The following is a 57671-nucleotide window of genomic DNA, read 5'->3' on the forward strand; positions in this document are numbered from 1 at the left end:
GCCTATGCCGCGGCCTCGCTATCGACGGCGGCACTGATTGCCTTTTATCTCGGAAGCACAACCAATAGTCGTAAGAATGGTGTGGCGCTGTTTACCGTTCTGGCGGTTTCCTATGGTGTCATGTATCTGGTTCTGAATGAAGACGAATATGCGCTGCTGGCCGGCGCGGTGATTTCCTTCATCGCCATTGCCGCCACCATGTTCGCCACCCGCCGGGTGGACTGGTACGGAGCAGGCGCTTCGCAGATGCGCAACTCCGCAAGCGAGGTGGCATAGTCTAGCCTCTGCAGCCAGATTTGTTTCAATCGACGTAACCTCCCGTTTTTCCTTATCCGGCTTGGCGTCAGATGAGAAAAGCGGAGAGCGAATACTGAGGCGGGAAAGCAGCGCTTTCCCGCCTCTTGACTACTCTGTTTTTGCTACAGGTATATTAGGTGCGGGAGAATTTTGCTTGCGAGTGTCGCCTGTTTCTTCTCCCTAACCTGTGGATTGTCATAAAACCTTAATCAAACTGACAAATCCGGTAGAGAACTTCTTAAGTCTTGTCGATCATTCATCGCCCCATGAAATTTCACAAATGAGGGTTGAATGTTTTCGCTGGTCTCGACGTTCAAAATAGCGCATCGCGTGTCCATGCTGGCGCTGGCTGCGCTGTGCGGCATCGCCGTCATCGCGGGCATGCTGCTGTGGCAAAGGCAGATGGAGGAGCGTTATCGCGTCGCCGAAGACACGCTGATCCAGAGGGACGGGGTGTTGACGACACTGGTGGACGCTCTGCATGAAAGCCGCCTGCACCAGAGGGACTTCCTGCTTTCCAGAGACATGAATTCCGTCGCGCAGTTCGACCAGACGATGGGCAAGGTTGGGCAGTCCGTCAATTCTCTCGAAGGCAGCGCGACGCCGCAGATCCGTATGAAACTCGATGCGCTGGGGCAGGGTGTTGCCGCCTATGGCGAACGCATGAGGGCGCTGGTTTCCAAAAACCAGGAGCTTGGCCTCACCCCCACGGACGGCCTTGAAGGCGCGATGCGCAATGGTGTGCATTCCATTGAGAAATACATCGACACCGTCGCCAATGCCGAAATCCGCGCCAGCATGATGATGATGCGTCGGCATGAAAAGGATTTCATCCTGCGGCGCGATGAAACCTATGCGACGAAACACGCCGCCGAGGTGGAAACCTTCAAGGCGCTGGTGAAGCTGGAATACCGGCCGGGTGCGGAACGCCAGCGCATCATGGATGCTCTGGAGATCTACACCGCCGCCTTCCGATTTTATGCGCAGGCCGTGCTGGAGGAGCAAAAGGCGCGCGAAACGGTCGCCTCCGCCTACAATACGCTGCTTCCCGTTGTCGCTGATATTTCCTCGGCCTATCGGCAGGAGCGGCAGGCCAGCGCGCTCGAAAACAAAAAAGCGGCGGAGACCACGGTTTCGATCGTCGTCGCCCTCATCGCCCTGACCGTCGTGATCCTTTTTGCCGGGGTCTATTTCATCGGCCGTTCGATAACCCGCCCCGCGACTTTGATCACCGGCGCGATGCGTCGCCTCGCCGACGGTGAAACCGAATTCGCCGTTCCCGGCCTGCACCGTAAGGATGAATTTGGCGCCATGGCGCAGGCGCTGGAAATTTTCCGGCAGGCCGCCATCGCCAAGACTGAACTGGAGAACCAGACTTTTGCGGCCCGGCAACAGGCCGAAGACGAAAAGGCGCGGTTCCAGCGCGAGGCGGAGGCCGAGGCACAGGCGCGGTTGATGCAGGCGACAAGCGGCCTTGCGGCAGCGCTGCACCGCCTCGCCGCCGGTGATCTCTCCTTCGAGTTGAACGAGCCGTTTGCTCCGGATTTTGAGACGCTGCGCCACGATCTCAACCGCACTATCCGCCAGCTGGATGCCGCCATGTCGGGCGTCGTGCAATCGAGCGTGGCGATCGACGGCGGCAGCCAGGAGATCAGCCAGAGCGCTGCCGATCTTGCCCGCCGCACCGAGCAGCAGGCCGCCTCGCTGGAAGAAACCGCCGCCGCTCTCGATGAGCTGACCGCGAATATCCGCATTTCGGCGGAGCGTGCGGTGGAAGCCCGCACGGTCGCCCATTCCGCCGATGAGGATGCCAGCCGCACGGCCGATCTCGTCGTCGACACCATCATGGCCATGGAAAAGATCGAGCAGTCATCCGGCAAGATCGGCAGCATTATCAGCGTCATCGACGAAATCGCCTTCCAGACTAATCTTCTTGCGCTGAACGCTGGAGTCGAGGCTGCCCGCGCCGGTCAGGCGGGACGCGGTTTCGCCGTCGTGGCCCAGGAAGTGCGCGAACTGGCGCAGCGCTCTGCAAAAGCGGCGGCCGAGATCAAGGTGCTGATCCGCAACTCCAGCACCGAGGTGAAGGACGGTGCGCGTTTCGTGCGGGAAACCGGCGCGGCGCTGTCGCGCATCGGCGGCTCGGTCAAGACAATCAACGGCCATATCGAAGCCATCGCCGTCGCGACGAGGGAGCAGTCGCTCGGGCTTTCCGAGATCAACACCACTGTCAACCATCTGGATCAGGGCACGCAGCAGAACGCCGCCATGGTCGAGGAAAACAATGCCGCCAGCGCCATGCTGGCGGGCGAGACCACCCGTCTCAAGGAACTAGTCCAGCAGTTCCGGTTAAGCGATATGGATATGCAGGGGTATGGTCTGCGCGAAGCGGCCTGACGCCTTATTCGTGGGCATCGAAAAGCGGGCGCGCAACTTGCCGCCCGCTTTTTTGCCGTTTATAGGTGGATTACTCACCACGGACCCGGTGAAATCCCGGGTGGCTCTTCTGGCCGCCGATCCGCCAGACAACGCAAAGCACCGACATTTTATTTTAATCTACCGGACATGGCTCCGGCCGGTGCGTCATTCTTTGCGAAAAAAACAAATGAACAGATTTCAGACTTACAGACGTGAGTGGTTTTCCAATATTCGCGGCGATGTGCTTTCCGGCATCGTCGTGGCGCTCGCCCTCATTCCCGAAGCCATCGGCTTTTCCGTTATAGCCGGCGTCGATCCGAAAGTGGGGCTGTTTGCCTCCTTCGCCATCGCCTGTGTTTCCGCCTTCACTGGTGGGCGGCCGGGCATGATTTCCGCGGCCACCGCCGCAACGGCCGTCTTGATGGTCACGCTCGTCAAGGAGCACGGCCTGCAATATCTCTTTGCCGCCACCATCCTCATGGGCGTGCTGCAAATCGCGGCGGGATTTGCGAGACTTGGTCGGGTGATGCGCTTCGTCTCGCGCTCGGTGATGACCGGTTTCGTCAATGCACTGGCGATCCTGATCTTCATGGCGCAATTGCCCGAACTGATCGGCGTACCGGTCGAAACCTATGTCATGATCGCGGCCGGCCTTGCGATCATCTATCTCTTTCCGCTGGTCACGAAAATCATCCCGTCACCGCTCGTCGCCATCGTCGTTTTGACCTGCGTGGCGGTTTTCGCAGGCATGGATATCCGCACGGTCGGCGATCTCGGCGAACTGCCGTCAACTCTGCCGATCTTTGCCCTGCCGCAGGTGCCGCTGACCTTCGAAACGTTGCAGATCATCTTTCCCTATTCCGTCGCACTGGCCGCCGTCGGCCTGCTGGAATCGCTGCTGACGGCCCAGATCGTCGATGACATGACGGATACGGGCAGCAACAAGAGCCAGGAATGCATCGGGCAGGGGACGAGCAATATCGCGTCGGCGCTGATCGGCGGCATGGGCGGCTGCGCCATGATCGGCCAGTCCGTCATCAATGTCCGCTCCGGCGGCAGGGGCCGCCTGTCCACCTTCGTGGCGGGCGCTTTCCTGCTGTTCCTCATTCTGGTGCTTGATGATCTCGTGCGCATCATTCCAATGGCGGCTCTGGTGGCTGTCATGATCATGGTGTCCATCGGCACCTTCTCGTGGCGCTCGATCCTCGATCTCCGCCGCAACCCGCCATCCTCCAGCATCGTCATGCTGGTTACGGTCGGCACCGTGCTGGCGACTCATGATCTGGCAAAGGGTGTGCTGGCGGGCGTGCTCCTGTCCGGCGTGTTTTTCGCGGGCAAGGTCTCAAAGCTTTTCCATGTCCGCCCGGAGCTTTCAGCCGACGGCCGGGAGCGCATCTACCGCGTCGATGGCCAGATTTTCTTCGCCTCGACGGAGAGCTTCATCGCCGCTTTCGATTTCGCTGAAGAGGTGGAGGCGGTAACGATCGATGTCACGGAGGCGCATCTTTGGGATATTTCGGCGGTCGGAGCTTTGGACAAGGTGGTCCTGAAGTTCCGCAAGACCGGCAAGCGGGTCGAGGTGATCGGCGTCAATGAGGCGAGCGCCCATATGATCGACCGCTTCGCCCTGCACGACAAGCAGGATGCGGCGGTGGCCCCGTTGCACTGAGTAGAAAAAAGCCCCGGTTTTAAACCGGGGCTTTTTTTGTTCTATTCGTTTGCCGTCACCGTCACGCCGAGCATTTTCGGCAGGGTGTTCGGCGCGCCCATCGCAGCGCCCATGATCATCGGGAACGGAACCGGCTTTTCCGGCTCTGCGGTGATCGAGAAGTTCTTCGGGTTGTCGATATAGGTGTTGATCGCTGCCGACACCATGTTCTGCAATTCCGGAACGTTGAGCGAGGCCATCATGATGGGAGCCATGCCCTTGATGGTCTGGGCAAGCTGGTCGCCCGTCATGCCCTGCTGGCTGGCAGCGTAATCGATGGCGCGCTTGGTGATGCTGGCGTCTTCGAAGCTGATCTCGGCATTGACGAAGGAAAGCTGCTGCATCAGGCCCAGCATGGCAAGGCTTGCCGCTTGGTCGGCTTGTTCCTTGTTCGGGTTGGCTGCCTGAGCCTTAACCGTCTCCTGCATCGACTTGATGAAAGCGAGCGTGTAGCCGGAGAAGCCGAACGACATGTTGAGACGACCGACATCGGTGAGGTCGATGGCGTATTCCTCGACATCGACGGTGCCGGAAGCCACTTCCCAGCTGCCGCTCATGGTCATGTCGCCGGAAAGGGCCTTGAGTTCGAGCTTCTCGATCGCGTCCTTGGTAGCCGGGTCGGTGACTTCGCTAAGATCAGCCTTGAAGCCGGAGGCGTCGAGTTCGAAACCGATCGAGGCCTTGTCGTCGCTGACGGACATCGTAGCGGTGCTTTCCTCGAGCGAGAAAGCCTGCTTGCCGTCGACGGAAACGGAAACCGGACCGCTATGCGCTTCGTCATAGAACATCAGCGCATCCACGGTGCCCGTGGTCGCATCGGCGGGAATGACGAGGCCGGACATGTAGATGTCGCTCGCCTTGATCTCCACTTTTTCCTGCTTGTAGTCGATATTGTCGAAACGGGCGTTCTTGATCTTGTAGCCGCCGTTGTTTTCCTCGACGCCTTCGAGCGTGACATTGCCGACCGGAAACTTCTTGGCCGGATCGGCGGCCGCGTTGAAGGTCACGTCATTCAGCGTCACAGTGGAGCCGTTGACGGCAACCGAGCCGGCGGCGATCTCGCCGCCCTGGGCAGCATAGGCCGCATTGATCTTCTTCAGCACATCCCCGCCATCCAGCGCGAAAGCCGGCGCTGAAAGCACAAGAAGCGCGGCACTCGCAAAAAGAACCTGCCGGGTGGATTTCAATCTCATGATGTTTCTTCCCTCAACGTACGGATGTGCACCGTGTCAGAATGCTAATGGTGATACTTATATTCACGATTATTCAAAGGTCTACAGAATTTAGATCGATTCGCATGACGGCGGCATTGCGGCATTTACATCGCGGTTAACAAAAAACCTCGTGAAAGAGGTGTTTTCATCCACAGGGCAGACCCCTGAATTTCTTGCCGGGTTCCGGCATTTCCGCTAGTCAAGCACCATGGGAAAAAATCTTGTACCTCCGTCAGGCGGAGACGATAACATTCATCCGGTCGATTTGAAGGCGGCGCTTGAAGAGCGCTACCTCGCTTACGCCCTGTCCACGATCATGCATCGTGCGCTGCCGGATGTGCGCGACGGCCTGAAGCCGGTGCATCGCCGCATCATCCACGCCATGAGCGAGATGGGCATCCGCCCCAACTCGGCCTTCAAGAAATGCGCCCGTATCGTCGGTGACGTGATCGGTAAGTTCCACCCGCATGGCGACCAGTCGGTCTATGATGCGCTGGTGCGTCTGGCGCAGGATTTCTCGCAGCGTTATCCGATCGTCGACGGGCAGGGCAATTTCGGCAACATCGATGGCGACGGCGCCGCCGCCTATCGTTACACCGAAGCGCGCATGACCGATGTGGCGGCGCTGCTGCTGGAAGGCATCGGCGAGGACGCGGTGGATTTCCGCGCCACCTATAACGAGGAAGACGAGGAACCGGTGGTCCTGCCGGGCGCTTTCCCGAACCTTTTGGCAAACGGCGCCTCCGGCATCGCCGTGGGCATGGCGACATCGATCCCGCCGCATAATGCCCATGAACTTTGCGACGCCGCACTTCATCTCATCAAGCACCCCGATGCGACGGTTGAGAAGTTGGTGGAGTTCATTCCCGGCCCGGACCTGCCGACCGGTGGCATCATCATCGAAAGCCGCGAGAATATTCTCGAGGCATACAAGACGGGGCGCGGCGGTTTCCGCGTTCGCGCCAAGTGGGAAACGGAAGATCTCGGCCGTGGCGGTTATCAGATCGTCATCACCGAAATTCCCTTCCAGGTGCAGAAATCTCGGCTGATCGAAAAGATCGCCGAGCTGTTGCTCGCCCGCAAGCTGCCGCTGCTGGAGGATGTCCGCGACGAATCCGCCGAAGACGTGCGTATCGTGCTGGTGCCGAAGAACCGCACCGTCGATGCGACGCTGCTGATGGAATCGCTGTTCCGCCTGTCCGACCTCGAAAGCCGCCTGCCGCTCAACATGAACGTGTTGTCGCTTGGCAAGGTGCCGAAGGTGATGGCGCTGAACGAGGTGCTGAGCGAATGGCTGGCGCACCGCAAGGACGTGCTGGTCCGCCGCTCCCGTCACCGTCTGGCCGCCATCGACCGCAGGCTCGAGATTCTGGGCGGCCTGCTGGTCGCCTATCTCAATCTGGATGAGGTGATCCGCATCATCCGCGAGGAGGACGAGCCGAAACAGGTGATGATGGCCAGGTGGTCGCTCACCGATAATCAGGCCGAAGCCATCCTCAACATGCGGCTGCGCAATCTGCGCAAGCTCGAGGAATTCGAAATCCGCAAGGAACACGACGACCTCAGCAGCGAGAAGGCCGAAATCGAAGGACTGCTCGCCTCCGACGACAAGCAGTGGCAGACCGTCGCCTGGGAAATCGGCGAGGTCAAAAAGAAATACGCCAAGGCAACCGAGATCGGCCGTCGTCGCACGCAATTCGCCGATGCACCGGATGCCGATATCGATGCTATCCATCAGTCGATGATCGAGAAGGAACCGGTCACCATCGTCATCTCGCAGAAGGGCTGGATCAGGGCGCTGAAGGGACACATGTCCGACACGTCAGCGCTGACCTTCAAGGAAGGCGACGGTCCGAAGCTCGCCTTCCCGGCGCAGACGACCGACAAGCTGCTGCTTCTGACCACCGGCGGCAAGGCCTATACGCTCGGCGCTGACAAGCTGCCGGGTGGACGCGGCCATGGCGAGCCGATCCGTATCATGGTCGATATGGAGAATGATCAGGATATCCTGACGGCCTTTGTTCACGATCCATCGCGCAAGCTGCTGCTGGTCTCCACCGGCGGCAACGGCTTCATCGTCGCCGAAAGCGAAATGATCGCCAACACCCGCAAGGGCAAGCAGATCATGAATGTCGCCATGCCTGATGAAGCCAAGCTTGCCGTGCCGGTGACCGGCGACCATGTCGCCGTCGTCGGCGAAAACCGCAAGCTTTTGGCTTTCCCGCTGTCGCAGGTGCCGGAAATGTCGCGCGGCAAGGGCGTGCGCCTGCAGCGCTACAAGGATGGCGGTGTGGTGGATGTGAAGTGCTTCGCGCTGGCCGAAGGCTTGAGCTGGTCCGACACGGCCGGACGTCTGTTCAACAAGGTCGGCGAAGAATTGCGCGAATGGCTGGCCGACCGCGCCACCGTTGGCCGCACCGTGCCGAAGGGCTTTCCGCGGAGCGGGAAATTTGGCGGGTGATGTGATTGACGTTCCCGGCACCGCCGGGACGTTTTCTATCGTATTTGTTTGGTGGTCAAACCAAGCGAATTTTATGATTTTGCGAGCGTTTTCAAGGCGACGTGGTACTTGCGCATCGCGCTCCGCGCATGTTCAAGCTGACGATCAAAATCATCTGTCGCCTCATCCACACCACTGGCGGATCGCACGTCAAGCACATTGCCATCGATTCGTAGATTGAGAACGTCGCCGATCTTCCAGCCAAGCCGTTCAAGCATGTCCTTGGGGATAATAATACCTGCGGCTTCGCCGATCTCGAAAATGGTTGCTTTCATATGAAGTACTCCAAGTTTAAATGGAGTTTATCGGATGAATTTGACTGTTTGGCGAATTCTTATTCTTCTTTAGGAGAATAAACCTCCCACCCGCGCGGCGTCAGGTGTTCCTGCGGATGGTATCTGGTCTTGTAGCCCATCTTGTCCGAGCCATCGACCCAGTAGCCGAGATACACATGCGGCAGGCCGAGTGCGCGGGTGCGGGTGATGTGGTCGATGATCATGAAGGTGCCGAGCGAGCGTTTTTCGAGGTCGGGGTTGAAGAACGAATAGACCATCGACAGCCCGTCGCTCATCACGTCGCTGAGCGCCACGGCCAGCAATTCGCCGCGTTTGCTGGCGTCGATGCCGGAGCCGGGTTCGCGCAGGCGATATTCGATGATGCGTGTGTTCACATGCGTGTCTTCGACCATGATCGCATAGTCCAGCGCCGACATATCGGACATGCCGCCCGACTGGTGGCGGTGGTCGAGATAACGGCGGAACAGGGAGAACTGCTCGGTAGAAGGCTCGGCGGCGTGGACGGTTGCCACGACATCCCTGTTGATGGCGAGAACGCGCCGCATCGATTTCGTCGGCTGGAACTGCTCGGTCAGGATACGCACGGAAACGCAGGCGCGGCAGTTTTCGCAGGCCGGGCGATAGGCGATGTTTTGCGAACGCCTGAAGCCGCCCTGGGTCAGAAGGTCGTTCATATCAGACGCGCGTGGGCCAACCAGATGCGTAAAAACCTTCCGCTCCATCTGGTTCGGCAGATAGGGACAGGTGGCCGGTGCCGTAAGATAGAATTGGGGAGAGGGCGTCGCCTGCGTGTTCATCGAACCGTGATCGCCTCCTGCGTCTGTTATGAAAGCGCGCCGCGATTTCACGGGGTTGGCGGCGGCGCTTCAAGCGACAAGCATAATGTCACAGAATGGCAAAATGACGGAAAACGTCAACTGCGGGATGAGGTATTTACCGCCTTTGAAAGCCACGTTTTCGTGGCTTTCCTCGATATCAGCGTGTTCTGACCATGACGGTGCCGAGCAGGAAGTCGTGAACGAGGCGCGAGCGCTCCGTAAACAGGCCTGCAAGCAGGATCAGCGGCGTCAAAACCGAGTTGATGACCCAGAAAAGCACGATGTGCACGGTCGCCAGAAGAAAATCGATTCGCCGTCCGTCCATGCGTGCCATCGCTATCCCCATCGCCCGCATGCCAGGTGTGGCCTGCGAGGGGCCGCCGAGCGACACGCCGAAATAAAGCACGGCAACGATGACGAACAGGGCCGGATAGAGAAAGAAGCCGAGACCCAGCGTGATCACGCCCAGAAAAAACACGACCACGGCGGCGGGAATGCACAGGAGGAGAACGATCGCGTAGTCGATCAGGAACGCGAAGACGCGCCGGCTCAGGACGCCGCTATAGGCGCGCCAGTCGTCCGGTGCGGCATAGGTGGGGTTCTGGTCGAGGCTCATCGGTCGTTTTCTCCTAAAGAAGGTCTGACAGCTCGGCATATGTGCCGTGTCAGCAGACAATATGGGAAGAAAACGACCGAATACAATAAGAGGTGGCCGTCAGCCCTTTGCGAGCTTGCGTGCAGCCTCGATGGCGAAATAGCTCAAGATGCCGTCGCAGCCTGCACGCTTGAAACAGAGAAGCGTTTCCATCATCACCCGCTCGCCGTCGATCCAGCCATTCATGGCCGCCGCCTTGATCTGGGTATATTCGCCTGACACCTGATAAGCGAAAGTCGGCAGCCCGAAATTCTCCTTCAGCCGCCAGCAGATGTCGAGATAGGGCAGGCCGGGTTTGACCATCAGCATGTCAGCCCCTTCCTCAACGTCGAGCGCCGCATCGCGGATCGCCTCCATGCCGTTGGCGGGGCTGATGTAATAGCTGTTCTTGTCGCCCTTCAGCAGGCCAGCCGTGGAAATGGCTTCGCGATAGGGGCCGTAATAGCCGGAGGCGAATTTCGTCGCATAAGCCATGATGCCGACATTCTGATGCCCGGCGGCATCAAGACCGCGACGGATGGCGCCGACACGGCCATCCATCATCTCTGAAGGAGAGATAATGTCGGAGCCGGCATCCGCCTGCAGGATCGCCGCCCTGACGACGTGATCGACCGTCTCGTCATTGACGATCTCGTCGCCGCGCAAAATGCCGTCATGCCCGTGGCTGGTGAAAGGGTCTAGCGCGACATCGGTGATCATACCGATATCTGGAACGGCTTTTTTGACCGCGATCGTCGCCTGATTGATGAGATTGTTGGCCTCCAGCGCATTCGAGCCGGTCTCGTCACGCAGCTCCATCTCGATATTCGGAAAGGTGGCGATTGCCGGGATGCCGAGGTCGGCGGCTTCCTTCGCCGCTTCGACGAGCTTGTCGATACTCATCCGGTTGACGCCGGGCATCGCCGGAATGGGATCGAGGATATTGCTGCCCGGCACGATGAACACTGGCCAGATGAGATCGTCGACGGTCAGGCGGTTCTCCTGCACCAGACGGCGCGTCCAATCCGCCTTGCGATTGCGCCGCATGCGGCGATGGCCGGTAATCTCGTCGACCAGATGCGTTTTGTCCTGCATGTAAGAATATCCTTCGTATCCCGCCCATTCTGGAAAGCTCCATAACACGGAGGGCGCACGATGCGAATGCGACAATTTTCCTGCAATGCTGTTGGGGAATAATGCGGCGTTACCAGGAGTTGACACGGTCGATTGTGCAAGCCTGCACGGAACAGGCCAGTAGGGGTGATAGATGCAAACGCCGAAGCTTGAGCGGATCGCGGCCGGATATGCCTTTCCGCCCGGTGCCGCCGGACTTGCCCTGACTGTCGAGCAGCCGTCCACCGGTTTTTCCTGGCGGCACGGCGAAGCGCAACGACCCTATTTCATCGCCAGCGTCACCAAGTTGTTCACGGCGGCTTTGATCGTCCAGCTGTGCGAGGAGCACAAGCTTGCGCTGGATTCCCGCGCCTCGGACCTGCTCGGATGCGAGACGATGGCTGGCCTTAATATTTACGATGGACGTGATTTCGGATCGCAGGTCACAATCGGTGAACTTCTGGCCCATACCTCCGGCATCCCGGACTATTTCGAGGACAAGCGGCCGGACGGAGGCACGGTCCTTGCCGATCTGCTCAAGGCAGACAGGGGCTGGAGTTTTGACGAACTTCTGTCTATTTCCCGCTCCATGAAGGCTCACTTTGCGCCCTCCACGCCCAGAAAGGCATTCTACAGCGACACCAACTATATGCTGCTCGGGCGCATCGTTGAAATTCTGGCCGGTTGTTCTTATGAAAATGCGCTCCGTAACCGTATCTTTCAGCCGTTGGCGCTGGAAGACACCTGGCTCTTCACGCCTGCGACGCTTGATAGCTATAGCGATGTCACGGCGGTTATGTGTCGAAACACGCCTCTGCATACTCCCAGGGCTCTAGCCTCGTTTGCCGCCGAAGGCGCCATCGTCTCGACCATGCGGGACCAGATCCGGTTTCTGCGTGCTTTTGTTGGGGGTGAGTTGTTTTCCAAAACCAGCCTCGCGGGGATGACGGCGCAATGGCGCTCGATCTTCTCGCCATTGGTGCCTCTTTCTTATGGCATCGGTGTCATGCGGTTCAGCATCCCGCGCTGGCAGTCGCCTTTCTTTGCCGTACCCGCCATGATCGGCCATTCCGGCGTCTTCGGGGCCATGCTGTTTTATGTGCCGGACCGCGATCTCTACATCGCCGGGACTGTCAACCAAATGGTGCCGCGCAGTCTTGCCTATCGTCTGCTGGTGCGCATTGCCCTGGCCTTCTAAGGAAACAAGGCGAGGCCCCTCGAAGGTCCTGCGGTTCCACACCCGCCATGAACGGGCGATGCTGCTTTGACAAGACGAGCCACCGGATTCAATATGGGCTGGTCGCCCGCCCGTCGAGACCGTATCTTCCGGCCATGGAACCTGATTCTCAACCTCTGCCGAAGCTTCCGCTTACGGAAATCCTCTTTCTGGTCTTCATGAGACTGGTCGCGGTCTCCTGTTTCTGGTTCGGCCTGCAATATTGGGCAATGCTCACGGGGTACTCGCTGGGCGGGCAGGGGCGGTTCGATATGCTGAACCTGCCCTGGCGGGTGGCGGGCAGCGCGCTTGCGGTCATTTTCCCGGTCGCGGCACTCGGTCTCTGGCTTGGCGCCTCCTGGGGCGCCGTCATGTGGGTCATGGGCGCAGGCGCGCAGATCGCCATGTATAAGGTATGGCCACATATCTTTGGCGCCAACACGCTGGTACCCGTCATGCACGGCCTCGTGGCAACCATTTATATACTATTTCTGGTCGCTTTCTGGCTGGATCACCGCCAGAATGAAGAACGCGCAAGAATTGATTTACCATAAGAATAAAGCAATTGGGCCTGATTTTCGGCTGTTTTTTATCGCTAAGTCATTGATTTATAATAGATGAGCTCTGGCCATTCCCGCTTCGCCACAAGTTGACCCCTCCAGGGAAAATGCAGGTAACCATTTGTTAATCGTAGCTTTTAAGTAGAATTTTATGCGCATTGATTAGGTTCTCACTCAAGGCGGGAGACAAACAAACACACCGCCAAACAAAACAGTGAGGCAGTCATGATCAATAGCAAAGTTAAGCCGCAGGCCGTTGTTGCCGACGCACACGAAGATACCATCCGTTCGCTCTACATGGAGTCGCTGCACCTGGTGGAACGTCTCCACCGCCGCCTCCTCGATGTCATCAAGGACGAGTTCGATCGTCAGGGTCGTGATGACGTCAACGCCGTACAGGCGCTCCTGCTTTTCAACATCGGCAATTCCGAATTGACGGCCGGTGAACTTCGTTCCCGCGGTTATTACCTCGGCTCGAACGTTTCCTACAACGTCAAGAAGCTGGTCGACCTCGGTCTCATCAACCATCAGCGCTCGCGTGTCGACCGCCGCTCGGTCCGCATCAGCCTGACCGAAGAAGGCCAGGCCATCGCCGAAACGGTTGCCCGCCTTTATGAACGCCACGTCGGCTCGATCGAAAAGGTCGGCGGCATCGGCACCGGCGAGTTCTCCGAAATGAACAAGCTGCTGCAGCGCCTCGATCGCTTCTGGAACGACTCGATCGCTTATCGTCTCTAATATCCGCGACGGTTTCACTGTTTAAGCCGGGGGCATCGCTTTGCCTCCGGCTTGCGGATTCCGCGCAACGCCGACGCTTGTTTTTCATGTCAAGCCCGGTGCCTTATCCGGGCCTTCGCCTTTACTTTCAGGCAACACAGCTTTGTGAGAAAAGGCGCGTGACACGAATTGGCCATATTGATATGGGACCGGCAAGGGTGAGGGAGCCGGCTGTTTCTCCTGCTGTCGCGGCAAGTCCCGACTGTTCCGCCAGACTGTAGCGCCCAGACACTGGGCCTCGAGCATTACCGGCCGGCAGGCACGTTGTACGTGTTTGTTAATCATATTGATTTAGGCATTGTTGAGAATGCCGAAGAGAGTGGCTGGTAGGTAGAATGACAAAGAAATCCGTTTCCGATTCCGTATCGCGCCGCGCGCTTCTGCGCTCAGCCGTTTCCGTTGGTGTCGCAGCGCTTGCCGCGCCGGCGCTCGCGCAAAATGCGCTGAACGACCTCATGGGTTCGTCACGCCGCGGCAACTGGGATGACCAGTTCGACGCCAATACGTCGCGTTCCGCCGTCGGCGTGGTCTCCAACAATCCGGTTCTCGGACGGGAAGCGCCTGTCTACATGCAGCAGGCGATCATGCAATATCAGCAGATCGTCCAGAATGGTGGCTGGCCGGATGTGCCCATCAGTCAGCAGCGTCTTCAGATTGGCGTCTCTGACCCCTCCGTACAGGCGCTTCGCCAGCGACTGATGGTATCCGGCGACCTGCCGCGCGAGGCCGGCATTTCCAGCGCCTTCGATAGTTACGTCGATGGTGCGCTGAAACGCTTCCAGGCCCGCCATGGTCTTCCCGCCGATGGTGTCAGCGGTGAATATACCACCAAGGCGCTTAATGTTTCGGCCCAGATTCGTCTGGCGCAATTGCAGACCAACCTCGTGCGCATCCAGTCCATGTCGGGCGATCTCGGCCCGCGTCACCTGATGGTCAATATTCCGGCCGCCGCCATCGAAGCGGTGGAGAATGAACGCGTCGTGCTGCGCAACACGGCCGTCGTCGGCCGGGCCAGCCGCCCGACGCATGTCATCAATTCCAAGATCTACGAGGTCATCCTCAACCCTTACTGGACCGCGCCGCGCTCGATCATCGAGAAGGATATCGTGCCGCTGATGCAGAAGGACCCGACCTATCTGGAGCGGAACAATATCCGCCTCATCGATGGCAAGGGACAGGAAGTGCCGCCGACCGCGGTCGACTGGTTCGCGCCGAAGGCTCCGAACCTGATGTTCCGTCAGGACCCCGGCAAGATCAACGCCATGTCTTCGACGAAGATCAACTTCCACAATCCGAACAACGAATATATGCACGACACGCCGCAACAGGGCCTGTTCAACAAGCTGATGCGTTTCGAATCCTCCGGCTGCGTGCGCGTGCAGAATGTGCGCGACCTCACAAGCTGGCTGCTGCGCGACACGCCCGGCTGGTCGCGTCAGGAAATGGAGCGCGTCATCGCCACCCGCGTCAACACGCCGATCAAGCTGGCGCAGGAAGTGCCTGTTTATTTCGTCTACATCACCGCATGGTCGGCGAAGGACGGCGTGGTGCAGTTCCGCGACGATATCTATGAAAAGGACGGCAACGCCGAACTGGCGCTCAACACCACCACCGGCATCGAGCAGCCGGCCGGCCCTGTTGATGACGACCTTCTGCCGCGCAACTGATCTGCGCTTTTATCGATGAAAACAGGCCGCATCTTCGGGTGCGGCTTTTTTCTTGGCGATTTTCCGAAAACAGCTGCCGTTTTTTGTCGCAACGTCGCGTTTTGACGGGCAAATCTCGCACCTCGTATTGCTCTTGTCCGGGCGGAACGCTAAGACGCCATCGCATTACTGTTTCAGGAGCCTTCACCATGTCGAACACAGATGCTTTCTTCTCCCGTCCGCTTGCCGAAGTTGATCCGGATATTTTCGGCTCGATTGAGAAGGAACTGGGTCGCCAGCGCCACGAGATCGAACTGATCGCCTCGGAAAACATCGTTTCCCGCGCCGTGCTTGAAGCACAGGGTTCGATCATGACCAACAAATATGCGGAAGGTTATCCGGGCAAGCGTTATTATGGCGGCTGCCAGTTCGTCGACATTGCTGAAGAGCTTGCCATTGAGCGCGCCAAGAAGCTGTTCGGCGTCAACTTCGCCAACGTCCAGCCGAATTCCGGTTCGCAGATGAACCAGGCCGTGTTCCTCGCGCTGCTGCAGCCGGGCGATACCTTCATGGGTCTCGACCTGAACTCGGGAGGCCATCTGACGCATGGTTCGCCGGTCAACATGTCCGGTAAATGGTTCAATGTCGTGTCCTACGGCGTGCGCGAAGGCGACAACCTGCTCGACATGGACGAAGTGGAGCGCAAGGCCAAGGAAACCCGGCCGAAGCTGATCCTCGCCGGTGGCACTGCCTATTCCCGCGTCTGGGACTGGAAGCGCTTCCGCGAGATCGCCGATGAAGTCGGCGCTTACCTGATGGTCGACATGGCCCACATCGCCGGTCTCGTTGCCGGTGGCCAGCACCCGTCGCCGTTCCCGCATTGCCATGTTGCAACGACGACGACGCACAAGTCGCTGCGTGGCCCGCGTGGCGGCATGATCCTCACCAACGACGAGGATCTGGCCAAGAAATTCAATTCGGCCGTATTCCCCGGCCTGCAGGGCGGCCCGCTGATGCACGTCATCGCCGCCAAGGCAGTGGCCTTCGGTGAAGCTTTGCAGCCAGAGTTCAAGGACTATGCCGCACAGGTCGTCAAGAACGCCAAGGCGCTGGCAGAAACCCTGATCGAAGGCGGTCTGGATGTCGTCTCCGGCGGCACCGACAACCACCTGATGCTGGTCGACCTTCGCAAGAAGAACGCCACCGGCAAGCGTGCGGAAGCAGCCCTCGGCCGCGCTTACGTCACCTGCAACAAGAACGGCATTCCTTTCGATCCGGAAAAGCCCTTCGTCACATCCGGCGTCCGTCTTGGCACGCCGGCCGGCACGACGCGCGGTTTCAAGGAAGCGGAATTCCGCGAAATCGGCAAGCTGATCGTCGAGGTTCTCGACGGCTTGAAGGTTGCCAATTCGGACGAGGGCAATGCCTCCGTCGAAGCTGCGGTACGTGAAAAGGTCGTCGGCCTGACCGACCGTTTCCCGATGTACCCGTACATGTAAGGAAAAAAGACGATGCGCTGCCCATTCTGCGGTTCCGAAGACACACAGGTCAAGGACTCGCGTCCGGCGGAGGACAACACCTCCATCCGTCGGCGGCGCATCTGCCCGGATTGCGGCGGCCGCTTTACGACCTATGAGCGCGTGCAACTGCGCGAGTTGATGGTCATCAAGAAAAGCGGCCGCAAGCTGCCTTTCGACCGGGAAAAGCTGGTGCGATCCTTCGAGATCGCGCTGCGCAAGCGCCCGGTCGACCGCGACCGGATCGAGCGGGCCGTTTCCGGCATCGTTCGTCGTCTCGAAAGCTCCGGCGAGACGGAAATTCCCTCGGAAGAAATTGGCCTGCAGGTTCTTGAAGCGCTGAAAAGTCTCGATGACGTGGCCTTCGTGCGTTACGCCTCGGTCTATCGCGATTTCAGCCATGCCGAGGATTTTGAAAACGTGATTGCCGAAATCAACGCCAAGATCGCCCGCGATACGGACGCCGGAGTCTAGCCGTGCCGAGCCGTGCCGATGACGAAAAATTCATGGCAAGGGCAATCGAGGTTTCGCTCCGCCATCAGGGCCAGACGCTTACCAATCCCTCCGTGGGCTGTGTTCTCGTCAAAGACGGAAACATCATCGCCGAAGCGGTGACTGCCATTGGCGGCCGGCCGCATGCCGAACGTCAGGCGCTGGAAATCGCCGGCGAGGCGGCCCGTGGTGCTACCGCCTATGTGACGCTTGAACCATGCTCGCATTGGGGCAAAACCCCGCCCTGTGCCAACGCTCTGGTGGAATACGGCGTCGCCCGTATCGTGGTGGCGGTGGACGATCCGGACGAGCGGGTTTCCGGTCGTGGTTATACGATTTTACGTGATGCCGGCATTGTCGTGGAGACCGGCCTGCTGCGTGATGAGGGTAAGCGAGCGCTTGCCGGTTACCTCACACGTCAGATGAAAAAACGCCCGCATGTGATTCTGAAACTTGCAATTTCCGCCGATGGGATGATCGGCAGGCAGGGCGAGGGGCAGGTGGCGATCACCGGGCCTGAGGCTCGCCATGCCGTGCATGAGCTGCGGGCGCGTTGTGATGCCATTCTCGTCGGTATTCGCACCGCTATTGCGGATGATCCGGAGCTGACGGTGCGCATTGCCGGCATGGAGCAGCGCTCGCCGGTGCGCATCGTGCTGGATCGTCAGTTTGAATTGCCGCTGACGTCGAAGCTGGTGCGGAGTGCGCGTGAAGTTCCGGTGGTGGTTGCCGCTTTACCGCCCTCTGCCCTGCCGGGCATCTCCCCCACAAGGGGGGAGATCGGCAAGGGGCTGTCCGCTCGCTCAAATTTTGAGTCGGGGTCTCATTCGCCAGCTGTTGATGTCGGGCAATACGCCGCTCCATCGATCTCCCCCCTTGTGGGGGAGATGCCCGGCAGGGCAGAGGGGGGTAACCCCGACCACCGACGCCAACTCCTCACCGAAGCCGGCATCCAAATCCTCGAAGCACCATCGCTCGAATCCCTCCTCCACACCCTCGCCGATAGCGGCATGTCGGAACTTCTGGTCGAAGGCGGCGCCTTTGCCGCAAAATCATTCCTTGAAGCCGGGCTGGTGGACCGTATCATGCTGTTTGAAAGCCCGGTCGTCATCGGCGAAGGCGGCATTGAAACGCCGCTCAACCGTGCCGATATCACGGGCGACTATGTTCTGGTCAGCGAAACCGCCCATGGGCCGGATCGCTGCTTCGATTATGAAAGGCCGCTTTGATGTTTACCGGAATTGTCACCGACGTTGGAACCGTGTCCGAGCTGGAAGCTCTGGCCGAGGGAATTCGTTTGCGGGTGGCGACCAATTACGATCCCAAGACCATCGATATGGGCGCATCGATCTCCCATGGCGGCGTGTGCCTGACGGTGACGAGACTGCCGGAAGACGGCAGCAACGAGCGCTGGTATGAGGTCGAAGCCTGGGAAGAGGCGCTGCGCCTGACGACGATTGCCGGATGGCAAAAGGGCACCCATGTCAATCTGGAGCGGGCGCTGAAGATCGGCGACGAACTTGGCGGCCACATCGTCTCCGGCCATGTCGATGACAAGGCGGAAATCCTGTCCGTGGAGCCGGAGGGCGAGGCGGTGCGTATCCGCTTGCGCGCGCCGGAGCATCTGGCGAAATTCGTCGCGCCCAAGGGTTCCATCGCGCTGGATGGCACATCGCTCACCGTCAACGCTGTCGATGGCACGGATTTCGACGTCCTGCTGATCCGCCACACGCTGACTGTGACGACGTGGGGCGAGCGCCAGCCGGGCGACTTCGTCAATTTCGAAGTCGATACGATGGCGCGTTACGCCGCAAGGCTTGCGGAATTTCCCTCGGCGTAGTCCGATAGTACGCCGAGGCTGACACTTTCTCCTCCGTCATACCGGCCTTGAGCCGGTATCCAGCCAGCCCAGGTCCTTGGGCTGAAAAGGCTGTTCCCGAAGCGCAGACGCGTGGCGGCTGGAATCCGGCTCAGGGCCGGAATGACGGGAGGGGAGGAACGGGCTTGCTCCTCATCGGGCGTTCGTCACGGCCGCACTTCCGGTCGAACCGGAAAGATTGTAAAGACGTCATTCGGCCGTTTGAAATCGATTGCGAGCCAAACGGGGTAGGGGAACACATCATGCCGTCTTTTGAGCTGCTGACAGCCTTTTTCATCACCACCGCCCTGTTTGCCTATATTCCCGGCCCGGCCATGCTTTACGCGGCGGCGCAAACCATGGCGCGTGGCCGGTTTGCCGGGCTGATGGCGGTGCTTGGCATCCATGTCGGCTGCTATGTCCACATCGTTGCTTCTGCGGCAGGGCTTTCCGTGCTGTTTCAGGCGGTGCCGTGGCTTTATCTGGCGGTAAAGCTCTGCGGCGCGCTTTATCTCATCTGGCTCGGTTTCTCGATGCTGCGCAGCAAGCTGGAAGGCGAAGCGGTCAATCTGACCATCGAGCCGAAATCGGCAAGGCGCGCCTTTATCGACAGCATCATCGTCGATGTGCTCAATCCGAAAACCGCGCTGTTCTTTCTGGCCTTCCTGCCGCAATTTGTCGATCCGGCGGCGGCCTTTCCGGTCTGGCTGCAATTGCTGATCCTCGGCATCGCCGTCAACTTCATTTTTTCCTCCGCCGATCTTTTTGGCGTGCTTCTGGCCGGCGCCATGGTTGGGCGTCTGAAGCGTTCAAGCGCCGTGCAGGTGATTGCCCGCCGCGCTGCGGGAACGGTGCTGATGGGGCTGGGCATCCACCTCGCTTTCCAGAAAACCTGATTTTTGCAAGCCGCTTCGGATAAGGTATAAACTTCGGCAAAACGGCCCGCAAACGCGGCGTCCTGTGCGTGCGATTTATGAAATTACTTGCCAAAAACAGCCAGTCGTGGTTTGACCGCCGCAAAAGCCGGTATGATCCGGCGCGAACCTTTTCAGGAAAATCTTATGTCCAAACCTCATCTTCTTATCGTGGAAGCACGTTTTTACGACGATATGGCGGACGCCCTTCTCGAAGGCGCGAAGTTTGCGCTTGATGAGGCAGGCGCTACCTATGACGTCATCACCGTTCCCGGCGCGCTCGAAATCCCCGCCGCCATCGCCATGGCGCTGGACGGTGCCGACAATGACGGCACGGAATATGACGGTTTCGTCGCCCTCGGCATGGTAATTCGTGGCGAGACCTATCACTTCGATATCGTCTCCAACGAATCCTCCCGCGCCCTGATGGACCTCGCCGTCAGCGAATCGCTGCCGATCGGCAACGGCATCCTGACTGTCGAAAATGACGAGCAGGCATGGTCCCGCGTGCGCCGTTCCGACAAGGACAAGGGCGGTTTTGCTGCCCGTGCGGCGCTGACCATGATCGAACTGAAGAAAAAACTGGGTGGCTGAGCGCATGTCGAATGTTGATAATGGCGGCGAACCGCGCCAGCCTTCGGTAAAGCCGGCCAACCAGCGCGGCGCGGCCCGCCTTGCGGCCGTGCAGGCGCTCTACCAGATGGATGTCGGTGGCACCGGCGTGATGGAAGTCGTGGCCGAATATGAGGCGCACCGGCTCGGCCAGGAAGTCGATGGCGATACCTACCTGAAGGCCGATCCGTCGTGGTTCCGCTCTATCGTCTCCGGCGTCGTCCGTGACCAGACGAAGATCGACCCCCTGGTGCGTTCCGCCCTTCTGGAAGACTGGCCGCTGTCGCGTCTCGACGCCACCGTGCGCGCCATTCTTCGCGCCGGCACATTCGAAATCCTCGAGCGCAATGACGTGCCGGTTGCCGTCATCGTCACGGAATATGTCGAAATCGCCCGTGCTTTCTTCGAACACGACGAGCCAAAGCTGGTGAATGCGGTGCTTGACCGCATTGCCAAGCAGGTGCGCGGCGAGGCAAAACGCTAAAATACATTAGGTGAGGAAGACATGAGCGCCGTTTCCGTCCCCGGGCTTGAAGTTCAACTGGACGAGGCGAAGCGCAACGTCTTCCTGCTGACCATGGCGCAGGCGATCATGGGATCGGCCGCGCCTTTAAGCTTTTCGGTCGGCGCGCTTGCCGGTTATCAGCTGCTCGGCGCCGACAAATCACTGGCAACCGCGCCGCTCACAGGCTTCAATATCGGCGTGGCGCTCGGCGCCATCTGCGTTGCGGCGGCCTCACGGTTTCTCGGCCGCAAGGCCGGTTTCATGGTCGGCGCGCTGATGTGCTCGATCGGCGGCGGCATCGCCGCGGTGGCGCTCTTCCGCTCTGATTTCTGGCTGTTTGCCGTCGGCCTGCTGCTGATCGGTATCTCCGGCGGCTTCACGCAGAAAATCCGTTTCGCCGCAGCCGATGCATCGCCATCCTTCTACAAGCCGAAGGCTATTTCCTGGATTCTGGCAGGCGGCATCATTTCGGCCATCGTCGGGCCGCAACTGGCTATCCTCGGCAAGGACCTGCTCGCACCGGTCACTTTTGCCGGCGCGTTCATCGCACTGGTGCCGCTCGGTCTCGTGTCGATCGCCATTCTGGCATTCCTGAAATTGCCCGACCCGAAGGCCGCATCCACCCATACGGAGGCCGTGCGCCCGCTGTCGGAAATCGTCCGCACACAGCGTTTCATCACCGGCATGATCTGCGGCATCGGCTCTTACGCCTTGATGACCTTCATGATGACCGGCGCGCCGCTTGCCATGGTGGTCGGCTGCGGTTTCCCCACCGAACTCGCCACGCTCGGTATCCAGTGGCACGTTCTGGCCATGTTCGCTCCCAGCTTCTTCACCGGCATGCTGATTTCCCGATTCGGTGCGGAAAAAATCGTGGCGGTCGGCGTTATCGTGCTGATGGCCTGCGCCATCGTTGCCCATATGGGCATCGAATTGTGGAACTTCTGGGCGGCGCTGATTCTCCTCGGGCTTGGCTGGAATTTCGGTTTCATCGGCGCAACTGCCATCATCACGTCAAGCTACCGCCCACATGAGGCGGACAAGGTGCAGGGCTTCCACGATATCGTGCTGTTCGGCACGGTGGCGCTGTCTTCCTTCTCTTCCGGCAAGGTGTTTACGGCATGGGGCTGGTCGGTGATGAACCTTGTCATCTGGCCGGTTGCGGGGCTTTGCCTGCTGCTCGTTTTGTCGCTGCTGCTGAGGCAGCGCAAAAACGCTGCGTAAAGTCGCGTTCGTTCTCTACCCCTTTCATGTTTCAGGCAAATTTGTGGGCTTGACGCCGCACCTTTCGCCAACGCAATCTTGCCGCGCAGGTCGTTTTTCCTTGGGAGGGAACAAACGGCCCGGAGAGAGCCTTGTGCACGGGCGATCGTGCTTCAGGTTCACGCAGATGGTTCGTCACGCCGGGGAGGGAGTGAGACCCGGCCTTTTGGGAGGTAAGTGCGCATGACCGTAATACCCATAGTAATTTTATGCGGTATCCTGTCCGTGGTTTACGCGGTATGGGCGACCAAGAGTGTTCTCGATGCCGATCAGGGCAACGAGCGTATGCGTGAAATAGCAGGTTATATCCGTGAAGGCGCACAGGCTTATCTCACCCGTCAATATCTCACCATCGCCATCGTCGGACTGATCGTCGCCATTCTGGCCTGGTATCTGCTGTCGGCCATGGCGGCCATCGGCTTCCTCATCGGCGCGGTTCTTTCAGGGGCGGCCGGTTTCGTCGGCATGCATGTCTCCGTGCGCGCCAATCTGCGCACCGCGCAGGCAGCCTCGCACAGCCTTGGCGCGGGCCTCGATATCGCCTTCAAGTCGGGCGCCATCACCGGCATGCTGGTGGCGGGTCTCGCGCTGCTCGGCGTCTCCATCTATTATTACATCCTGACTTCGGTGATGGGCCACCCGGCCGGCTCGCGTGAGGTGATCGACGCGCTGGTGTCGCTCGGTTTCGGCGCCTCGCTGATCTCCATCTTCGCCCGTCTCGGCGGCGGCATCTTCACCAAGGGCGCAGATGTCGGCGGCGATCTCGTCGGCAAGGTCGAAGCAGGTATTCCGGAGGATGACCCCCGCAACCCGGCAACGATCGCCGACAATGTCGGCGACAATGTTGGTGACTGCGCCGGCATGGCGGCCGACCTGTTCGAGACCTATGCCGTCTCTGTTGTGGCGACCATGGTTCTCGCCGCGATCTTCTTTGCGGGAACGCCGATACTGGAAAGCGCCATGGTCTATCCGCTGGCGATTTGCGGCGCCTGCATCCTGACCTCGATTGCCGGCACCTTCTTCGTCAAGCTCGGCACCAACAATTCCATCATGGGCGCGCTTTACAAGGGGCTGATCGCCACCGGTATCTTCTCGGTCGCCGGCCTTGCGGTCGCCACCTATGCGACGGTCGGTTGGGGAACAGTGGGCACGGTCGCCGGCATGGAGATCACCGGCACCAACCTCTTCCTCTGCGGTCTGCTCGGTCTGGTGGTAACGGCACTGATCGTCGTCATCACCGAATATTATACCGGCACCAACAAGCGCCCGGTCAACTCCATCGCCCAGGCATCGGTTACCGGCCACGGCACCAACGTCATTCAGGGGCTTGCGGTCTCGCTGGAATCGACGGCGCTGCCGGCCATCGTCATCGTCGGCGGCATTATCGGCACCTACCAGCTCGCGGGCCTGTTCGGCACCGGTATCGCCGTCACCGCCATGCTTGGGCTGGCGGGCATGATCGTGGCGCTCGACGCTTTCGGCCCGGTCACGGACAATGCCGGTGGCATTGCCGAAATGGCCGGTCTCGATCCTGACGTCCGCAAGGCGACCGACGCGCTGGATGCTGTCGGCAATACCACCAAAGCGGTCACCAAGGGTTACGCCATCGGCTCTGCCGGTCTCGGCGCGCTGGTGCTGTTTGCCGCTTACTCCAACGACCTGTCCTATTTCGCCGCCAATGGCGATACCTATCCCTACTTCAAGGATATCGGCGAGATTTCCTTCAGCCTCGCCAATCCTTACGTCGTTGCCGGTCTGCTGTTCGGCGGCCTCATCCCCTATCTCTTCGGCGGCATAGCCATGACGGCGGTGGGCAAGGCTGCAAGCGCCATCGTCGAAGAAGTTCGCCGCCAGTTCCGCGAAAAACCCGGCATCATGGCCGGAACGGAAAAGCCGGACTATGGCAAGGCCGTGGACCTGCTGACGAAAGCGGCAATCCGGGAAATGATCATCCCGTCGCTCCTGCCGGTTCTGGCCCCACTCGTCGTCTATTTCGGCGTGTTGCTGATCTCGGGGTCCAAGGCGTCAGCCTTTGCCGCACTCGGGGCGTCGCTGCTCGGTGTCATCATCAACGGACTGTTCGTGGCGATTTCCATGACATCAGGCGGTGGCGCCTGGGATAATGCCAAGAAGAGCTTCGAGGACGGCTTCATCGACAAGGATGGTGTGCGTCACGTCAAGGGTTCGGACGCCCACAAGGCGTCGGTGACGGGCGATACCGTCGGTGATCCTTACAAGGATACCGCCGGCCCGGCCGTCAATCCGGCCATCAAGATCACCAATATCGTGGCGCTGCTGCTGCTCGCGGTTCTTGCCCACTGAGGGCTTGCAGCATTGACATACAAAAAGGCCCGGGGAGAAGTCCCCGGGCCTTTGATTTTGCGAATGCTTTTGTCTGCCGGTCAGGGCGTGTTGTTGCCCTGGCCGAGAATGCTCTTGGCGATATTGGCGCCCGAGGTGCCGCCCGACAGCAGCTGCTGCAGGAAGGTGAGATCCTTGCCGCCGGTCGGGGTGGTGCGCGAAATCGTGTCGAAGACCTTGCCGTCCTGCAGCGCGTAATTGGCCTTGCGCTCGATAACGCCGTCCTTGTTGAAATAGATGGCGAGAATGTTCTGCTCGACCAGCGTCGGCTTCATGAAGGCAGCGCGGCGCACGCGCTTCTGCGAGATGTAATAGAACACCTCGTTGCCGAAGGTCGCCGTGGTGGAGGGCGTGCCCATGGTCAGAAGAACCTGCTCGCGGCTGGAACCTTCCGGGATCAGCTGAAGCGACTGTTCGTCCATGACGTAGCCGTTGTGGAACACGTCGGTGGTGCTGGTGCAGGCGGAAAGCAGGCCGGATGCGAGTACGATTGCGATGGCCGTCTTGCTCAGAATTTTGCCGTGACTTGCGGATTTCTGCTTGCTCAACTGCGTTTCCCCGACTGCGATCATGAATGGCACCTTCCGGCATTGCGTGGTGCACAGTGTCTGTGCACATGATTGTGTCAATCCGGGGACGGAAAATCCCGATCACCCCCCAAATTCAATGCTTTCCCGGTCTTTTGGAACTCCTCCGGTTCTCTTCGACTGTTTCAGCCAAAAGACGAACGTGACCGTGACAGCATTGCAATTCGTGGATGCTTCGGTAAACCAGCTTTGACGATCATGCAACAAGTGCGATGGGTGGTAAGTGAATTCACCGGTCCCGTTCGGAAAAAAACGATGATATTCGGGCTGTTCAAGAAGAAAAACAACAATCGCGCCATAGTCGACCGGCAATATGATATCCTGACGGCTGCCGCCCGCACGCCCGGTTTTTATCTCGATCTCGGCGTTCCCGATACCGTGATGGGCCGCTTCGAGATGCTGTCGGTCATCATGATTCTCTATTTCCGCCGCACCAAATCCTCCGGGGTCAGCGGTCAGGAGATCGCGCAGGAGATCGTCGACGCCTTTTTTCAGGATATCGATCACTCCATCCGTGAACTCGGTATCGGCGATCAGGGTGTACCGAAACGCATGAAGAAATTCGCCGGCATGTTCTATGGCCGGCTCGAATCCTATGCAGCGGCGCTGGATGCATCCGACCCCGTTGCCCTTGCCGCAGCGCTCCGGCGCAATATATACCCGCAGGCAGACGAGACGGCGCCGACGCTGGACGGGCTGGCGGGCTGGATGATGGAAGCCTCTTCAGCCCTTTCCGCCGGTTCCGAAGAAACAATAGCAACCGGAAGCCTGACGCTGCCCTTGCCTGGACGATGAGGTTCACCATGAACACGCGACACGCCGCAAATGACGACCTGCCTTTTTCCTATCCCGTAAAGGTAGGCCATATTTCCGCCAATCCCGTCAGGATTGGTCTCGAAGCCAATGCCGAGGAGCTGAAAGCGCTGGCGAAATTCTGGAATGTGGTTTCCGTCGAATATCTGAAGGCGGAATTGCAGGTTACCCGGTGGAAGAAGGATGGCGTGAAGATCAAGGGTGAGGTGCATGCGGCCGTAACCCAGTCCTGTGTCGTGACGCTGGAGCCGGTCATGAGCAAGATCGACGAGACTGTGGAGCATATTTTCGTGCCGGAAGGATCGAAGCTGGCGCGGATGGTCACCAATGAGGAAGGCGAGATCGTACTCGACCCCGATGGCCCTGACATTCCCGACCAGTTCACCGGCGACAGCATCGATGTCGGTGCCGCGGTTGCGGAATTCGCTGCCCTTGCGATCGATCCCTATCCGCGCAAGCCGGAGGCGGAATTTCCAGAAACCGCCGACAATGAGCCGGAAGAAGAAAAGCGCCCGTCGCCTTTCGCCGCGTTAAAAGATTGGAAAAAAGACTGAATGGCCCCGTTGGGCTGAAATAATTTTATTGTAACAAAAGCCGGAAAAGGTATTTTCGCGCAAAATCCGCTTGAGTGGCGGCAAAAAGGATAAGGGACGAGTGATCAGAATTGCAATTGACGTCATGGGTGGCGATTTCGGCCCAGATGTTGCCATACCCGGTGCCGCCAAGGCGCTTGAACGGCACAACGATGTAACTTTTCTGCTCTACGGGCAGAAGAGCAAATGCGAACCCATTCTGGCACAATATCCCGCGCTTCGGGAAAAGTCGGTCTTTCACGATTGTGAAGTCTCGGTCGCCATGGACGAAAAGCCGAGCCAGGCGCTTCGCCGTGGCCGCTACGTCTCCAGCATGTGGCGCGCCATCGAGGCGGTAAAGCTTGGTGAGGCGGATGTCGTGGTCTCTGCCGGCAATACCGGCGCGCTCATGGCCATGGCCAAATTCTGTTTGCGCACCATGGCGCGGGTGGAGCGCCCGGCCATCGCCGGCATCTGGCCGACGCTGAAAGGCGAAAGCATCGTTCTCGACGTGGGTGCGACGATTGGTGCCGATTCCCAGCAATTGCTCGATTTCGCCCTGATGGGCGGCGCCATGGCGCGTGCGCTGTTCGATATCGACCGCCCGACCGTCGGCCTGCTCAATGTCGGCGTCGAAGAGGTCAAGGGTCAGGAAGAAGTGCGTGAGGCCGGGCGTCTGATCCGCGAGGCCGATCTCGGCACCATCGATTATCGCGGTTTCGTTGAAGGCGACGATATCGGCAAGGGTACGGTGGATGTCGTGGTGACCGAAGGTTTCACCGGCAATATCGCGCTCAAGGCCGCCGAAGGCACGGCACGCCAGATCACCACGCTGCTGCGAGAGGCGATCTCCCGCAGCTTCTTTGCCAAGATCGGTTATGTTCTGGCGAAAAGCGCCTTTGATGTGCTCAGGGAAAAGATGGACCCGCGCAAGGTCAATGGCGGCGTGTTTCTCGGCCTGAACGGCATTGTCATCAAGAGCCATGGCGGCACGGATGCCATTGGTTTTGCCTCCGCCGTGGATGTCGGCTACGACATGGTTCACAACGGTCTGACGGCCAAGATAGAAAATGATCTGAAGATTTACCACGCAAGACGACTTCCGCCCCCGGCGCCCGAAGCTCTTGTGGCTGACGAGGAATAAGGGAATGATCCGCTCTATAGTCCGTGGTTTCGGGGCAGCGCTTCCGAAGCGTGTCATGACCAACAGCGAAATTGAAGGGGTCGTCGAGACCACCGACGAATGGATCGTGCAGCGCACGGGCATCCGGCAGCGTTATATCGCCGGTGAAGGCGAAACGACAGCTTCGCTCGGCGAGGCGGCGGCCCGTGCTGCGCTCGACAATGCCGGTCTGACCCCTGATGATATCGACCTCATCATTCTGGCGACGTCGACTCCGGACAACACCTTTCCGGCAACGGCAGTGAATATCCAGAATCGTCTCGGCATGACCCATGGTTTCGCCTTCGACATGCAGGCCGTCTGTTCCGGTTTCGTCTATGCCGTCTCGACCGCCGATCTTTATATTCGCGGTGGCATGGCCAAGCGCGTTCTGGTTATCGGCTCTGAAACGTTCTCGCGCATTCTCGACTGGAAGGACCGCACCACCTGCGTTCTGTTCGGCGATGGCGCAGGCGCTATCGTTCTCGAAGCTGGTGAAGGCGAGGGGACCTCTGACGATCGTGGTATTCTGACCGCGCAACTGCGCTCCGACGGTTCGCACAAGGAAAAGCTCTATGTCGATGGCGGACCCTCCACGACAGGCACCGTCGGCCATCTGCGCATGGAAGGCCGGGAAGTGTTCAAACACGCCGTCGGCATGATCACCGACGTTATCGAGCAGGCTTTCGAAGCGACGGGCACGACGGCGGACGATCTCGACTGGCTCGTGCCGCATCAGGCCAACAAGCGCATCATCGACGGATCGGCGAAGAAGCTCAACATCGATCCTGAAAAAGTGGTCATCACTGTCGATAAACACGGCAATACCTCGGCCGCATCCATTCCGCTGGCGCTGGCCGTTGCGGCCAGTGACGGCCGCATCAAGAAGGGCGATCTGGTCATGCTGGAGGCCATGGGCGGCGGTTTCACCTGGGGTGCGGTGCTGCTGCGCTGGTAACGGCAAATTCATTCTGCGGGGAGGCGCGGACGCGAAATCGGTTGTATTTTTTGTGGCCGGGGCCTCATCCGTCGCACCTGAGCGCCCTGTGGTTGCGGCAAAACCGCGCCGGGCGCCCTAAGCCCTTGCACTGATTGCCGAAAGCTTCAAATGAATCTGGAACAATCCCTTGACCGGTCGCCACAAGGGAAATAATCTCGGCGGCTCCTAGAGAAAAATTCAGACAGGGTTTGCGGGGAAAAATGGCCGGGAAGACAGTGACACGCGCAGATCTTGCAGAATCTGTGTTTCGTAAAGTCGGGCTGTCCCGCACCGAATCCGCCGAGTTGGTCGAGACGATCATCGACGAGATTTGCAACGCGATCACCCGTGGCGAGGTCGTCAAGCTGTCGTCCTTCGCGACATTCCAGATCAGGGAAAAGAACGAGCGTATCGGCCGCAACCCGAAAACGGGTGAGGAAGTTCCGATTTCGCCGCGACGCGTCATGACATTCAAGGCGTCGAATGTGCTGAAGCAGCGTATTCTCAAGGCGCATACGGCCCGCAAGGCCAAGCAAAAGGGCCAGAAGGCCGGGGCGTAAGCTGGCTGCGGCAAGGCATTTTTGCCATATGGCAAGCCCTTTTCCCCATTCTTCTTGTGAACACGCTTGAATTTCAACGTGCAAGCCGTTGAAATCCGGTCGACTCGCATCATAATCAATTTTAATAATTGGTATCTTGCCGTGACAGGCATCGGCGTGAAGATCGGATACGGTTTTCGCGACGGCGCTATGTGCGGCGGGTGAGAAGCGTTCTGTTCAGCACCCGGCTGGATGCATGGCGCTCCAGGTCCGGATGGGAGTGGTAGTTTGGACAAAAGCCCCGACGCGTTTCGGACGATCAGTGAAGTTGCGGATGAGCTGAACCTGCCGCAGCACGTGCTGCGTTTCTGGGAAACACGCTTTCCGCAGATCAAGCCGATGAAACGGGGCGGGGGCCGCCGTTATTACCGCCCGGATGATATCGATCTCCTGAAGGGTATCCGCCATCTTCTCTATGATCATGGCTACACCATCAAGGGCGTGCAGAAGCTTTTGAAAGCCAATGGCAACCGTTTCGTGGCCGCCATTGCCTCGGGTGATCTTGCAACCATGGAAGCCATCATGGCGGCGAGTGGTGAAAAGGAAGTTGCCGAACCACGCGTCATCGATACCGATGGGGACGAGGTCGTCGGCCGTCCGAAGGCCAAGCCGAGCGGTCGTTTCTTCGGCTTCGGCAACAGCGATGCGGAAATATCGGTTGGCAAATCGGGCATCGGCAAGGATGATCAGGCGCTGCTGCAGGAGGCCCTGTTCGATCTGCTCGAATGCAAGCGGCTTCTCGATCAGGTTCGCTGATCGTTTATCCACAGATCTGTTCGAGCAATTCCAGTAAAAGTGTACCCGGTTTTCCGCCCGGAAATGCGCCAAAACAAAGAGTTAGAGCGTTTTCGTGATTCGAGGAAAGCGCAAACGCTCTAAAACGCCAACCTTTCGGAAACTCCTTTGGCCGATAATGCGGCTCCGTAAAGAAGGAGTCCGATCGTGAGCAATCGAAAACCGGCAGCGCGACGCCGCACGGCGAAGAAATCTGGCGGCGGCAGCATTTGGCCCTGGGTCCTGATGCTGGGCCTCGTCGGCGGCGGCATTCAGGCTTACGAACATCGCGACAGCCTTCTGCCGCAGCGCCATGTTGCGAGGGCAACATCCACGACGACGAATTCTCCAAAACTCGCCACGGCTGCAAAACGCGAGGCGGCCGCGCCGGAAAAGGTGGCGAGCATTCGGCCCGCGTCGCCGGTTTCGCCCGGCAACGGACCGGTGCCGCCACGCTCCATCGCCATGCCATCCACGTCATCGCAGAGCAAGGTCGCTGCCATCCTGCCGGAAACCCGCCCCACGGTCGAAAAAATCTCGATCGGCGAAAAGAGCGGTGCTTTTGCCTTTTGTGGCCGCTCCGGGCTTAACAATTGCGTGGCCGACGGCAACACCTTCTGGATGAAGGGTGTGAAAATGCAGCTCGCCGGCATCGAGGTTCCGCAGATTGACCGGGCGCGCTGCATGGAAGAGCGTCAGCGCGGTTTCATTGCCAAGGTCAGGCTTCGCGACATGCTGAATGCCGGTACCTTCGATGTCGCCTCTTCCGCAGGTGCCAGCGGGCAAGCCATGGAACGCAAACGGCTTTCGCGTTCGGGCGTCTCCTTTGCCGATCAGCTCGTGCGCGAAGGGCTGGCACATCCGGCATCTGCAAAAAATCAGTCCTGGTGTGGCTGAGGCCCCGTTGACCGCAACCGCTCTGCCTGTGTAGATGAGGCGCTGTCGGCATTCGGGATCGGAACTGTTTAATCCTGCACCGAATAATGACGAAGCAAGTTGCAGCGCCGGAGCCGGATCGGCAGGCGGCGCGGCAATGCGGACGTGGCGAAATCGGTAGACGCAGCAGACTTAAAATCTGCCGACCATTGGTCTTGCGGGTTCAAGTCCCGCCGTCCGCACCAACTTCCCTTTGATTTATCCCCTATTTCAAGTCCTGAGCCGGCGTAAAACGCCCGTTCACGTGCACGTCATCTCTTCTTGAAAATCATCAAAAAGAACCTATTGACCTTGCCACGATGGGAAGCCCTATCTTTTTCGATATAAAGAAAAGAGGGGTCATACGCATGTCACAAATAGAGGTCCGGGCGAGTCATCAGATTGCGATCGATGGCATGACATGCGCCTCCTGCGTCGGTCGTGTCGAGAAGGCGATTGCTAAAGTGCCGGGGGTTCTCAAGGCCTCGGTCAATCTCGCTACCGAGCGCGCCGATATTGCCTTTTCCGGCCCGCCCGATGTGATGGCTGTCATCGCAGCCGTGCGGAATGCCGGATATGGCGTCGATGAGAAAACCATCGAACTCGATATTGAGGGCATGACCTGCGCCTCCTGCGTCGGACGCGTGGAGAAGGCGCTGAAGGCTGTCGCCGGTGTCTCCGATGCAAGCGTCAATCTGGCGACGGAACGCGCCACCGTCCGCGTTGCCGGCAGTGCCGTCTCTGCCGCCAGACTGGCCGAAGCAATCAGGCAGGCAGGTTATAATGCAAGCGAGATCGCCACGGACAAAGCCAAGGGTGATGAGCCGGACCGGCGCGAAGCCGAATTGCGTGGCCTGAAAATCAGCCTTGCGGTGGCCGTTGCCCTGACGCTGCCGGTTTTCGTGCTGGAGATGGGTTCGCATCTGGTCCCCGCCATCCATGATTTCGTGATGGAAACGGTGGGTATGCAGGAAAGCTGGTATCTGCAATTTGCGCTGACCACGCTGGTTCTTTTCGGACCCGGTCTGCGGTTCTTCAAGAAGGGCATACCCGCACTTCTACGGCTCGCACCAGACATGAATTCGCTGGTGGTGCTGGGCACTGCCGCCGCCTGGGGATTTTCGGTGGTCGCGACTTTCCTGCCGGAAATCCTGCCGCGCGGCACCGCCAATGTCTATTATGAGGCGGCGGCCGTTATCGTCACGCTCATTCTGCTCGGCCGTTTTCTCGAGGCGCGCGCCAAGGGCCGCACCAGCGAGGCGATCAAACGGCTGGTTGGCCTGCAGGCCAAGTCGGCCCGCGTCCTGCGCAATGGCGAAACCATCGATGTGCCGTTACAGGATGTACAGACTGGTGATGTGATTGTCGTTCGTCCGGGCGAAAAGGTGCCCGTCGATGGCCTGGTGCTCGATGGCTCCTCTTACGTCGATGAATCGATGATAACAGGTGAACCGATCCCGGTGACGAAAACCGCGGGTTCCGAGGTCGTCGGCGGCACGGTCAACCGCAATGGCTCCTTCACCTTCCGCGCCACCAAGGTGGGCGCCGATACGCTGATCGCGCAGATCATCCGCATGGTCGAGGAAGCGCAGGCCGACAAGCTGCCCATTCAGGCGCTGGTGGACAAGGTGACCAACTGGTTCGTGCCAGCCGTGATGCTGGCGGCGCTCGCCACCTTCATCGTCTGGTTCGTGTTCGGGCCGGACCCGGCTTTGACCTTCGCGCTTGTCAACGCTGTTGCAGTCCTCATCATCGCCTGTCCCTGCGCCATGGGCCTTGCCACGCCCACCTCTATCATGGTCGGCACCGGCCGCGCCGCCGAGATGGGTGTGCTGTTCAGGCGCGGCGACGCGCTCCAGACGCTGCGCGATGCCGATGTTATCGCCGTCGACAAGACTGGTACGCTGACGCTCGGCAAGCCGACACTGGTGCATTTCACCACGACTGAGGGGTTCGACGCGGATGAAGTGCTGCGCCTCGTTGCCTCGCTTGAGAGCCGTTCCGAACATCCGATCGCCGAGGCAATCATTGAGGCTGCGAAACATGGCGGCCTGACGCTTGCCGATGCGGAGGGCTTCGAGGCCACCCCCGGTTTCGGCGTGGCGGCGATAGTCGATGGCCGTAAGGTCGAAGCGGGCGCGGACCGCTTCATGACGAGGCTCGGTTACGATGTTTCCATGTTCGCCGGCGATGCCGAGCGGCTGGGCAGGGAAGGGCAGTCACCGCTTTATGCCGCCGTTGATGGCAGGTTGGCCGTGATCATTGCCGTTGCCGATCCGGTAAAGCCGTCGACGCCGGAAGCAATTGCGGCGCTGCATGCGCTGGGTCTCAAAGTCACGATGATCACGGGCGATAACCGCCGCACGGCGGAAGCCATCGCTCGCCGCCTTGGCATCGATGAGGTGGTGGCGGAAGTGCTGCCCGATGGCAAGGTCGAGGCCGTGAAAAGACTTGCGGCCGGCGGCCGGCGCGTCGCCTTTGTCGGCGATGGCATCAACGATGCGCCGGCGCTTGCGGCAGCCGATGTCGGCCTTGCCATCGGCACGGGCACGGATGTCGCCATCGAAAGCGCCGATGTGGTGTTGATGTCCGGCGATCTGCGCGGTGTTGCCAATGCGATTGCGCTTTCCAAGGCGACGATCCGCAATATCGGTCAGAATCTGTTCTGGGCCTTTGCCTATAATGCAGCACTCGTTCCCGTGGCGGCCGGAATATTGTATCCTGTCAACGGCGTTCTGCTGTCGCCTGTCCTTGCCGCCGGAGCCATGGCGCTTTCCAGCGTATTTGTCCTGACAAATGCGCTGCGCCTGAAAAGCTTCCGTGCCCCGCTGGTGGACAAAGCGGCTGACATGCAGCTCGCAGCGGCCGAATAGGAGGGCGGATATGATGACGCCTGGCAACACAATCTATCTGCCGCAGATCGGACGCAGCATCATGGCGGCGCAGGGCGAGACCGTGCTTCAGGCCGCGCTGGCGGCAGGCATCACCTATCCGCACGGCTGTCGCATGGGCCGCTGCGGCGCCTGCAAGTCGCATCTCGTCTCCGGCGAGATCGATCTCCTCAAGCACACGCCCTTTTCATTGACCGAAGAGGAAAAGGCGGAAGGCCTGACGCTCGCCTGCCGCGCCGTGCCGCTGAGCGACGTGACGATCGGTTGGCTCAACGGTGAGGACGAATTCGCTGATATTCCGACTGGCCGCTTTGAGGGCGTAGTGGCGGAAGCCGTGGATGCGACACATGATATCAAGCTCATCCGCATCAGGCTCGACGATCGCGCGCAGTTTACCTTCAAACCCGGTCAATATGTGCGCCTGCTTTACCCGGACTGTTCGCCGCGCGACTACTCCATCGCCAGCCGGGTCGACGAGGAGTTGATAGAATTCCACATCCGGCATGTGCCGGGTGGGCTGACAAGCGGCCATATCTTCGCGCAGGCCAAGGCGGGTGATCCTGTCACGTTGGTGGGGCCTTTCGGGTCGTCATTCCTGCGGGAAAAACATTGCGGGCCGATCCTTGGCATTGCCGGTGGCTCGGGTCTGGCACCAGTCAAGGCGGTTGTCGAGGCTGCTCTTACAACGGGGCAAATCACGGGCCGGGACCGTCCTATCCATGTCTATTTCGGCGCCCGCGCCCTGCGCGACCTTTATATGGTCGATCATTTCGAGGCGCTTACCGCGCGGCACGACAATCTGAGCTTCGTTCCGGTTCTCTCCAATGAGCCACATGCGCAGATGCGGTGCGGTTATGTCGGCAATGCGGTGGCAGATGATTTCGACGATCTTGATGGTTGGAAGGCCTATCTTGCAGGACCGCCGGCGATGATCGAGGCGACCGTACCGCAACTGGTGGCGCGGGGTATGCGCACCGCCGACATTCATGCAGACGTGTTTTTCACCCCGGACAGATAGGAGCAGGATCCATGAATATCGGCACAGCCGCCACCGCCTCAGGTGTTTCTGCAAAAATGATCCGCCACTACGAGATGATCGGCCTGATCAAATCGGCAAACCGCACGGATGCCGGATATAGGGTCTATACGGCCAATGATCTGGAAACGCTGCGCTTCATCAGGCGCGGACGCGACCTCGGTTTTTCCATAGAAAAGATCAGGCAGCTGATGATGCTGTGGCGTGATCCGGGTGGTGCGTCCTGCGATGTCAAACGCATTGTCATGGAACATGTCGTGGATCTGGAAGCGAAGATGCATTCGCTCCGCGACATGGCCGACACGCTTCGAAATCTCGCAACCTATTGCCCGGACAATGGCGAGCCGGATTGCCCGATCATTCAGGATCTGGCGCAATCCGAAGATCCCGATTTTGTTCCGGTGGCGGTTGTGCCCAAGCGCTCCGGAATGCTGAAGGGCACCTCCGGCGTGGCGACGGAATTATCACGTCTCATGAAATAAACAGCGGTTCCCATCGGGAACTGATCGTCGATTGCAGCAAATGCCAATTGTAGTGAAGGAAACCGGGCCATGTGGATACAGATATTGCAACGCTTCCTTATTCTGTGCCTGATGCTGACGATCGTTTCCGTCATCGCATTTCTTTTGCCCTATATGGCGGGTGGCGATCCGGCCCGCACCATCCTGTTTTCCCGCATGCGCGATACCGCGCTCGATCCGCATGCGGTCGAGGCGCTGCGGGTAAGCCTCGGGCTCGACCGGCCGCTCTATGTGCAATATTTCGCATGGCTGTCGAGCGCGCTGCGTGGCGATCTGGGCTTTTCCTTCACCAGCAGCCAGCCCGTGGCCGGCGAGCTTTTGCGCTCCCTCGGCGTGTCGGTAACGCTGGCGCTGACGGCGCTCGCAATAGCGGTCGCCGTTGCCCTGCCGCTCGGCACGCTGGCGGCGATGCGCCCGGGTGGGCGGCTCGACAATTTCGCGACACTGATGATCCAGACCTTCGTTGCGACGCCGGAATATTGGTTCGCGCCGATGTCGGCGCTGGTGTTTGCGCTCTATCTCGGCTGGTTGCCGTCGGCGGGATGGGACAGCTGGCGTTCGCTGGTGCTTCCCGCCTTGACCCTGACGCTGCGCCCGCTCGCTTATTTTACGCAGGTGACACGTGCGGCGATGGCCGAGGTTCTGCGTGCACCCTATATCACAGCCGCCCGCAGCCGGGGTCTCGGCATGCATAGCACGGTCCTGCGGCACGGTGTCCGCAACGGCTCGCTGCCGGTCGTCACCTTCTTTGCATTGTGGCTCGCGGGCCTGCTTGGCGGATCGGTGGTCGTGGAAGTCATCTTCGCCATCCCAGGTATGGGTCGGCTTCTCTATGACGCCGTGGTCAATCGCGACATCCCGATGCTGCAGGGTGGTTTCATCTGCATCGTCGCCCTGTCCATCCTGATCAATACCCTGGCCGACGGCTTTTATGTCCTGATCAATCCAGCAATGCGAGGTCACAATGACCATTAGCCACTTCCCGAGCGCGCCGGTAGCCGCCTTGCCCCTGACCAATACGCCCATGACCGCTACCCCTAAGCGCCCGTCGACATTCAGCCGGTTCACGGACTTCATCAGCCGGCGGCATTGGACCTTCTATGCGGGATCGGCGATCTTTCTCGTCATCATCCTGCTGCTGGTCATCGCGCCATGGATATCGCCCTATAATCCCGCACAGCAGAACCTTCGCCTGCGGCTGAATGCGCCAAGCGCCACCTACTGGCTGGGAACCGACCATTTGGGCCGCGACGTGCTCAGCCGATTGCTGATCGGCGGCCGTTTCACGGTCACGATTGCCGCCATCACCGTCATTCTGTCGGTCGGTATCGGAACCTTCGTCGGCATCATCAGCGGCCGCAGCCGCGGTATCCTCGACGAAATCCTGATGCGCGTTGTCGACCTGCTCATCGCCATACCGGACGTCGTGATCGCCATCTTCCTCGTCGCTATCTTCGGGCCGGGATACGGAACCCTAATCGCGTCGCTGACGATTGTCGGCTGGACACCATTTGCGCGGCTGGCGCGCGGACTGACGCTGTCGATCAATTCCCGCGAATATATCCGCGCGGCGGAAGTGCTTGGCTGCACAAGGCGCTTCATCATCTTCCGGCATATTATTCCGAACACGATCTGGCCGATTGCGGCCGTGGCGTTCCTGCGTTTCGGCCACAAGTTGATCACGGTGGGCGGCTTGTCGTTTCTGGGTCTCGGCGTGCAGCCGCCGGCCGCCGACTGGGCACTGATGCTGGCCGATGCGCAGGCCTATGCGGAACGCATGCCCGTTCTGGTCATCGCACCCGGCCTGGCGATCTTTCTGGCAGCGCTCAGTGTGACGTGGATCGGCCATGGGCTGAACCTGGAGACAAAAAAACAGAACGGTCATTGACGCCTGTCAACAGACAGCGACCGGTTTGACGATCGTCAAACATTGCAGACGCAAAGGAACTGGAAGGAGAGTAATATCGTCTGAAGCCGCATGAAAATACGCAAATGCCTCCGATTCAATAAAAATAAGGGGAACTCTTATGAATATCGAAGGACACACGCATGCCGATACGGCGATATCCCCGGAGCTGACACCGCTTCTGGAGATCGAGGATCTGCACGTTTCGGTGCCGACCGACAATGGCCGGAAATTCATTATCTCTGGCCTGACGCTATCAGTCAAAGCCGGGGAGGTCGTTGCACTTGTCGGCGAATCCGGGTCCGGCAAGAGCATGACGGCGCTGTCGCTGATGCGGCTGTTGCCACACGGCGTGGAAATCACCTCCGGCCGCATTACCTTTGCCGGGCGGGATATTCTTGCTCTTTCATCCTCGCAACTCGATGCGCTGCGCGGCGCCGAAATCGGCATGTTGTTCCAGCAGCCGCAGGCCATGCTTGATCCGACCAGCCGGGTGAAGACGCAGGTTGCCGAGCCGCTGTGGGTCCATCGCAAGATGAGCCGCAGTGCTGCGCTCAACCGGGTCGTCGGCATGTTATCCGACGTCGGAATTCCGGACCCATCGGCGCGGGCGCAATGTTTCGCGCATGAGCTTTCCGGCGGCATGGCGCAGCGTGTCATGATTGCCGCGGCACTGTCAGGCAATCCGCAGCTGCTGATCGCCGATGAACCGACGACGGCGCTCGATGTCACCGTTCAGGCACAGATATTGCGCCTGCTGGATGACGAACGCCGCAAGCGGCAACTGGCCACGCTGCTCATTACCCACGACCTGTCGGTGGTTGCCGCTTTCGCGGACAGGATTGCGGTGATGTATGCCGGCCGCATTGTCGAGGAGGGGCCGACACAGGCAATCCTCAAGGCGCCGCAGCATCCCTATACCAAGGCGCTGATCAGCTGCTCGCTTCTGACCACTGACAGCGAGGGACAGTTGCTGACGATCCCCGGATCGAGTTCGCAGGCGCATGATATGTCCTGCGGCTGCCGGTTCCATCCACGCTGCGCGCTTGCCAAATCGGCCGGCATGGGCAGCCGGTGCATGGCGTCGGAACCGGATCTGAATGCCCTGCCGGAAGGGCGCAAGGCGCGGTGTTGGGCGGTCGGCGACGAGCATGCCGATAGTCATACAAATCACGCGATCTGCTGAAGGAGGGGACAATGCAATTGACAGCTGTAAAACAGACCCCGCCATCACCTGATAACAAAAGCCACCCCTACGTCGTCGCCAGGAACCTCTGCAAATATTATCCGATCTCCGGCCTCGGTCACCGGGTGGTGAAATCCGTCGACGATGTGTCCCTGACCATTGGTGAGGGTGAAGTGCTCGGCCTCGTCGGAGAGTCCGGATGCGGCAAAAGCACCGTCGCCGGACTGATTACCCGGTTGACCCACGCGACGAAAGGCGAGGTCAGCATCGGCGAACACGATATTCTGCACATGCAGGGCGAAACGCTGCGGCGCATGCGCCGGACCGTGCAGCTGGTGTTTCAGGATCCCTATTCCGCTCTCGATCCGCGCATGCGCATCGGGCAAAGCATGGAAGCGCCGCTGGCCCAGCACGGCGTTGGCACACGGGAAGAGCGCACAGCACGTGTGTTCAGGATGCTGGAGGAAGTCGGTCTCGATGCTTCCTTTTTCGATCGCTATCCGAGCCAGTGTTCCGGCGGGCAGTTGCAGCGCGTCGTCATCGGGCGCGCGCTTCTGCTCAATCCAAGCTTCCTTGTCTGCGACGAACCGACCTCAGCGCTTGATGCTTCCATGCGCACGCAGATACTTAACTTGCTGATGGACATGAAACGCCGCCATGGTTTGACGGTTCTGATGATTTCCCATGACCTGCGCGTGGTGCGTTATCTCTGTGATCGTATCGCCGTGATGTATCTCGGGCGGATTGTTGAAATCGCCGATCGGGAAGAGCTTTTTCGTGCGCCGAAACATCCCTACACCAAGGCTTTGATCGCTTCGTCGATGCTGGATGAAACCGGCCTTTATGCGCCGGAAATGCTGCTGGACGGCGATTTGCCGAGCCCGCTCAATCCTCCGAGCGGCTGCAAATTTCACACCCGCTGTAAATATGCGACGCCGATATGCAGCGAAAAAGAGCCGGTGCTGGAGGGTGTTGCGGGAGAGCATTTCGCGCGTTGCCACCATTGGCGGGAATGGGGTTGAGCCATAAAGCAGTTGCGGTTTTGTGCTTTGGTAAAAACAGATGAATCGTGTGTCTGAGGCTGAATATCGGAATTAAATTCCGAGTATAGAGCAATAAAATAAATGATATTCAGATGGATATTCGATGAGTATCCACTGGATATTCTTTTGTCTTTTGACTTGAGGAAATTTAATCGGGAATTTCATGAAAATAAATGAATTGTGAGCGTTATCATCAAAAATAAAAGGGGAATATTCTATGATGAAGCACGCACTTTTGGCGACATGCGCCATCGTGACCTCGTTCGGAGCCGACGCGGCAAAGGCCGGCACGATTACCTATGACGATAATTTCGGGGTGAAGACCGGCTGGCAGATGGCGTCCGACGATGCTTATCTCGGCTCCCGCGCGGGTTGTTTCGAAAGCCTGGTACGTGTCGGTTACGACATGAAACTGGAGCCAAGTCTGGCTGAATCCTGGACACAGACCGGCCCTAAGGTATGGGAATTCAAACTACGCAAGAGCGTCAAATTCCAGAATGGCGAAGCGCTCGATGCCAAGGCCGCGGCTAATGCGCTAACCAATCTTTTGCAGGCCCCGGTTCCGGCCCGCGCCTTTTCACCCAAGCTGATCGCTGCCGTCGAAGCAGGCGGTGATGATACCGTGAAGATAACGACGCTCGAGCCATCGGTGCTGCTTCCGGCGCAGATGGCGAGCCCCGCAACCTCCATTCTCGCACCATCAGCCTATAAGGACGGCAAGGTCGATCCAGTGGGAACCTGTACCGGACCTTTCAAGATCACGGAGGTCGATCCCAGCCAGCATATGATGCTGACGGCCAATCATGATTATTGGGGCGGTATGCCGAAGCTTTCGGGCGGCCGTGTGAATTTCGTGCCCGATGCCGATACCCGCGCCACCCAGGCAAGAACCGGGGAAGCACAGATTTCGCGCCTCGTTCCGCCATGGACCGTCAAGACCATCGAATCAACCGACGGCGTCAAGGTCGCGCCCATCCCATCGCCCCGCATCACGGAGCTGTTGTTGAACAACTCCAGGCCGCCTTTCGACAATCTCAAAGTGCGGCAGGCGATCCAGGCCGCCATCGATACGGGCGGCATCGCCGACAGCATCTATGAAGGTGCGGTCAAGGGCGCGGCCATGCCGTTCGCAGCGGGTGAGCCATGGGCTGCAAAGGAGGCCAAGCCTGCCTATGACGTGGAAAAAGCCAAGGATCTGCTGAAGGAAGCGGGCATTGCACCCGGCAGCCTGAAGGTGACGCTGCTTGCCTATACGGCAAAAACGGAACTGAAAGATGTCGCGGCGATCATTCAGGCGCAGTTGCAGGAACTCGGCATCAAGGTTGATGTTCGCGTTGCCGACTACAGCGCAATTGAGCCTGATCTTCTGGCCGGCAAGTTCGATATGGCACTGCTGTCGCGCGGTTATGCCACCGATGTTGCCGAACCCGCCGGATTCCTCAATGCCGACTATACCTGCGGCGGCAGCTATAATATCTCGCATTATTGCAATGAGGCGACCGACAAGCTGATCAAATCCGCTTATGCGACGGCCGAACCCGCCAAGCGTTACGCCATTTACAGCGAAGCGGCGAAGAAGATTTACGACGAAGCCGTCTCCGTCTTCCTCATCCATGAGACGGTGTTCGACGCCTATTCCGCCAAGCTTGAGAATTACAAGCCCCATCCGCTCAACTACTTTGTCATGACCAAGGATCTGGCGACGAAGTGAGCTGGCGTGATATTGCCGAAAAATACAGACCCGGTTCGCAAGAGCCGGGTCTTTGTGATGGTAGGGACGCAGGATTTTCTCCGTCATGTCGGCCTTGAGCCGGCATCCAGCCACGGCGCGTCTGCGCTGTGAGAAATGAGTCTCTCGCGATCAAGGACTTGATGGCGCTGGCCCCGGTTTTCGTCCGGGTTGACGGCATGCGTATATGCGATTGTTAGCGTCAAATGCGGTACGACTGACGCGCGGTGCCTGAAAACACGAATTTCAAAATTCGGGAAAACCTCCACCGTCATCCCTGATCAAAAAGGGAGAGGGCATCCGCCGTCTGGGGGAGGTAGGAAGAACGAACGTTCAAGTCGTCCGATGGCCGTCACGCAAATTCGACGTGAAGCGGGTAGGGCGATCCGGCGGCGGCATGGATAAAGCGCCGCCGGTGTTCTTCAGTTCAGGCGCGTGCTTCCGGCGTATAGCCAGCAGCCGTGATGATTTCGGCAATCTGTGCCGCGTCGGAGACGCCGCCGACCACAACGGTGCGGCTTGCGGGATCGGCATGCACGGCAGCACCGGGAACGGTCTTTTCGATCGCGCCCTTGATAACACCGGCGCAGTGACCACAGGTCATGTCTTCAACGTGAAAGGAAAGGTCTGCGCCGACAGGGGCAGCAGTGGTGGTTTCGTGGTGGTGCTGATGGCCATTGCACATAGGCGGTTCTCCATGGTTTGGAATTCTAACAGGGAGAGCCTGGACTATTCCAACGTGGGAAGGTCAAGCGCTTTATTTGCGCTAATGCAGCGATCTCAGCTCTTCCAGAAAATCGGCATCAGCAGCACCAGAACCGTCAGGATTTCCAGACGTCCGAGCAGCATCATCACCGACAGCAGATAAAGCGCCGGATCGCTGATCGTGGAGAAATTGCCGACAGGCCCGATGATCGGGCCGATGCCAGGGCCGACATTGGCAAGCGCCGTTGCAACACCCGAAGTGGCGGTCAGGAAATCATAACCCATCATGCTCATGGCGAGGCTGCCGGCAATCCACAGCGCAATGAAACAACTGACGAAAAGGAAGATCGTTCTGATTGTGTCGGGATCGACCACCTGCTGACCGTAACGCACGGAATAGACGGCGTTTGGATAAATCAGCTTTTTCAGCCCGGCCCGCACGACGTTAAACATGATGAGGAAGCGATAGGCCTTGATGCCACCGGCCGTCGAGCCGGAACAGCCGCCCATGAAAGTGGCAAAAAAGGCGACGACGACGACGAATGGCCCCCAGAGCGTGTAATCGTCGCTCGCAAAACCGCCGGTCGACAGGATCGACGTCATGTTGAAGAAGGAATGGCTGAGCGCATCATTCAGCGGCACGCCGTTTCTAAGGTGGTGATAAACCCCGACCGCAATCGAAATCGCGCAGAGATAACCGAGAAAGACGGCGATCTGCGGATCGCGCAGCGTTTCCAGCCGGCGGCGCACGGCAAGCAGGATCATCACCGAGAAGGGCAGGCTGCCGAAGATCAGGAAGATGGTGGCGATCCACAACAGCGCCGTATTGTCGAAATAGGCGAAAGAGGCGTCATGGGTGGAAAAACCGCCGGTCGCGACGGTCGACATGGCATGGTTCAGCGCATCGAAATGCGACATGCCGGCAAAATCATAAGCGATGGTGCAGGCCAGCGTCATGAGAATGTAGATCGCTACGAAAGCGCGGGTAAAGCTCGCCAGTCGCGCAAACGGTCGGTCGTTGCCGGTATCGGAAGATTCCATGCGGAAGAAGGTCATGCCGCCGACGCGCAGCAGCGGCAGAATAAACAGGCCAAGCGCGACGATACCGATACCGCCAAGCCAGCAAAGCAGCGACCGCCAGAGCAGGATGCCCTGCGGCGCGTTGTCCAGCCCTGAAATGACGGTTGATCCCGTCGTCGTAATGGCGGAGACGGATTCGAACAGGGCCTGACCGAGCGTCAGATCAAGCTCGGACAGATAAAGCGGCACGGCGCCGACAATCGAAAACACCAGCCACAGGATATTGACCAGGAGAAAACCGAAACGTTTGTTGAAGGCGGCAATCGGTCCGCGCGTCGCAAGCGCACAGGCAAGCGCAAACCCGCCGCACATGAAACCGGAAAGCGCAAAGACCGTCCAGTCGTCATTGCCGTAATAAAGGTCGGTCAGCGCGGGAAGGAACATGGCCGTCGCCATGTAAAGCCCGAAGATGGACGAAACATATATGACCGAGCGCAGAAGGTTGCTGTTCAAGAGATGAAACCCAGAGTTCGTTGCCGCGCTGAAATGAGTCTTTGTCTCCGACGCCTTCCTATGGCATAGCGGGTGCCATTATGAATTTCAATGGATTGACTATCGTGGACAAGCAGCTTGTGGAAGCAGCGCGGCGGGAAGTGCGGGAAATATTCCCGGAAACGCCGTTGCAGTTGAATGAACATCTCAGCCGCCGGTATGGCGCATCGATTTGGCTGAAGCGTGAAGATCTGTCCCCGGTCCGTTCCTACAAGATTAGAGGCGCATTCAACTTTCTCCGCAAGGCCGTGGCCAAGGCCGGCAAGGACAAGGTTTTCGTTTGCGCCTCGGCCGGCAACCACGCCCAGGGCTTTGCTTTCGCCTGCCGCCATTTCGGCGTTCACGGGGTCGTTTTCATGCCGGTGACGACACCGCAGCAGAAGATCGACAAGACCCGCATCTTCGGCGGCGAATTCATCAAGATCCGTCTGGTAGGCGATATCTTCGACCAGTGTTACGCCGCTGCCCGCGCATACGTCGAGGAGAGCGCCGGCTACATGGTGCCGCCGTTTGACCATGAGGACATCATCGAAGGCCAGGCGACGGTTGCCGCCGAAATCATCGATCAGCTTCCCGAAGGCACGAAGCCTGATATCGTCGTCATGCCCGTCGGCGGCGGCGGTCTGTCTGCGGGCCTCACGGGTTTTCTCGCCGGCACGGTTCAGAAGGACAATTTCGTGTTCTGCGAGCCGGAGGGCGCGCCGAGCCTGAAAAGAAGCCTCGAACGCGGCGAGCCGGTGACGCTCAACAAGATCGACAATTTCGTCGATGGTGCCGCCGTTGCCCGCATTGGTGATCTGAACTTCACGGCGCTGAAGAATTTTCCGGCAGAGCAGGTTTCGCTCATTCCCGAAAACGCCATTTGCGTAACGATCATCGAGATGCTGAACCTTGAGGGCGTGGTGCTGGAACCGGCGGGCGCGATGGGCATTGCGGCGCTGGAGAAACTCGGCCGCGAGAAGTTGCAGGGCAAGACAGTTATTGTCGTTGTTTCCGGTGGCAATTTCGATTTCGAACGTCTGCCGGACGTGAAAGAGCGCGCCATGCGTTACACTGGCGTGAAGAAGTACTTCATTCTGCGCCTGCCGCAGCGCCCCGGCGCTTTGCGCGATTTCCTCAACCTGCTCGGCCCGGATGACGATATCGCCCGTTTCGAATATCTGAAGAAATCGGCCCGCAATTTCGGCTCGATCCTGATTGGTATCGAAACCAATGCGCAGGAAAACTTCGCAGGGCTTCTGGAGCGCTTCGAGGCCGCAGGCCTTGGTTATGAGGATATTACCGAAAACGACATACTGTCGAACCTGATCATCTGATCGGGGAAGAATGACAGGGAGGGGCGGGGCATATCCGCCCTTCGAATGCGATACAGATCAGGGAGTGAAAAGCCATGGCATCGTTTTTTTCCAAAATCCTTTCGGCCTTCGGCTCCGGCCAGCCGTCCGACGCGCCGCAAAAGACGGTGCAAGCGGAGCCGCATGCACATGGCGACTATCTGATCTACGCGACGCCGATGAAGGAGGGCGGCCAGTTTCGTCTGGCCGGCCGTATCGAGAAAAAGGTCGGCGATGAAGTGCTGGTGCATGAATTCGTGCGTGCCGACGTCTTCAGCAGCATGGACGATGCGGTGGAGTTTACGATCCGCAAGGCGAAACTGATTATCGACCAGAACGGCGCGTCGCTTTTCCCAGGAAAATGATGACGTTTTCTTACTCTCTAAATTAAGATTCCGTTGGTTGCTTGGGCCTATCGTCCTTGAAGGGCATGGAGTCGCGCCGATAGACCGGCGTGATGTGGATCGATAGGGCGTGTGCCGATGCAATGGGCAAATCTGGCCCTCTTCCTGACGGAGGCCATCGTCTATTTTTCGGTAATGACGGCATTCCTTCATTACCGACATATTCTCGGCATCGGTGTTTTTCTCACCGCGCTGGGTGTTATGCATTTTCTGGAAACCTATCTGGCCGCCGTCTTTTACGTCGGCCTGCCTTTTGGCGTGGCGTCGCCGGGCTCCTCCATCCTGTTTGCCGGCAAGCTGATGATGATCCTGATGCTCTATATGCGCGAGGATGCGGCCGTTGTCCGCCAGCCGATCTACGGCCTGTTTCTCGGCAATATATTGACCGTCATCATGGCGCAGATCGTCCGGTTTCATCAGACGGTGGCGATCGTCCCCGGACAGTCGGTCGATACCGGTTTTCTCGATGAGATGGGCGTGCTGATGGTCTGGGGCACCAGCATTCTTTATGTCGATGCCATCGCCATCATCCTGCTTTACGAAAAGCTGGGGCGGTATTTCCAGCGCCATATCGTGCTGCGCTTCGCGATCTGTGGTGTCGTCATTTTAAGCTTCGATCAGGCGGCTTTTTACGGGGCATTGCGATATTTGTTCGATGCGCCGGTCGGTGTGTTTTACGATGGCTGGAAGGCGAAGATGGTCGCGGTCGGCATCTATTCGGTCTTGTTCGCCCTTTATCTCAACCTGGCATCGACCAAAGGCCGCTTTCTGACACGCCGCAGCGTCGCCGATGTCTTCAACGATCTCACGTTCAGGGAGCGTTACGAGGAGCTTCTGTCCCGCTCGGGGCGCGACATGCTGACCGGCGTGTCGGACCGCGCCCGCATGGAACTCGATGCGCCCTCGGTCGTCGTGGAATGCCTGGAGAAACAGCGGCCGGTCAGCGTGCTGATCGTCGATATCGATCATTTCAAGACCGTCAACGATACCTTCGGCCATCTGCAGGGCGATGAAATATTACGGGAATTCGCCGCCGTGCTGAAACGCAGCGTACAGCCGCATGGACATCTATACCGCTTCGGCGGCGAGGAATTCGTGGCGCTCCTGCCGGCAATGGCCCATGAGGCCGCACTTGCCTTCTCGGCAGGTATCCGGGTGGCGATCCTGGCTGATCTGCGCCGCCCCGATGGTTCGCCGCTGACGGTCAGTATCGGCGTCGCTACGGCCTTCGAGGACGGGCAGCTTTTCCGCGCACTTCTATCGGAGGCCGATGCGCGGCTATATGCGGCAAAAAATAACGGCCGGGATCAGGTCCACGGCCGTTTTGGAATGTGGGTCGGCTGACACCGGCAATCCCGCCGGTGTCAGTTCCGCCTTAACGTGCCTCAGGCGGCCTGTGCCAGTTCGGCAACCTTGGCGCCGGCGGCGGTAATGGCCTTCTCGACGGCTTCCGGGCCGAATGCCAGACCTTCGACATAGATCACTTCCACATCGGTCATGCCCATGAAACCGAGAACGGTCTTGAGGTAGGGAACGGCATGGTTCATCGATACGGCCGGGCCTTCGGAATAAACGCCGGCAGCCGCTAGCACGATGTAGACCTTCTTGCCCTTGGCGAGGCCTTCCGGGCCGGTTTCGGTGTAGCGGAAGGTCTGACCGGCGCGGGCGACGTTGTCGATCCACGACTTCAGGCCGGAATAGATGTTGAAGTTGATGAGGCCGGTGCCGATGACGACAGTGTCGGCGGCCATAAGCTCGGCAACCAGCTTGTCGGAATAGTCGGCCGCAACCGCTTCTTCAGCCGTACGCTGGTCGGCCGGCTTGCGGATTGCAGCCGTCTTGACGGTGTCGAGGTGCGGAATGGGATCGGCGGCGAGATCGCGGTGAACAAGGGTATTCGCCGCCGACTTGGCCTTCAGCTTGTTCGCGAGTTCACCGGAAAACTTGTTCGAAACCGATTCGTCGCCACGCGGGCTGGAGGTGATGAGCAGAATGTTGGACATGGTCTTTCCTTGCATATGCGATGAATTGACGGGCGCCTTGGGAGGGCGGGAGAGCACGACGCCCTTCCTTTGCCCCTATATGAAAAATTACTGCCATCAAGAAAACTGTGATAATATGAAAGCCATCTATCGATGAAATGGATGGGACATGGACGCGAACCCGACGCTCGACCAATTGCAGGTATTTTTGACGGTTGCCGAGACCGGCAGTTTCTCCGCCGCGTCGCGGGCGCTCAATCGCGCCCAGTCGGTGGTCAGCTACACCATCGCCAATCTGGAAGCCCAGCTTGAAGTCACCCTGTTCGAGCGCAACGGCGTGCGCCAGCCGAAGCTGACGGATGAGGGCCGCGCCATGCTGGAGGATGCAAGGCGTATCGTCGCCGGCCTGCAGGAGATGCGCGCCCGCGCCAAGGGGCTGAAGCAGGGGCTTGAAGCGGAGCTTTCCGTTGCCATCAGCACCATGGTTCCGGCGGAGGCCATGGTGGCGGTGTTGCGGGATTTTCGTAAGGAGTTCCCAACGGTCAGTCTCAGCCTCAATGTCGGTGAGTTGGGTATGGTCATGGACATGGTGCTCTCCCGCAAGGCGGGCATTGGCATCGGCGGGGCGCTGATGCGCCAGGATGACGAACTCGTCGCCGAAAAAGTCGGCCATTCCTTCATGCTGCCGGTCGTCGCTGCGGATCATCCGCTGGCGCAGATCGACCGGCCGCTGACCCTTTCGGATGTGCGTGAAGAGGTCCAGCTGGTCGTCACCGATGCGTCGGGGCTGACAAAGGGCCGTGATTTCAACGTGCTGTCCTACAAGACATGGCGGGTCAGCGATATCGCCACCAAATACCAGCTTATCAAGGGTGGTCTCGGCTGGGGCGGTCTGCCTGCCTCGATCGTTCGCAACGATCTTACCAATGGCAGCTTGAAGGCGCTTGAACTCGAGGCCTATGAGCAGGGCGAATATCCGCTTTTTGCGCTCCGCCGGGTGGATTCACCGGCCGGCCCCGCCGGCCAGTGGTTGGCAACGGCGTTTCAACAGCGTCTGTCGGCATGTCCGAATCATAAGGATTTCAACGGAATGCTTGCCGCGAAGAAGCAGACGACCATTGCTGTCGCCGCTGAGTGATATTGGCTGAAGCCATAGCGATTATACGAAGATCGAGAGGGCGCCGCTTGTTTCTTCTCCCCGTCCGGGGAGAAGGTCGCGGCAGCGGGATGAGGGAGTAAGGGTGCGGTCTATCGCTGGCGTCGCCCCCTCATCCGACCCTTCGGGCCACCTTCTCCCCGGCGGGGAGAAGAAACATGCGGCAACGTCGACCCCTCTGCCTCAGCGCGACCAATTCACAACAATGGCGATCTTAGTCTCATCCGTCGTTAAAAAAATACCCTCCCGGCGATGTATCACCGGGAGGGTTGCGGCATTTAAAGAACCAGACGGAATTTCGCGAAACCTTCTGCACCGTCGCCGGCATCCTCGATTTTCGCGCCCTTGATCTCGGCGGCGTAGTGGCGGCCTTTCGGGCCGGTCTCGAAGATTGCGGAGGTATTGGCAACCGGCGCAAAGGACCAGTTGGCATCCGCTGACGGGTTGATGGTGCCCTGATCGATGATATAGCGCACGATCACGTCGCGGTTGGTATCAGGCGCCACGAAGATCACCTTGTCGGCGGCGATGTCGGGGAATTTGCCGCCGCCGCCGGCGCGGTAATTGTTGGTGGCCACCACGAATTTCTGCTCGGGATCGATCGGCTTGCCGTTGAACTGAAGGTTGACGATGCGGTTGCTGTCGGGATTGACCGCTTTGCCGTCCTTGTCGAATTTCGCCGGCTTGGAAATGTCGATCTGATAGGTGACACCGTCGATGACATCGAAATTATAGGATGGGAAATCTGCGTTGAGCAGCGGTGCGTCCTTCGCACCAGCCTCGACCGTGTTGAACATGCCGGCGGACATTTCCAGCCAGTTCTTTACCTGCGCGCCATTGATCAGCACCGCCTGCACCGTATTGGGGTAAAGATAAAGGTCGGCGACATTCTTGATAGCAATGTCACCGGCGGGGACATCGGTATAATAATCCGCACCGCCGCGACCGCCGGACTTGAAGGGCGCTGCCGCCGAAAGCACCGGCAAATCCTTATATTGCCCTTCCTTCAGCATGTCCTTGATGTACCAGGTCTGGGCGTTGGAGACGATCTGCACGGAGGGATCGTCGGCCACCAGCGCAAAATAGGAATAGAGCGGGGCGGACGTCTTGCCGACCGGGCGGCGCACATAGGCAAGGGCAGCCTCGTGATCGGCCCTGGCGGCGGCGATGACTTCCGGTTTGTCGGTGAAGTCGGCGACGATCTTGCGGTTATCGTCGCGGTGGTAGATCGGCCGGGCTTCGGAGGTGAAATCGACGATTTTCCAGCTCTTGCCGTCCTTTTCGAGCAGCAGGTCGATAAGGCCCATATGCGAGCCCCAGAAACCGGCCATCACGGCGGGTTTGCCGAGAAGCGTACCCTTGACCGCATCAACACCTTCGATGCCGTCCCAGGTCTTCGGACCGGGGAAGACGAGATGCTGGTGGCCGGTGAAGATCGCGTCGATGCCTTCAACACCCGCCAGATAAAGCGAGGCGTTCTCCATGCGGTCGCTCTGGCCCTTGCCGTCGATACCGGAATGGGAAAGGGCGATGACGATATCGGCCCCTTCTTCCTTCATCGCTGGAACCCAGGCTTTGGCTGCCTCGATGATGTCGCGCGTCTGGGCCTTGCCCTCGAGGTTCTTGGAATCCCACATCATGATCTGCGGCGGCACGAAGCCGATGATGCCGACCTTGACCGGGCTGGTCACGCCGCCGCCATCGCGGATCTGTTTTTCAAGGATGACATAGGGCTTGAAGAACAGATCGTCCTGCTTCGGATCCGAGGCCAGCTGGCCCTTGGTAAGGTTGGCGCAGACGAAGGGGAAACCGGCACCGGCCAGCGTATTCGACATATAGTCGAGGCCGTAATTGAACTCGTGGTTGCCGAGCGTGCCGCAATCATAACCCAGCACGTTCATGGCATTGATCACGGGGTGTTTGTCGCCAGCCTTCATGCCGCGCTCATAGGCGATATAGTCGCCGAGCGGGTTGCCCTGCAGGAAGTCGCCATTATCCACCAGCATCGAGTTTCCGGCCTCGGCGCGGATGGCGCCGATGATCGAGGCGGTGCGCGCCAGACCCATCGTGTCGTTCGGCTTGTCGGCGTAATAATCATAGGGAAAGACGTGAACGTGGATATCAGTCGTTTCCATGATGCGCAGATGCGCCTGATTGGCAGCGGCGCGGGCGGCGAAGGGGTGCAGCAGCACGAGCGCCGAAGAGGCCGCAATGCCGCCGAGAAGCGAACGGCGGGTGATGGGGTGGAGAGCGAGAAGCGACGACATGGGAACTCCTTCGGATGAAGCTTGCTCTGTCATGAGAAGCGGACAGGGTAGAAGCAATCGCCGAGGAGTCCATCACCAAAATGACAAGCCGGTGACAGACAGGCCTGTTTTCAACCGTTTGATAAATTTTTTGTCATTGGAGCGTGATGCGCACGCTTCCACATCGGGAAATGCGCTTCGTCCGGGCAGCGCATTCCGGCTTTCGGGGGGAGCAGATCAGCGAGCGAGCGTCGGTTTCACTTCTTCGTGGAAGAAGCGGAAATAGGAGGAGAGCTGCGCCAGCGTGTTGGTGGAAAGTTTCAGCTGCAGGCCGAGGCGGTTCTGGTGCTGCCATTGCACGACGCCCTCGATGAAACCGAGATCCTCGCTCTGCACTTTCACCCGGCTTCCCTTGGCGGCAGCGAAAGTTCCGTCCAGTTCGAGCGCCATGCCGGTGGCGGAGAGGTCCAGCACCCGGCCTCTGGTCGACTGGCTGAAATAGTGCACGGTCGCAAAAATCCTCGTCTTGCTGCGGGTTGCGCTGCGGGTCGCCATATTGAGGTTGTTTGTCATTTTGCTACTCAAATCAATTGTTTCCGATAACTGCATCATGGGGCACAAAGTTTGAAAGCCGTTTAGCCCTTCTGTTAAAATTGTAAGTAATCGGCGATTATGCTGTGTCGATACGGCACTGATAGCAATTGTTGCGGGCGGAGCGCACATGGACATAGGCAACGTCCGCGCGTTCCAGCAGATATTGCGCGCGCGATACGATCTCGCCTGTCGCCGTCACCGCGCCGGTGCCATAGACGATGCGGTCGTCGGCGCCATATCCGCGCACGATATAGTCGGGGCTGTCCAGTATCGGCGGAACGGCATCCGTCTGCGGATAGTGCTCGCAGGCCTCAGCGTGCAGAAAGATCGGACCCGTTTCGGCATAGGGCTGGAGCGAAGGGAAGGGCCGGTAGGCGAGGATCAGCATCTGCTCACCCTCATCGATCTGGGAAAGGCAATGGCGGCAGGGCATGCCGCCGGGAGAAACGGCTTTCTCCGGCTGGTTGCCATAGGCATCGGTCGCCCCCGCGCGGAAGGCCTCAGCTTCCTTAGCCGGCATTGCTGTAAAAACGAGATCGGTCATGACGGGCTCTCTCTGGTTCGGATCGGCGTTGCTTCTTTGCAGCTATGATCCCGAAATGGAGCACTATCCACCCGATTCTTGACAGGTGATGCAACCAGCCCATTGCGTGTTTCGTTTGCATCGGGAATCAGTGACGCTCCTCGTTCCCGGAAGGTCTGATTTTATGTTGCGTCGTTTTCTGGCCGCCGTTCCGCTGGCTTTTGTTTCGTTGACGGCCCCGGCTCAGGCACAGGTTGCCGCCGGTCTCGATGGCCTGTCCGACGACCAGCTGCAGCAGGCGGTCAATTTCGTCATCGGCAACGCCATCTTCTCGCTTTATCACGAGGGTGCGCGCATGCTGATATCGGATTTCGGCGCGCCGGAAACCAGCAGCATGCAGGCCCCGGCCGACCAGCTGGCGGGCACGCTCGTTCTTCAGGCCAACGAGGAATGGCTGGACACCGCGCTCGTCAACGCTACCGACAGCTGGTATCTGGGACGCGAGGCGGAAACCTTGCCCGAGCACGAAGCGCCGGTCTTTTCCGCGCTCGTTCCCGAGAAAGGCCGTGACCGCAACATGGCCTGCCTGATGGTCGGCCGCGACAAGGACGGATATGGCGATCTGGCCGCCATGATGGGTCTGGACAAGGCCGAGTTCGACAAGTGCGCTGCTGCCTATCCGCGCGTCGCTTCGGCCTGGGAGAGTTTCCTTAGCCCCCATCGCAGCCAGACGCCGTCCAAATTCACCGTCAGCTACATGCCGCCGCGCGATCCCGAGCTTGAACCCTACGCCATCATGATCAAGGAATCGAAGGTTCTCGATCTCATCAGCCGCAGTTTCGGCGCTTACGGTCTGAAGGGTGACGTCAAGCTGACGGCCAGAACCTGCGGCCGTCCCGATGTCTACTGGTCGGCGGAAAAGCGGGAGATCACTTATTGTTATGAGCTTGGAAAATTCCAGGCGGAGCTGATTGCCGATCATCTCATGAACACTGTCACGGAAGACAAGGGCGCTGCCGGGGGGCAAATCCCAACAGCGGTCGTTCTGGAACGGGAAATCTGAGGTCGATTGCCGGACGCTGGCGATCTGGCCTCCTGAATGGGAGGTAAAGTGCCATGCCGAAGGTTGTCGTTCGCAATTTCTCCATTTCGCTTGATGGATATGGCGCGGGGCCGGATCAGAGCCTGCAGAACCCGCTGGGTGTGAACGGCGAAGAGTTGCATCAGTGGGCGTTCAAGACCCGCACCTTCCACCGCATGTTCGGCAAGGAAGGCGGCTCGACCGGCATGGATGAGGATTTTTCCGAAAAGAGTTTCGAAAATATCGGCGCATGGATTTTGGGCCGCAACATGTTTGGCCCCATCCGCGGCGCATGGCCTGATGAAAGCTGGAAAGGCTGGTGGGGCGAGGAACCGCCCTATCACGTGCCGGTTTTCGTGCTGACACACCATGCGCGCCCGTCCTTCACGATGAAGGGCGGTACGGTGTTCCATTTTGTTACCAACGGTATCGAGGCGGCCCTCGATGGCGCGCTTGTGGCAGCAAACGGCAAGGATGTCCGCATTGGCGGCGGTGTTTCCACCATCCGGCAATATATTGCCAAAGGCATGATCGATGAATTGCATCTGGCGCTGGCGCCGGTGTTTCTCGGCAAGGGCGAAAATCTGTTCGAGGGGCTGGACTTGCCGGCACTCGGCTATCGCTCCACCAAAACGGTGGCAGGTGAGGGTGCCACCCACCTGATCATCGACAGGGTGTGAATGCTGCGCAGTTAAAGCGAGCCTCACAAACACTGTGCAGCAGTTCCTGCGCTGACGTTTCCGCACTCCCCTCATGCCTGTGCTTGTCACAGGAATGAGGGGAGTGAAGTGATCGGGAAAGGTGCATGCGGCACCCGATCAATCGAGCCTCAGTATCAACCGGAGCCTCAGTTACGCAGCGAAATTTCCAGAAGCTCGGTATCGGACAGCGGCTCTACCCAGGCTTCATAGGTGCCGACAGGCGAAAAGCCCATCATCTGGTAAAGATGCAGCGCGCGCGGATGGTCAAGCGTGTTGGTCGTCACCGTCACGCGTTTCGGATTGTCCTGCCAGGCGGCGTAAAGCGCCTGCAACAGAAACCACTTGCCGACGCCAGCACCGATCGCCTCTTCGAGCAGCCCGAAATAGGAAAGCTCGGTCACCTCGTCGCTTGCCTTGTTCAACTCGAAGAAGCCGGCAGCGGCACCGTTGATGTAAAGTACCGTGACGCTGTTCTTCGGGTCCTTGAGGACGGCGGACAGTTCGGCGTCGCTCATGCGCATGCGCTTCTGCCAATGCCAGCGTTTCCCCACTCGCCAGTAAAGATAGCGATAAAAGTGCAGGGGAATATCGGTGACCCGCATCAACGCCGTCTGGATATTGACGGGGATAGGCAGGCTGACCTTCGGAGGCGACGTCATTTCCAGCTGCGTCACATGCGCCTTCAAAGGTCCGTGCGACACAACCGGAACAGGCTCGGCGGGGCCGGTGACGACAGGCGTGTCTTCCAGTCCGCCCCATTCCGACCAGGAGCCGTCATAAAGCGAATTGTCCCGATGGCCGAGGGATTCCAGCGCCAGCGTGATGACGGCGGCGGTGACGCCAGAACCGCAGCTCGTCACCACCGGCTGATTGAGATCGATGCCGGCGTCTGCCACCATCTTGCGGATGGTGGTGAGGTCCTTGAAATGGCCGTTCTCGGAAAAGGCTGTCGCGGGCAGGCTGCGTGCGCCGGGCATATGGCCCGAGCGCATGCCCGCACGCGGCTCGGCTTCGTCGCCGGTGAAACGTCCGGCACCACGGGCATCGGCAATCTGCTTTTCGCCGCTCTCGACGATACCGCGCATGCTTGACAGGGAGGTCACACGCCTTTCGTTGAAGTCGGGCGTAAAGGTTGCGGGCTCGATCTCCGGTGTGCCGGTTTCGAGCGGTCGACCGTCACGCTTCCAGCCGTCGAGGCCGCCATCAAGCACATAGGCCTTACGCACGCCCATCACCCGCAGCATCCACCACACACGCGGTGCGGAAAAGAAGCCGGGGCCGTCATAAACCACGATCGTATCGTTCTCGCTGAGGCCAAGCTCGCCGGCCTCCTGCGCAAAGAATTCCGGCGAGGGCAGGGAGTGCGGCAGACCGGTGGTGTGATCGGCGATCTTGTCCTGATCGAAGAAGACAGCGCCCGGCAGATGGCTGCTCGCGAATTCTTCCGCGCCATTGCGCTTGTGTGCCGGCAGATACCACGAGGCATCAACGAGACGAAACCCTGATGTGCCGAGCTGTTTTTCCACCCAGTCCGCCGAAACGACGAAACGGCTCTTATCCGTGCTCACGATGTCTCTCCTGATTTCAGGCAGCAGCTTCAGGCGCGCCGAAACGAATGCGGAACCGCCTGTTCTCCTTGCCCTTCTTTTCTATCTTGGCAATGTGAATATCGCCCACTTCCTGCGTTTGCGAAACATGGGTGCCGCCGCAGGGCTGGCTGTCGATGCTGGAATTTTCGCCGATGCAGACAAGGCTGACCCGGCCAAGGCCCATCGGCGGGCGCACATTCTTGGATTTGACGATGCCCGGATTGGCCTGAAGTTCTTCGTCGGTGATCCATTGCAGGAAGACGGGATGGTTGGCTTTCACCAGTTCCATCAGCTTCGCCGTCACTTCATCTTTGTCGATGGTTTCCGACATGTCGAAATCGACACGCGATTCGTCCTCGCCGACGGCGGCACCTGTTATCGGCCACTGGCAGACGACGGACAGGAGATGGCAGGCGGTGTGCATGCGCATCAGCTTGTAGCGGCGCGGCCAGTCCACATGCAGGGTCAGCTTTTCGCCGACTTCCGGAGAAGGCTGGCCTTCGAGCGGTACATGGATGATGACGCTCTTGTCGGCACCGTTTTTCGTGACGCCGAGGTCGATGCGCGAGCCATCGGCCCGCTCGAGAAACCCGCTATCGCCCGGCTGGCCGCCGGACGTTGCGTAAAAGCAGGTCTGGTCGAATTCTATGCCGCCATCCTCATGCACCGCCGTGACGATTGCTTCTACGGTTGAGAGATAAAAATCGTCACGGAACAGGGCATTCACAGGCATTTCGGCATGTCCTCAAACGGTTTCGTACGGAACCGCAATCTCGCTTTTCGTCGCCAGCCATTGCGGAATCGGCAGCCCCTTGGAGCGCAGGAAATCCGGATTGAACAGCTTCGATTGATAACGATTACCGTAGTCGCATAGTATCGTCACGATTGTATGCCCCGGACCAAGCTCGCGGGCAAGGCGGATTGCGCCGGCAATGTTGATGCCGGAGGAGCCACCGAGGCAAAGACCCTCTTTGGTGACCAGATCGAACAGCACCGGCAGGGCTTCCGCATCCGAAATACGATAGGAGAAATCCGGTGTAAAACCTTCCAGATTGGCGGTGATACGGCCCTGTCCGATGCCCTCGGTAATGGAAGAACCTTCGGACTTCAGAACACCGTGCTTGTAGAATTCGTAAAGGGCCGCACCCTCAGGATCGGCAAGGCCGATCTTGATATCAGGGTTGAAATCGCGCAGGCCATCGGCCACGCCCGCAAGCGTTCCGCCTGATCCCACCGAGCATATGAAGCCATCGACCTTGCCGTCCGTCTGGTCCCAGATTTCAGGCGCAGTCGTTTCGATATGGGCCTGACGGTTGGCGATATTGTCGAACTGGTTGGCCCAGATTGCGCCGTTCTCGTCGGTCGCGGCCAGCTGTTTCGCCAGCCGTCCGGAGACCTTCACATAATTGTTCGGGTTGGAATAGGGCGCTGCCGGAACCTCGACCAGCTTGGCGCCGAGAAGCTTCAGCGCGTCCTTCTTTTCCTGGCTCTGCGTCTCGGGAATAACGATGACCGTCTTGTAACCGAGCATATTGGCGACCAGCGACAGGCCGATGCCGGTATTGCCCGCCGTGCCTTCGACAATGGTGCCGCCCGGCCGCAGCTGTCCGCGCCGTTCGGCGTCGCGGATGATGTAGAGTGCGGCGCGATCCTTTACCGACTGGCCGGGGTTCAGGAACTCCGCCTTGCCGAGGATTTCGCACCCCGTCGCCTCGGAGGCAGCTTTCAGACGGATGAGTGGCGTGTTGCCGATAGCACTGAGCGCAGAGGGATGAATGGTCATGATTGAGCCTTCTTGTCTGAGCGGAAATTAGGTGCCGTTATGTCCCGTTACAACCGCCCCAAGGCAAGAAATTATCTTCCCGGCTTGGGCTTCGCCACGCAAAATTTTGCCGATACCCAATTTTATGCGTTGTTCTTCACCGCCGCATAGGCTGCAAGCGCTCTTTCCCGCGCCTTTCCGTGATCGACGATTGGTAACGGATAGGTCTTGCCAAGCTCGATTCCCGCCTTTTGCAGCACCTCCTTCGGTGCTTCAAATGGCTTGTGGATGTATTTCCGCTCCAGCTTGTCCAGCTCCGGCACGAAACGGCGCACATAATCCCCATCGCCATCGAATTTCTCGCCCTGCAGGATGGGGTTGAAGATGCGGAAAAATGGTGAGGCATCCGCCCCGGAACCCGCCACCCATTGCCAGTTGGCGGCGTTGGAGGCCGGATCGGCATCGACCAGCGTATCGCGGAACCACGTCTCGCCCTTGCGCCAGTCGATCAGCAGATGTTTGATGAGGAAGGACGCCACGATCATCCGCACCCGGTTATGCATGGTGCCATGTTGCCACAATTGTCTCAT

54 protein-coding genes, 1 tRNA gene and 1 other annotated feature (2 of these 56 running past the window's edge) are annotated in these 57671 nt (G+C 59.2%); of the genes, 39 read left to right on the forward strand and 16 right to left on the reverse strand.

Translation table 11 applies throughout. The features are described 5' to 3' along the window. The 3 genes from creD to DXT96_RS03525 form a co-directional block, all read left to right on the forward strand. Nucleotides 1-276: the end of a cell envelope integrity protein CreD gene (creD, locus tag DXT96_RS03515; RefSeq protein WP_153513531.1), read on the forward strand. 1170 nt of this gene lie to the left of the window's left edge; the window shows 276 of its 1446 coding nt (coding positions 1171-1446); the start codon falls outside the window, past its left edge; it ends in the stop codon at nt 274-276. A gap of 312 nt (nt 277-588) precedes the next feature. Next, the gene (locus tag DXT96_RS03520) at nt 589-2694 is read left to right on the forward strand and encodes a HAMP domain-containing methyl-accepting chemotaxis protein (protein ID WP_153513532.1); all 2106 of its coding nucleotides are present in this window, start codon (nt 589-591) and stop codon (nt 2692-2694) included. A gap of 78 nt (nt 2695-2772) precedes the next feature. Continuing rightward, nucleotides 2773-2828, forward strand: a sequence feature (sul1 is cis-regulatory element that is thought to sense ions involved in sulfur or methionine metabolism; They are found in Alphaproteobacteria). A gap of 74 nt (nt 2829-2902) precedes the next feature. Further along, nucleotides 2903-4384 (forward strand): SulP family inorganic anion transporter, encoded by a 1482-nt coding sequence (locus tag DXT96_RS03525; RefSeq protein ID WP_153513533.1) that lies wholly within the window; start codon nt 2903-2905, stop codon nt 4382-4384. A 41-nt stretch (nt 4385-4425) separates the two neighbouring features. On the opposite strand, the gene DXT96_RS03530 is transcribed toward DXT96_RS03525, so the two are convergent. Continuing rightward, nucleotides 4426-5616, reverse strand: a complete 1191-nt coding sequence (locus DXT96_RS03530) for a hypothetical protein (protein ID WP_153513534.1) — start codon at nt 5614-5616, stop codon at nt 4426-4428. 229 nt (nt 5617-5845) lie between these two features. Here DXT96_RS03530 and parC point away from each other — a divergent pair, with 229 nt between their 5' ends. Then, the gene (gene parC / locus DXT96_RS03535) at nt 5846-8098 is read left to right on the forward strand and encodes a DNA topoisomerase IV subunit A (RefSeq protein ID WP_153513535.1); all 2253 of its coding nucleotides are present in this window, start codon (nt 5846-5848) and stop codon (nt 8096-8098) included. Nucleotides 8099-8169: 71 nt separating this feature from the next. Here the strand turns inward: parC and DXT96_RS03540 are convergent, their stop codons facing one another. From DXT96_RS03540 to hemB, 4 genes are all read right to left on the reverse strand, one after another. Beyond that, entirely contained in the window at nt 8170-8412 is a 243-nt protein-coding gene (locus tag DXT96_RS03540) for an AbrB/MazE/SpoVT family DNA-binding domain-containing protein (protein WP_149897885.1), read from the reverse strand. A gap of 59 nt (nt 8413-8471) precedes the next feature. Further along, nucleotides 8472-9230, reverse strand: coding sequence for an arginyltransferase (locus tag DXT96_RS03545; RefSeq protein WP_153513536.1), 759 nt, complete (start codon nt 9228-9230; stop codon nt 8472-8474). A gap of 178 nt (nt 9231-9408) precedes the next feature. Further along, the gene (locus tag DXT96_RS03550; protein ID WP_153513537.1) at nt 9409-9867 is read right to left on the reverse strand and encodes an RDD family protein; all 459 of its coding nucleotides are present in this window, start codon (nt 9865-9867) and stop codon (nt 9409-9411) included. Between the two features lie 99 nt (nt 9868-9966). Further along, nucleotides 9967-10980 carry a porphobilinogen synthase gene (hemB, locus tag DXT96_RS03555; RefSeq protein WP_153513538.1) on the reverse strand — a complete coding sequence of 338 codons (1014 nt, stop codon included), beginning with the start codon at nt 10978-10980 and terminating at the stop codon, nt 9967-9969. Nucleotides 10981-11152: 172 nt separating this feature from the next. On the opposite strand from hemB, the gene DXT96_RS03560 reads away from it, so the two are divergent. The 13 genes from DXT96_RS03560 (at nt 11153) to DXT96_RS03620 (ending at nt 24680) form a co-directional block, all read left to right on the forward strand. Then, nucleotides 11153-12196 carry a serine hydrolase gene (locus DXT96_RS03560; RefSeq protein ID WP_153513539.1) on the forward strand — a complete coding sequence of 348 codons (1044 nt, stop codon included), beginning with the start codon at nt 11153-11155 and terminating at the stop codon, nt 12194-12196. A 134-nt stretch (nt 12197-12330) separates the two neighbouring features. Continuing rightward, entirely contained in the window at nt 12331-12768 is a 438-nt protein-coding gene (locus DXT96_RS03565) for a DUF6163 family protein (RefSeq protein WP_174372748.1), read from the forward strand. Between the two features lie 234 nt (nt 12769-13002). After that, nucleotides 13003-13512, forward strand: a complete 510-nt coding sequence (gene ldtR / locus DXT96_RS03570) for a transcriptional regulator LdtR (protein ID WP_169539083.1) — start codon at nt 13003-13005, stop codon at nt 13510-13512. Nucleotides 13513-13886: 374 nt separating this feature from the next. Next, entirely contained in the window at nt 13887-15218 is a 1332-nt protein-coding gene (locus tag DXT96_RS03575) for a murein L,D-transpeptidase (RefSeq protein WP_153513541.1), read from the forward strand. A gap of 188 nt (nt 15219-15406) precedes the next feature. Continuing rightward, complete coding sequence (gene glyA / locus DXT96_RS03580) at nt 15407-16696, forward strand: serine hydroxymethyltransferase (RefSeq protein ID WP_153513542.1); 1290 nt, start codon at nt 15407-15409, stop codon at nt 16694-16696. Nucleotides 16697-16708: 12 nt separating this feature from the next. Then, complete coding sequence (gene nrdR, locus DXT96_RS03585; RefSeq protein WP_003496675.1) at nt 16709-17188, forward strand: transcriptional regulator NrdR; 480 nt, start codon at nt 16709-16711, stop codon at nt 17186-17188. Between the two features lie 2 nt (nt 17189-17190). Continuing rightward, on the forward strand, nt 17191-18435 hold the full coding sequence (gene ribD, locus DXT96_RS03590) for a bifunctional diaminohydroxyphosphoribosylaminopyrimidine deaminase/5-amino-6-(5-phosphoribosylamino)uracil reductase RibD (RefSeq protein ID WP_371418780.1): 1245 nt from the start codon (nt 17191-17193) through the stop codon (nt 18433-18435). Then, nucleotides 18435-19046: a riboflavin synthase gene (locus DXT96_RS03595; protein WP_153513543.1), complete on the forward strand. Its 612-nt coding sequence runs from the start codon at nt 18435-18437 to the stop codon at nt 19044-19046. Before ribD ends, DXT96_RS03595 begins: the two co-directional genes overlap by 1 nt. A 281-nt stretch (nt 19047-19327) precedes the next feature. Then, a complete protein-coding gene (locus DXT96_RS03600; protein ID WP_153513544.1) occupies nt 19328-19960 on the forward strand; it encodes a LysE family translocator in 633 nt (210 codons plus the stop codon). 165 nt (nt 19961-20125) lie between these two features. Beyond that, nucleotides 20126-20572, forward strand: a complete 447-nt coding sequence (locus DXT96_RS03605; protein WP_236776538.1) for a 6,7-dimethyl-8-ribityllumazine synthase — start codon at nt 20126-20128, stop codon at nt 20570-20572. A gap of 4 nt (nt 20573-20576) precedes the next feature. After that, nucleotides 20577-21074, forward strand: coding sequence for a transcription antitermination factor NusB (gene nusB / locus DXT96_RS03610; protein WP_046798873.1), 498 nt, complete (start codon nt 20577-20579; stop codon nt 21072-21074). 21 nt (nt 21075-21095) lie between these two features. After that, nucleotides 21096-22319, forward strand: a complete 1224-nt coding sequence (locus DXT96_RS03615; protein ID WP_153513545.1) for an MFS transporter — start codon at nt 21096-21098, stop codon at nt 22317-22319. Nucleotides 22320-22541: 222 nt separating this feature from the next. Further along, on the forward strand, nt 22542-24680 hold the full coding sequence (locus DXT96_RS03620) for a sodium-translocating pyrophosphatase (protein ID WP_149897871.1): 2139 nt from the start codon (nt 22542-22544) through the stop codon (nt 24678-24680). 80 nt (nt 24681-24760) lie between these two features. On the opposite strand, the gene DXT96_RS03625 is transcribed toward DXT96_RS03620, so the two are convergent. Beyond that, nucleotides 24761-25291, reverse strand: a complete 531-nt coding sequence (locus DXT96_RS03625; RefSeq protein ID WP_149897870.1) for an outer membrane protein assembly factor BamE — start codon at nt 25289-25291, stop codon at nt 24761-24763. A gap of 270 nt (nt 25292-25561) precedes the next feature. On the opposite strand from DXT96_RS03625, the gene DXT96_RS03630 reads away from it, so the two are divergent. The 16 genes from DXT96_RS03630 (at nt 25562) to DXT96_RS03705 (ending at nt 41414) form a co-directional block, all read left to right on the forward strand. Beyond that, complete coding sequence (locus tag DXT96_RS03630) at nt 25562-26101, forward strand: ubiquinol-cytochrome C chaperone family protein (protein WP_153513546.1); 540 nt, start codon at nt 25562-25564, stop codon at nt 26099-26101. Between the two features lie 8 nt (nt 26102-26109). Beyond that, nucleotides 26110-26673: a DUF177 domain-containing protein gene (locus DXT96_RS03635; protein WP_149897868.1), complete on the forward strand. Its 564-nt coding sequence runs from the start codon at nt 26110-26112 to the stop codon at nt 26671-26673. Nucleotides 26674-26773: 100 nt separating this feature from the next. Then, nucleotides 26774-27835 carry a phosphate acyltransferase PlsX gene (gene plsX / locus DXT96_RS03640; protein ID WP_149897867.1) on the forward strand — a complete coding sequence of 354 codons (1062 nt, stop codon included), beginning with the start codon at nt 26774-26776 and terminating at the stop codon, nt 27833-27835. A 4-nt stretch (nt 27836-27839) separates the two neighbouring features. Next, nucleotides 27840-28811, forward strand: a complete 972-nt coding sequence (locus DXT96_RS03645; RefSeq protein WP_153513548.1) for a beta-ketoacyl-ACP synthase III — start codon at nt 27840-27842, stop codon at nt 28809-28811. Between the two features lie 242 nt (nt 28812-29053). After that, a complete protein-coding gene (locus DXT96_RS03650; RefSeq protein ID WP_003502236.1) occupies nt 29054-29392 on the forward strand; it encodes an integration host factor subunit alpha in 339 nt (112 codons plus the stop codon). A gap of 267 nt (nt 29393-29659) precedes the next feature. Next, a complete protein-coding gene (locus tag DXT96_RS03655; protein WP_153513549.1) occupies nt 29660-30187 on the forward strand; it encodes a MerR family transcriptional regulator in 528 nt (175 codons plus the stop codon). Between the two features lie 186 nt (nt 30188-30373). Continuing rightward, nucleotides 30374-31102, forward strand: coding sequence for a nuclease (locus DXT96_RS03660; protein WP_149897864.1), 729 nt, complete (start codon nt 30374-30376; stop codon nt 31100-31102). Between the two features lie 138 nt (nt 31103-31240). Beyond that, a tRNA-Leu gene (locus tag DXT96_RS03665) sits at nt 31241-31326 on the forward strand. 162 nt (nt 31327-31488) lie between these two features. After that, on the forward strand, nt 31489-33993 hold the full coding sequence (locus DXT96_RS03670) for a heavy metal translocating P-type ATPase (protein ID WP_153513550.1): 2505 nt from the start codon (nt 31489-31491) through the stop codon (nt 33991-33993). A gap of 13 nt (nt 33994-34006) precedes the next feature. Then, nucleotides 34007-35029 carry a 2Fe-2S iron-sulfur cluster-binding protein gene (locus tag DXT96_RS03675; RefSeq protein WP_153514178.1) on the forward strand — a complete coding sequence of 341 codons (1023 nt, stop codon included), beginning with the start codon at nt 34007-34009 and terminating at the stop codon, nt 35027-35029. An 11-nt stretch (nt 35030-35040) separates the two neighbouring features. Further along, the gene (gene cueR, locus DXT96_RS03680; RefSeq protein ID WP_149897863.1) at nt 35041-35529 is read left to right on the forward strand and encodes a Cu(I)-responsive transcriptional regulator; all 489 of its coding nucleotides are present in this window, start codon (nt 35041-35043) and stop codon (nt 35527-35529) included. Nucleotides 35530-35598: 69 nt separating this feature from the next. Then, nucleotides 35599-36543, forward strand: coding sequence for an ABC transporter permease (locus DXT96_RS03685; RefSeq protein WP_149897862.1), 945 nt, complete (start codon nt 35599-35601; stop codon nt 36541-36543). Then, entirely contained in the window at nt 36533-37456 is a 924-nt protein-coding gene (locus tag DXT96_RS03690) for an ABC transporter permease (protein ID WP_153513551.1), read from the forward strand. The genes DXT96_RS03685 and DXT96_RS03690 overlap by 11 nt, the downstream gene beginning before the upstream one ends. A gap of 139 nt (nt 37457-37595) precedes the next feature. Continuing rightward, nucleotides 37596-38660, forward strand: a complete 1065-nt coding sequence (locus DXT96_RS03695; RefSeq protein WP_149897860.1) for an ABC transporter ATP-binding protein — start codon at nt 37596-37598, stop codon at nt 38658-38660. Nucleotides 38661-38671: 11 nt separating this feature from the next. Then, the gene (locus DXT96_RS03700) at nt 38672-39682 is read left to right on the forward strand and encodes an ABC transporter ATP-binding protein (RefSeq protein ID WP_153513552.1); all 1011 of its coding nucleotides are present in this window, start codon (nt 38672-38674) and stop codon (nt 39680-39682) included. Nucleotides 39683-39920: 238 nt separating this feature from the next. After that, nucleotides 39921-41414 carry an ABC transporter substrate-binding protein gene (locus DXT96_RS03705; RefSeq protein ID WP_153513553.1) on the forward strand — a complete coding sequence of 498 codons (1494 nt, stop codon included), beginning with the start codon at nt 39921-39923 and terminating at the stop codon, nt 41412-41414. Between the two features lie 445 nt (nt 41415-41859). On the opposite strand, the gene DXT96_RS03710 is transcribed toward DXT96_RS03705, so the two are convergent. Together DXT96_RS03710 and DXT96_RS03715 are read right to left on the reverse strand one after the other, a co-directional pair. Then, nucleotides 41860-42117: a heavy-metal-associated domain-containing protein gene (locus DXT96_RS03710; RefSeq protein ID WP_153513554.1), complete on the reverse strand. Its 258-nt coding sequence runs from the start codon at nt 42115-42117 to the stop codon at nt 41860-41862. Nucleotides 42118-42212: 95 nt separating this feature from the next. Then, nucleotides 42213-43670, reverse strand: coding sequence for a TrkH family potassium uptake protein (locus DXT96_RS03715; RefSeq protein WP_188355900.1), 1458 nt, complete (start codon nt 43668-43670; stop codon nt 42213-42215). Between the two features lie 80 nt (nt 43671-43750). On the opposite strand from DXT96_RS03715, the gene ilvA reads away from it, so the two are divergent. From ilvA to DXT96_RS03730, 3 genes are all read left to right on the forward strand, one after another. Beyond that, complete coding sequence (gene ilvA / locus DXT96_RS03720; RefSeq protein ID WP_149897856.1) at nt 43751-45025, forward strand: threonine ammonia-lyase; 1275 nt, start codon at nt 43751-43753, stop codon at nt 45023-45025. A 74-nt stretch (nt 45026-45099) separates the two neighbouring features. After that, complete coding sequence (locus DXT96_RS03725; protein ID WP_149897855.1) at nt 45100-45408, forward strand: HlyU family transcriptional regulator; 309 nt, start codon at nt 45100-45102, stop codon at nt 45406-45408. A gap of 117 nt (nt 45409-45525) precedes the next feature. Beyond that, nucleotides 45526-46791 (forward strand): diguanylate cyclase, encoded by a 1266-nt coding sequence (locus DXT96_RS03730; protein WP_153513555.1) that lies wholly within the window; start codon nt 45526-45528, stop codon nt 46789-46791. A gap of 41 nt (nt 46792-46832) precedes the next feature. Here the strand turns inward: DXT96_RS03730 and DXT96_RS03735 are convergent, their stop codons facing one another. Further along, complete coding sequence (locus tag DXT96_RS03735; RefSeq protein WP_153513556.1) at nt 46833-47450, reverse strand: FMN-dependent NADH-azoreductase; 618 nt, start codon at nt 47448-47450, stop codon at nt 46833-46835. A 148-nt stretch (nt 47451-47598) separates the two neighbouring features. Here DXT96_RS03735 and DXT96_RS03740 point away from each other — a divergent pair, with 148 nt between their 5' ends. Then, the gene (locus tag DXT96_RS03740) at nt 47599-48567 is read left to right on the forward strand and encodes a LysR family transcriptional regulator (protein ID WP_153513557.1); all 969 of its coding nucleotides are present in this window, start codon (nt 47599-47601) and stop codon (nt 48565-48567) included. Nucleotides 48568-48863: 296 nt separating this feature from the next. Here the strand turns inward: DXT96_RS03740 and DXT96_RS03745 are convergent, their stop codons facing one another. From DXT96_RS03745 to DXT96_RS03755, 3 genes are all read right to left on the reverse strand, one after another. Beyond that, nucleotides 48864-50852 (reverse strand): bifunctional 2',3'-cyclic-nucleotide 2'-phosphodiesterase/3'-nucleotidase, encoded by a 1989-nt coding sequence (locus tag DXT96_RS03745; RefSeq protein WP_149897851.1) that lies wholly within the window; start codon nt 50850-50852, stop codon nt 48864-48866. Between the two features lie 216 nt (nt 50853-51068). Next, nucleotides 51069-51404 (reverse strand): PilZ domain-containing protein, encoded by a 336-nt coding sequence (locus DXT96_RS03750; protein ID WP_149897850.1) that lies wholly within the window; start codon nt 51402-51404, stop codon nt 51069-51071. Between the two features lie 97 nt (nt 51405-51501). Beyond that, nucleotides 51502-51969: a DUF1203 domain-containing protein gene (locus tag DXT96_RS03755; protein ID WP_153513558.1), complete on the reverse strand. Its 468-nt coding sequence runs from the start codon at nt 51967-51969 to the stop codon at nt 51502-51504. Between the two features lie 163 nt (nt 51970-52132). On the opposite strand from DXT96_RS03755, the gene DXT96_RS03760 reads away from it, so the two are divergent. Beyond that, the gene (locus tag DXT96_RS03760; protein WP_149897848.1) at nt 52133-53011 is read left to right on the forward strand and encodes a DUF4344 domain-containing metallopeptidase; all 879 of its coding nucleotides are present in this window, start codon (nt 52133-52135) and stop codon (nt 53009-53011) included. A 53-nt stretch (nt 53012-53064) separates the two neighbouring features. Further along, on the forward strand, nt 53065-53709 hold the full coding sequence (locus tag DXT96_RS03765; RefSeq protein WP_153513559.1) for a dihydrofolate reductase family protein: 645 nt from the start codon (nt 53065-53067) through the stop codon (nt 53707-53709). A 167-nt stretch (nt 53710-53876) separates the two neighbouring features. Here DXT96_RS03765 and sseA read toward each other — a convergent pair whose 3' ends face one another. The 4 genes from sseA to DXT96_RS03785 form a co-directional block, all read right to left on the reverse strand. Next, nucleotides 53877-55298: a 3-mercaptopyruvate sulfurtransferase gene (sseA, locus tag DXT96_RS03770; RefSeq protein ID WP_371418784.1), complete on the reverse strand. Its 1422-nt coding sequence runs from the start codon at nt 55296-55298 to the stop codon at nt 53877-53879. 16 nt (nt 55299-55314) lie between these two features. Continuing rightward, the gene (locus DXT96_RS03775; protein WP_153513561.1) at nt 55315-56052 is read right to left on the reverse strand and encodes an alanyl-tRNA editing protein; all 738 of its coding nucleotides are present in this window, start codon (nt 56050-56052) and stop codon (nt 55315-55317) included. Nucleotides 56053-56064: 12 nt separating this feature from the next. Next, nucleotides 56065-57102: a cysteine synthase A gene (locus DXT96_RS03780; protein WP_149897844.1), complete on the reverse strand. Its 1038-nt coding sequence runs from the start codon at nt 57100-57102 to the stop codon at nt 56065-56067. A 122-nt stretch (nt 57103-57224) separates the two neighbouring features. Further along, on the reverse strand, nt 57225-57671 hold the end of the coding sequence (locus DXT96_RS03785) for a deoxyribodipyrimidine photo-lyase (RefSeq protein ID WP_153513562.1). It continues 993 nt past the right edge of the window; only the last 447 of its 1440 coding nucleotides appear in the window; the start codon falls outside the window, past its right edge; it ends in the stop codon at nt 57225-57227.

The organism is Agrobacterium sp. ICMP 6402, assembly GCF_009498615.1.
Lineage (GTDB): Bacteria > Pseudomonadota > Alphaproteobacteria > Rhizobiales > Rhizobiaceae > Agrobacterium > Agrobacterium burrii.

Bases quoted from the DNA above. Each gene is read 5' to 3' on its own strand.
- DXT96_RS03520 (WP_153513532.1), top strand. From the start codon at position 589: ATGTTTTCGCTGGTCTCGACGTTCAAAATAGCGCATCGCGTGTCCATG.
- DXT96_RS03525 (WP_153513533.1), top strand. From the start codon at position 2,903: ATGAACAGATTTCAGACTTACAGACGTGAGTGGTTTTCCAATATTCGC.
- DXT96_RS03530 (WP_153513534.1), bottom strand. From the start codon at position 5,616: ATGAGATTGAAATCCACCCGGCAGGTTCTTTTTGCGAGTGCCGCGCTT.
- parC (WP_153513535.1), top strand. From the start codon at position 5,846: ATGGGAAAAAATCTTGTACCTCCGTCAGGCGGAGACGATAACATTCAT.
- DXT96_RS03540 (WP_149897885.1), bottom strand. From the start codon at position 8,412: ATGAAAGCAACCATTTTCGAGATCGGCGAAGCCGCAGGTATTATTATC.
- DXT96_RS03545 (WP_153513536.1), bottom strand. From the start codon at position 9,230: ATGAACACGCAGGCGACGCCCTCTCCCCAATTCTATCTTACGGCACCG.
- DXT96_RS03550 (WP_153513537.1), bottom strand. From the start codon at position 9,867: ATGAGCCTCGACCAGAACCCCACCTATGCCGCACCGGACGACTGGCGC.
- hemB (WP_153513538.1), bottom strand. From the start codon at position 10,980: ATGCAGGACAAAACGCATCTGGTCGACGAGATTACCGGCCATCGCCGC.
- DXT96_RS03560 (WP_153513539.1), top strand. From the start codon at position 11,153: ATGCAAACGCCGAAGCTTGAGCGGATCGCGGCCGGATATGCCTTTCCG.
- DXT96_RS03565 (WP_174372748.1), top strand. From the start codon at position 12,331: ATGGAACCTGATTCTCAACCTCTGCCGAAGCTTCCGCTTACGGAAATC.
- DXT96_RS03575 (WP_153513541.1), top strand. From the start codon at position 13,887: ATGACAAAGAAATCCGTTTCCGATTCCGTATCGCGCCGCGCGCTTCTG.
- glyA (WP_153513542.1), top strand. From the start codon at position 15,407: ATGTCGAACACAGATGCTTTCTTCTCCCGTCCGCTTGCCGAAGTTGAT.
- nrdR (WP_003496675.1), top strand. From the start codon at position 16,709: ATGCGCTGCCCATTCTGCGGTTCCGAAGACACACAGGTCAAGGACTCG.
- DXT96_RS03595 (WP_153513543.1), top strand. From the start codon at position 18,435: ATGTTTACCGGAATTGTCACCGACGTTGGAACCGTGTCCGAGCTGGAA.
- DXT96_RS03600 (WP_153513544.1), top strand. From the start codon at position 19,328: ATGCCGTCTTTTGAGCTGCTGACAGCCTTTTTCATCACCACCGCCCTG.
- DXT96_RS03605 (WP_236776538.1), top strand. From the start codon at position 20,126: ATGTCCAAACCTCATCTTCTTATCGTGGAAGCACGTTTTTACGACGAT.
- nusB (WP_046798873.1), top strand. From the start codon at position 20,577: ATGTCGAATGTTGATAATGGCGGCGAACCGCGCCAGCCTTCGGTAAAG.
- DXT96_RS03615 (WP_153513545.1), top strand. From the start codon at position 21,096: ATGAGCGCCGTTTCCGTCCCCGGGCTTGAAGTTCAACTGGACGAGGCG.
- DXT96_RS03620 (WP_149897871.1), top strand. From the start codon at position 22,542: ATGACCGTAATACCCATAGTAATTTTATGCGGTATCCTGTCCGTGGTT.
- DXT96_RS03625 (WP_149897870.1), bottom strand. From the start codon at position 25,291: ATGATCGCAGTCGGGGAAACGCAGTTGAGCAAGCAGAAATCCGCAAGT.
- DXT96_RS03630 (WP_153513546.1), top strand. From the start codon at position 25,562: ATGATATTCGGGCTGTTCAAGAAGAAAAACAACAATCGCGCCATAGTC.
- DXT96_RS03635 (WP_149897868.1), top strand. From the start codon at position 26,110: ATGAACACGCGACACGCCGCAAATGACGACCTGCCTTTTTCCTATCCC.
- DXT96_RS03645 (WP_153513548.1), top strand. From the start codon at position 27,840: ATGATCCGCTCTATAGTCCGTGGTTTCGGGGCAGCGCTTCCGAAGCGT.
- DXT96_RS03650 (WP_003502236.1), top strand. From the start codon at position 29,054: ATGGCCGGGAAGACAGTGACACGCGCAGATCTTGCAGAATCTGTGTTT.
- DXT96_RS03670 (WP_153513550.1), top strand. From the start codon at position 31,489: ATGTCACAAATAGAGGTCCGGGCGAGTCATCAGATTGCGATCGATGGC.
- DXT96_RS03675 (WP_153514178.1), top strand. From the start codon at position 34,007: ATGACGCCTGGCAACACAATCTATCTGCCGCAGATCGGACGCAGCATC.
- cueR (WP_149897863.1), top strand. From the start codon at position 35,041: ATGAATATCGGCACAGCCGCCACCGCCTCAGGTGTTTCTGCAAAAATG.
- DXT96_RS03685 (WP_149897862.1), top strand. From the start codon at position 35,599: ATGTGGATACAGATATTGCAACGCTTCCTTATTCTGTGCCTGATGCTG.
- DXT96_RS03690 (WP_153513551.1), top strand. From the start codon at position 36,533: ATGACCATTAGCCACTTCCCGAGCGCGCCGGTAGCCGCCTTGCCCCTG.
- DXT96_RS03695 (WP_149897860.1), top strand. From the start codon at position 37,596: ATGAATATCGAAGGACACACGCATGCCGATACGGCGATATCCCCGGAG.
- DXT96_RS03700 (WP_153513552.1), top strand. From the start codon at position 38,672: ATGCAATTGACAGCTGTAAAACAGACCCCGCCATCACCTGATAACAAA.
- DXT96_RS03705 (WP_153513553.1), top strand. From the start codon at position 39,921: ATGATGAAGCACGCACTTTTGGCGACATGCGCCATCGTGACCTCGTTC.
- DXT96_RS03710 (WP_153513554.1), bottom strand. From the start codon at position 42,117: ATGTGCAATGGCCATCAGCACCACCACGAAACCACCACTGCTGCCCCT.
- ilvA (WP_149897856.1), top strand. From the start codon at position 43,751: ATGAATTTCAATGGATTGACTATCGTGGACAAGCAGCTTGTGGAAGCA.
- DXT96_RS03725 (WP_149897855.1), top strand. From the start codon at position 45,100: ATGGCATCGTTTTTTTCCAAAATCCTTTCGGCCTTCGGCTCCGGCCAG.
- DXT96_RS03730 (WP_153513555.1), top strand. From the start codon at position 45,526: ATGCAATGGGCAAATCTGGCCCTCTTCCTGACGGAGGCCATCGTCTAT.
- DXT96_RS03735 (WP_153513556.1), bottom strand. From the start codon at position 47,450: ATGTCCAACATTCTGCTCATCACCTCCAGCCCGCGTGGCGACGAATCG.
- DXT96_RS03740 (WP_153513557.1), top strand. From the start codon at position 47,599: ATGGACGCGAACCCGACGCTCGACCAATTGCAGGTATTTTTGACGGTT.
- DXT96_RS03745 (WP_149897851.1), bottom strand. From the start codon at position 50,852: ATGTCGTCGCTTCTCGCTCTCCACCCCATCACCCGCCGTTCGCTTCTC.
- DXT96_RS03750 (WP_149897850.1), bottom strand. From the start codon at position 51,404: ATGACAAACAACCTCAATATGGCGACCCGCAGCGCAACCCGCAGCAAG.
- DXT96_RS03755 (WP_153513558.1), bottom strand. From the start codon at position 51,969: ATGACCGATCTCGTTTTTACAGCAATGCCGGCTAAGGAAGCTGAGGCC.
- DXT96_RS03760 (WP_149897848.1), top strand. From the start codon at position 52,133: ATGTTGCGTCGTTTTCTGGCCGCCGTTCCGCTGGCTTTTGTTTCGTTG.
- DXT96_RS03765 (WP_153513559.1), top strand. From the start codon at position 53,065: ATGCCGAAGGTTGTCGTTCGCAATTTCTCCATTTCGCTTGATGGATAT.
- DXT96_RS03775 (WP_153513561.1), bottom strand. From the start codon at position 56,052: ATGCCTGTGAATGCCCTGTTCCGTGACGATTTTTATCTCTCAACCGTA.
- DXT96_RS03780 (WP_149897844.1), bottom strand. From the start codon at position 57,102: ATGACCATTCATCCCTCTGCGCTCAGTGCTATCGGCAACACGCCACTC.